Raw genomic sequence first — 57,671 nt, forward strand, 5'->3', positions numbered from 1 at the left:
TCACCGGGACCCACCGGCCTCGAGCGCGTCGAAGGCATCGCCCTCGCAGGAGAGCGCGGCGGCGCGCATCGCGTCGATCCGCGCGAGCTGCTCATCCCGCGGCAGCGCCTGGAGTTCCTTCCACACCGGGAGGGCCCTGGCGATGACGTGGCGACGCACCCCCGCCGAACCCGTGCCGGGCAGCGGCTTGAGGTCCCCGAGGACCCAGCCAGCCGCGACGGTCCGCGCGAACTCATCGTTGCCGAACTCGCTCCAGCCGACGGCGACGGGGGCGCACCCCGGCACCATGCCCTTGCCGATCAAGGCCTCGGTCAGCCCTTCGCCCTGCGCGGCGGCGATGATGTCGTCGTCGAAGCCGAAGATCACGGTCCTGTGGGACCAGCGCGGTGTGGCGCCGTCCGGCAGTACGGCGGTGTTCTCCCGGATGGTGTCCGGTGCCTGGCTGCCCAGGGCGCCGCGCAGTCGGCGCAGTGCCTCCTTGCCGGGGCCCGCCAGGTCAGCGAGTCGTGCGCGGTGCTGCTCGGTCACGCACACCGGGCCGTCGCACACCAGCTCCGCGGCGGCCTCGTCGAGGACGTACATCCGGCGCGGGTCGGAGGGCAGGACGAGCAGGGCGAGTGCCGCGCCCGCCAGGACGGGCGTCAGGGCGAGCAGCCGGGTGCGCGGGGTCGCGGCGACCAGCAGCGCGAAGCCGGTCACGGCCATGCCCAGCAGCCAGATCGTCTGTCCGACGTGCACGGACGCGGAGAGCGTCACCAGCGCGTTCGGCACGCCCTCGATCGCCGGCGACAGCAGGGAGACCCGGTTCGGCTCCGAGCTTGGGACCCCTGTCGTCCCGGTCGTGTCCGTCCGGCCCAGCCACGTCTGTACGAGGGTCAGGAACACGAAGGCGCCTATGGCCAGGGCCGGTGGAGTGAGCGCCGAGGGCAGGGCGCGCCCGGCCCCCATGCCCAGCGCGGCTCCTGCGACGAGGGCGAGCGCCCCCACCAGTGAGATCGGCAGCCATCGAAGGTGCGTGTACCCGGTGTTGACGAGCACCTGAATTGCACCCAAGCCGATGACCAGCGCGAAGGCCGAGACCAGGGTGATCGCCGTCGTACCCGCCAGTGTGGCCGCGCGATGCCGGGCGGGACGCGATGTGGTCGTCAGCAGTTCGGACATCTTCGAGCGGTGGTCGCGCAGTCCCTGCAGCGCTCCGAGTCCCACGGCCAGTGGCCACAGGTAGAACAGCAGGGTGCGGGTCCACAGCGCCAGGGACGTCCACTGGGCCGTCCACGCCGTGGTGCCCCTCCACCACGACCCGTTCAGCAGGTACAGGAACGCCAGCGCGGTCATCAGGGCCAGGACGCCGGCCCACGGGGCGACGGACCGCTTCAGCTCGGTGCGCAGGACACGGATGTTCACCAGGTGCCCCTCTCCCGGGCGGGGTCCTGCAACAGTGCCGAGTACCCGCGCTCCAGCGGGCTGTCGCCCACGTGGTCGGGGCTTCCCGCGGCGGCCAGTTCGCCGGGGGTGCCCTGGAAGACCAGCCGGCCCTCGGCGAACAGCACCACGTCCGTGCAGGCGGCGGCGACGTCCTCCACCAGATGGGTGGAGACGACCACGCAGGTGTCCGTGCCCAACTCCTGCAGCAGTTCGCGCAAGCGCAGCCGCTGGGCGGGGTCGAGGCCGACCGTCGGTTCGTCGAGGAGCAGGACGGCCGGGTCGTTGACGATGGCCTGGGCGATGCCGACCCGGCGCACCATGCCGCCCGACAGGGACTTCATCCTGTCGTCGGCGCGGTCCGCGAGGCCCACGCGTTCCACGGCGCGCTGCACCGCTGCCGGGATGTCGGCCTTGGGCACCTCCTTCAGCCACGCCATGTACTCGACGAACTCGCGCACGGTGAAGCGCTTGTAGTAGCCGAACTCCTGCGGGAGATAGCCGATCCGGCGGCGCAGCGCACGGTGCTCGCCCATGCCGCCGACGGACTGGCCGAGCAGTTCCAGGGTGCCCTCGGCGGGGCGCAGCACGGTGGCCAGCGCCCGGATGAGGGTGGTCTTGCCGGCTCCGTTGGGGCCGAGCAGGCCGTGTACTCCGGTGCCCAGCGACAGGTCGAGCCCGTCGACGGCCATCCGTTTCCTCCCGACCCTGACCTTCAGCCCGGTGGCCCGGACCTCCCAGGCGTAGGCCGTCGGCGCGATGTCTGCCGCTCTCACAACGGACGTCATGCGGCTTTCCTTTCCGTTGGTCATCCATGGGCTCCCGGCACGGAGGACGCGCCCCCGCGGGCGATCACGACACCGCTGCCCGACGATCGCCACGGGCGGCGGCTGGTCTCACACCCGCTAGACGCCGGATGCAGGCGGCGGGATTTCAGTTCGCTGTGATCCCCGTCACTTCGACGCGGTTGTCCGCTCGGAGGCATTCGGAAGGCCGAGAGCGAGGCGGCACGGCTTCGGGAGGCTGCACGGGAGGGTGGGGGTGGCCCCGCGCGTACTGAGGGTGGAGTACGCGGCTGTTCGGTGGACAGTACGGTGATCAGGCGGTCACTCTGGGTTGATGGTGCATGGCGTGGAGTGGGCGGCGCAGGGGCAGGGTGGTGAGCCCGGGTCGTCGGACAGCATGAAGGCGTTCGGCGCGGTGGTGCAGGCGCTGCGGGAGCATGTGGGGGTGAGCCGGGAGGAGTTCGGGGCGCGCGTTCATTTGTCCAAACACTCCGTGGCTTCCATTGAGTTGGGGCGACGGCTGGCAGATCAGCGGTTTGTCGAACTGGCTGAGGAGGCTACGGGTAACACGGGCGCGGTTCGGGGCGCGTTTCGGCACATGGCTCGACAGCCGGGGCTGGCGGCGTGGTTCAGGATGTGGGCACGGCTTGAGCGGGAGGCGGCCGCTCTGGACACGTACGAGTGCAGGCTGGTGCCGGGGTTGTTGCAGCCCGAGCCTTACGTGCGGGCGGTCTTCGAGAACGCGGTTGCGCCGGTCAGCGACGCCGAGTTGGACATGCAGGTGGCCGTTCGGATGGAGCGGCAGCAGCTGTTGCGGGAGCGTCCGAACACGTCGTTCAGCTTCATCATCGAGGAGAGCGTGCTTCTCCGGGAGCTGGGCGGCCGAGAGGTGACGCGCGGCCTGTTGCACTACTTGCTGGAGTGCGCGGAGCTGCGGAACACGAGCCTTCAGGTCATGCCGCTGAAGCGCGTTCAGCATGCCAGTCTGTCGGGGCCGCTCCAATTGGTGGAGACACCGGACGGGCGGCGGCTCGCCTACGCCGAGGGGCACATGAACGGTCGGCTGATCGCTGACCCGAAAGACGTGGCGCTCCTCAACCAGCGCTATGCGAAACTGCGGTCGCAGGCTCTCACCCCGGAGGACTCCGTGAGCTTGCTGGAGCGACTGCGAGGAGCCTTATGAGTACCGCCGAACTCGCTTGGTTCAAGTCCAGCCACAGCACGGATCAAGGGGACAGCTGCGTCCAAGTCGCGGGCACGCCCACCACCATCCACGTCCGCGACTCCAAGGACACCACCCGCCCCCACCTCGACCTCACCCCCTCCGCCTGGGCCCCCTTCGTCGCGTTCGCGGCGGCCCAGGCAGACTGAGCGTCAGACCTCAGACCTCAGGCCTCCGCGGCCCGGACCTCCGTCTCGCAGTGCAGTCGGCGGTCCGGGCCCGCCTCCCGTACGGGCCCCCGCACGGTCACCCCCACCCGGTGGCGTACGTCCGTGCTCGACGCCGCCACGCGCAGTTCCAGGGCGCCCGGTTCGACCACGCGGCGGCCGGAGCGGTCCGCGAAGCAGGACACGTCGGGGTGGAAACGGAACCGCACGCGGGACGCCGCCCCCGGCTCCAACTCCACGCGTTGGTAGGCGATCAGGCGGATGTCCGGGCGGGTCACCGAGGCCACCGGGTCGTGCAGGTAGAGCTGCACGACCTCCGCCCCCGGCCGCTCACCCGTGTTGCGGACGGTCACGGCCACGTCGTACGTGCCGTCCGTGTCGATCTCCGCCTCGGTGCCCTCGAAGTCGCCCCATGCGAACGTCGTGTACGAGAGGCCGTGCCCGAAGGGGTACAGCGGGGTCGGGTCGAGGTTGCTCGCGCCGCCGTACAGGCCCATCGGCGGCTGGAGGTACGTCCAGGGCTGGCCGCCGGGGCGGTTCGGGACGCTGACCGGGAGGCGGCCCGAGGGGGAGACGCGGCCCGACAGCACTCCCGCCACCGACGGGCCGCCCTCCTCCCCGGGGAAGAACGCCTGGACCGCCGCCGCCAGTCGACCGTTCCAGCGGCCCAGCGCGTAGGGGCGGCCGGTGAGGAGGACCAGGACCACCGGAGTGCCCGTGGCGACCAGCGCGTCCAGCAGCTTCGCCTGGACGCCCGGCAGCCGGAGGTCCTCCGCGTCGCAGCCCTCGCCGGAGGTGCCCCGGCCGAAGAGCCCGGCGCGGTCGCCCAGGACCGCCACGCAGACGTCCGCCTCGGACGCGCGGGCGATCGCCTCGGAGAACCCTTCCATGCTGTCGCCGTCGACGTCGCTGCCGGTGGTGTGGGTGATCTTCGCGTCGGGGAGTTCCGTGCGCAGGGACTCCAGGACGGTCGGGATCTCGATGCCGAGGGGGGTGCCGGGGTGGGCCGGCAGGACGTGGGACGGGAAGGAGTAGCAGCCCAGCATGGACAGGGGGTCGTCGGCCCGGGGACCTACGACCGCGATCCTGATGTCGGGGGCGAGCGGCAGTACGCCGTCGGGGTTGTCCAGCAGGACCACCGACTCCTCGGCCAGGCGGCGGGCCAGGGCGCGGTTGCGCGGCGGGTCCAGGTCGACGGCGGCGGTCGCCGGCTCGGGGGCCCAGTTCTCGTCGAGGAGGCCCAGTTCACACTTCTGGAGCAGGACCCGGCGGGCGGCGAGGTCCACCAGCGCCTCGGGGATCTCACCCGCGCGCACGGCCTCGACCAAGGGCTCGCCGTAGCAGCGCAGGCTCGGCAGTTCCACGTCGATCCCCGCGGCCAGCGCCGCGTGGGCGGCCTCCGCGCGGCTTCCCGCCACACGGTGGTTGGTCTCCAGGAAGCCGACACCGAAGTAGTCGGAGACGACGGTGCCGGTGAAACCCCAGTCGTCACGGAGGAGTTCGGTCAGCAGCCCCCGGTCCGCCGAGACCGGGACGCCGTCCGTCTCCGTGTACGCCGCCATGACCGAGCGGGCGCCGCCCTCGCGCAGGGCCATCTCGAAGGGGGGCAGGGTCACGTCCGCGAACTCCCGTACCCCGGCCCGTACGGGCGCGTGGTTGCGGGCGCCGACGGACGCCGCGTACCCGGCGAAGTGCTTCAGCGTGGCCACGATCCCGGCCGACTCCAGGCCCCGGACGTACGCCGAGCCGATCGTGCCCACCAGATACGGGTCCTCGCCGATGGTCTCCTCGACCCGCCCCCAGCGCGGGTCGCGGACCACGTCCAGGACGGGGGACAGGCCCTGGTGCACGCCGACCGACGCCATGTCCCGTCCGATGTGCCGGGCCATCTCCTCGACGAGGGGTGGATCGAACGTCGCGCCCCAGGCGAGCGGGACCGGGTACGCCGTCGCCTGCCAGGCGGTGAATCCCGCCAGGCACTCCTCGTGGGCGACGGCCGGGATGCCGAAACGGTTGGCGGCCATGATGCGGCGCTGGGCACGGGCCAGTGCCTGCGCGCCCAGCGCCGGGTCGACGGGCGCCGTGCCGAAGGCGCGGGTGAGCTGGCCGAGGCCCCGGGTGATCAGCTCGGCGAAGTCGAACGACTCCGTCATGCCCGCCTCGTCGGGGGCGATGTCCTCGCCGGAGGAGTCGGTCTTCACCCACACGCCGTACAGCTGGGCCGCCTTCTCCTCCAGGGTCATCCGGGAGAGCAGATCCTCGACCCGCTGGGCGGCGGGCAGGGCGCGGTCACGCCAGGGGATGGTCATGAAACTCCTGTCAGGGGTCGGTGCAGGGGTCGGTGAGTTCCAGAGGCCGCGGGGGCCGGTGCGACTGGTGGGCTCACTTGCCACCCACGCCCATCAACCCGCCCACCAGCGCCCGCCGCGCCACCAGGTACACGGCGAAGATCGGGATGCCGGAGAGGACGACGGAGGCGAGCAGGGCCGGGATGTTGACGCCGAACTGGCTGACGTAGTTGAACAGGCCGAGCGTGAGGACGCGGGGGCCGTCGGACTGGGTGAAGATCAGCGGGAAGAGGAAGCCGTTCCAGGCCTGGAGCGCCGCGTAGATCACCACCGTGCTGATACCGCCCTTGGCCAGCGGGATCGTCAGCTGGAAGAGCATGCGGAGCGGGGACGCGCCGTCCAGTGCCATCGCCTCGTACAGGTCCTCGGAGACGTCCCGCAGGGTGCCCACCAGGACCAGCACCGAGACCGGCATGGCGAAGGCCGCCGTCGGCAGGATGACGGCCAGGAGGGTGTCGTAGAGGTCGAGTTTGGCGATCAGCAAATACAACGGGACCACCACCGCCTGGGCCGGGATCGCCACGCCCAGCAGGAACAGGCGGAAGGCGGCGTTCGACCAGCGGTCACGGGTGCGGACGGCCACGTACGCGAGGGGGATGGACAGGGCCAGGACGATCCCCACGACGGACACCGCGACGATCGCCGTGTTGCTCAGGAGGTGGCCGAAGCCGCTGGTGAGGACCGTGTTGTAGTTGTCGAGGGTCGGGTCCGTCGGAGGCTTCAGAGGGTTGCCGGTCAGGGCCTTGTCCGCGCCCGTGAGGGATGCCGAGAGCATCGCGTAGATGGGGACGAGGACGACGACCAGCCAGACGAACGCCCCGAGGCCCGCGACCGGGTTGCCGCGCCTGGTCCAGTGGCGTCGCCTGCGGGGGGCGGTCGTCCGCTCCCGTGAGGGCTCGTCGGCCTTCGTGGGGCGCGCCAACGTATCGTGTGACACCGCGTCACATCCCTTCGCGGGTGCTGCGCATGGCGCCGAAGCCCGTCAGCCGGACGAGGACGAGCGACAGGCCCGTCGCGGCGATGACCAGGAAGGACGCGATGGCGCTGGCGTAGCCGAAGTCGTACGTCTTGAAGCCCGCCTCGTACATCAGGTACGGCAGGATCGCCGTGTCCGTGCCGGGTCCGCCCTTGGTGAGGATCAGGACCGTCTCGAAGTAGGTCAGCGAGCCGACGACCATCAGGACCGTGGACGTGGTGATCGTGTGGCGCAGCTGCGGGAGCGTGATCGAGAAGAACTGGCGGTAACGGCCGGCGCCGTCGATGGCGGCGGCCTGATAGAGGACGTCGGGGATCTGACGGGCCCCGCCCTGGTAGATCAGGGTGTGGAAGGGGATGAACTGCCAGCCGCCGACGAAGACGATCGCGAGGAACGCGCCGCTCTGCGAGCCGAGGGTGTCCGCCTGGATGATGCCGAAGTTCGGGTCGAGGAGGGCGTAGAAGAGGATCGCGATGGCGGTGGAGGAGAGCAGGAACGGGACGAAGAAGATCGCGGAGAGAACGGCGCGGTTGCGCTGCCTGCCCGCCGCCCAGACACCGAGGAGGAGGGCGACGACCGTTTGGAAGGCCCAGCTCGCGACCGTCAGGACGACGGTCAGCCAGAGGGACTGGGTCATACGGGGGTCGTCGAGGAGCTTCTTCCAGTTGTCGAGGCCCACCGGTTGCGGGTCGCCGAGGCCGTCCCAGCTGGTGAAGGAGAGGTAGAGGGCGAGGGCCATCGGGACGACCGCGAAGAAGGTGAAGAAGAGGACGCCGGGGAGGGCCCAGGCGGCGTGCGGGCGGCCGGTGCGGCCGGCGTGGTGCGCCCGCTCCTTCCGTGCCGCCGGCGTCTTCTCGACCGTGACGGTCACTTCAGCCCCTTGCACGCCGTCACGAACTCGCTCGGCGAGGACTGGCCCGCGAACAGCTTGCCTATCTCGGTGTGCATCTTGGTGCCGAGCCCGTCGCCGAGGGCCTGGTCCCAGGAGAGCGTGAAGGCCGGGGCCTGCTGGACCATGTCGTACTGGAACTTGGCGTACTCGGGATTGGGGGAGGACGTGAGCAGCTCGGCCGCGTTCGAGGTGGTCGGCACGTCGCCGTTGTCGACGAGGGCCTGGGCGTACGCCTTGGACGCGCAGTCCTTGAGGAAGCCGATCGCCAGGTCCTTGTTCTTCGTACGGGCGTTGACGGACCAGTAGTTGGTGGGATTGCCGACGACGTTGCGGACATCGCCCGTGCCGCCCTCGACGGTCGGGAAGGCGGCCCAGCCCAGGTTGCCCTTGGCGAAGTCCGGGAACTTGCCGAGCTGTGTGGAGTACTCCCAGGAGCCCATCAGGTGCATGGCCGCCTTGCCGCGTGCGAAGACCGCGGGGGCGCCGCCGTTGACGTACGACACCGAGGTGAACTTGGAGCCGAAGGCGCCGTCGTCGATGAGTTCCTTGACCAGCTCGGCGGCCTTGAGGACGGCCGGGTCGCCCCAGCCCTCGGCGTCGCCGTCCTGGATGCGCTTGAAGACCTCGGGCCCGCCGATCCGGTCGACCAGGTACTCCAGCCACATCAGCTCGGGCCAGATGTCGGAGCCGCCGAGGGCGAAGGGGGTGATCTTCGCCTTCTTCAGCTTGGCGTTGATGTCGAGCAACTGGTCCCAGGTGGTGGGCGGCTGGAGCTTGTGCTCGGTGAAGACGGACTTGTTGTAGAAGAGGATCACCGGCTGCATACCGCGCATCGGGATGCCGTAGTGGCGGCCCTTGAGGTCTCCGGCGGAGAGGACCGAGGGCAGGAAGCCGCCCTTGAGGACCGGGTCGCCCTCGATGATGTCGGTGAGGTCGACGAGCTTGCCCGCCTCCTCGTACGGCTTGATGGAGCCGCCGCCCCAGTTGAAGAAGACGTCCGGGGCGCTGGGAGAACCCATGGCCGTACGGAGCTTGGGGGAGTAGTCGGAGCCGGGGACCTTCTGCAGCTTGACGGTGCCGCCGGCCTTCTTCGCCGCGGCCGACTTGTTGTACCGGTCGACGCCCGCCTGCTGGACCTTCACCGCGTCGTCGCCGTACACGAACGCGGTGATCGTCTTGCCGTCCCCGCCCGAGCCGCCGCCGGAGCCGCAGGCGGTGAGGCCGGTGCCGAGTCCGGCGGTGAGCAACGAGGCGGAACCGGCGCCGAGGAACCAGCGCCTGCTGAACGTCCGCTCTCTGTTCGACTCCATTGACAGCACCTCTCGCGAAAGGTCGAGGGACGAATGTTTCGGATGGCATCCCGAATGTTCCGGGAACGTATGGCCGTCGAAAGGGTTCGTCAAGGGGGTGTGCAGGGATACGATCCCGCTCATGAAGCCCGCGAAGCCCGAGGAAACCCAGACAAGAGCGCGAGCGTCGCAGTCCACGCAGACCGCGACGCTCGCCGAGATCGCCCGCCAGGCCGGTGTCTCGGCTCCGACTGTTTCGAAGGTGCTCAACGGCCGCGCGGATGTCGCGCCCGCGACCCGCACCCGTGTCGAGGACCTGCTGCGTGAGTACGGCTACCGTCGCCGGCGCGCCGAGGCGACCAGGTCCCCCCTCATCGACCTGGTCTTCCACGAGCTGGAGAGCGCCTGGGCGATGGAGGTCATCCGGGGCGTGGAGAACGTCGCGCGGGAGGAGGGCCTGAGCGTCGTCCTCTCCGAGAGCGCGGGCCGGCTCACGCCCGGCCGCACCTGGGCCGACCAGGTCGCCGCCCGCCGCCCGCACGGTGTCGTCCTCGTCCTGTCCGGGCTCGACGAGTCCCAGCGCGCGTTGCTGACCAGCCGCTCCATCCCGTTCGTGGTGATGGACCCGGCCGGTGACCCGGGCGACGACGTGCCCTCGATCGGCGCCACCAACTGGCAGGGGGGCCTGGCCGCCACCCGTCATCTGATCGACCTCGGCCACCGGCGCATCGGCGCCCTCAGCGGGCCCTCGCGGATGATGTGCAGCCGCGCCCGGGTCGACGGCTACCGGGCCGCGCTGGAGACCGCCGGCCTGCCGGTCGACCCGGGCCTGCTCAAGGCCGGCGACTTCCACCACGAGACCGGCTACCGGCTCGGCCTCGCTCTGCTGCGCCGTCCCGACCGCCCCACGGCCGTCTTCGCCGGCAACGACCTCCAGGCCCTCGGCCTCTACGAAGCCGCCCGTGAACTGGGTCTGCGCATCCCGGAGGACCTCAGCGTGGTCGGCTTCGACGACCTGCCGGTGGCCCGCTGGGTGGGGCCGCCGCTGACGACCGTGCGCCAGCCCCTGATGGAGATGGCCGAGGCGGCGGCCCGACTGGTGCTCGACCTGGGCCGCCAGGAGGGTTCGTCGGCGGCGAGGCGGGTGGAACTGGCGACGAGCCTGGTGGTGCGCAGCAGCACGGGGGTGCCGCCGGCGGTCTGACGGTGTACGGGTCCGGTTCGTGGCCGGGTGCCCCACCGCCGCGGCTCGTCGCGCACTCGCGGCGGAGCCGCACGTCGGCACGGCCGCGCCTTGAGCGGCGTCGTGTGACGGTCGTGGCCGGAAGTTGTCGTATTGACGACTGGGCCACCCACCCCCACACTCCTCCGAAGTCAATCGGTTGCACCACCGAAACATTCGGAGGCACCCGCAATGAGACCCTCCCTGACCACCCTGACCACCCTGCTCACCGGCGCCGCGACACTCGCCGCCCTGCTCGTCGCGGCCCCCACCGCCCACGCCGCCGACCCGCCCCTGCGCGACCTCGCCGCGGCCAAGGGCAAGGCCGTCGGCACCGCCGTGACCGGATCCAAGCTCACCGGCACCTACGGTGAGATCGCCGGCCGGGAGTTCAACTGGCTCACCCCCGGCAACGCCATGAAGTGGGGCTCCGTCGAGCCCACCCGCGGCAACTTCGACTGGACCGAGGCCGACCAGATCGTCGACTTCGCCGAGGCCCACGACCAGGACGTACGCGGCCACACCCTCGTCTGGCACAGCCAGAACCCGAGCTGGCTCGACAACGGCACCTGGACACCCGCGCAGCTCAGCCAGTTGATGAACGACCACATCGCGCTCGAAGTCGGCCGCTACAAGGGCCGGCTGGCCGCCTGGGACGTGGTGAACGAGCCCTTCAACGAGGACGGCACCTACCGCCGGACCCTCTGGTACAACGGCCTCGGTACCGACTACATAGCCCAGGCCCTGACCGCCGCCCGCGCCGCCGACCCGTCCACCAAGCTCTACATCAACGACTACAACGTCGAGGGTGTCAACGCGAAGAGCACGGCCCTGTACAACCTGGTCAGGGACCTGAAGGCGCGCGGAGTCCCGATCGACGGGGTCGGCCTGCAGGCGCATCTGATTCTCGGCCAGGTCCCCTCCACCCTCCAGCAGAACATCCAGCGCTTCGCCGACCTGGGCGTGGACGTCGCCATCACGGAACTCGACATCCGTATGCAACTTCCGGCCACCGAGGCCAAGTTGGCGCAACAGCGGACCGAGTACGACGCCGTGGTGAAGGCGTGCGTGGCGGTGACCCGCTGCACCGGCGTCACCGTCTGGGGCTTCACCGACTCCGACTCCTGGATCCCGGACACCTTCCCGGGTGAGGGCGCGGCGACCCCGTACGACGGGAACTACGTGCCGAAACCGGCGTACTACGGCATCGTGACGGGCTTCGGCGGGACGGGTACGACACCCCCGCCGTCGACGGAGGGCTGTGCGGCGACGTACAGCGTGGCGAACCAGTGGAACACCGGGTTCACGGGCAACGTGACGATCAGGTGTGCCGCCGGCTCCTCGCTCTCCTCCTGGCGGGCCGACTGGACCTTCGGGGCGGGCCAGCGGATCGGTCAGGCCTGGAACGCCACCTGCACCCAGACCGGCGCGACGGTCAGTTGCGCCAACGCGTCCTGGAACGGGAGCGTGCCGAGCGGGGGTTCGGTGACCTTCGGCTTCAACGGCACATGGAGCGGGAGTAATCCGGCACCGACGGTGACGCTGCGCTGAAAGCGGCCGAGAACCCCGAACACGGCTGAGAGCGACTGACAAGTATGAGAATTTCCGAAGGAAAGGCCGCAGGAGGTTCCCGCCCGTGATAATTCGGACGTACGTTCCGGTGTGTGGCTGACGAAGACGAGGGCGAGGACGGCACCGAGAGCGCCGAAGGACGGCTTGGCCGACGGCCACGACGGCCACGACGGCTGAGGATCGTCGGGTGCGTTCTCGCCGGCGTCCTCGTACTCGGCGCGGGCTCGGCGGCTTGGGCGTTCTGGCGGCTCAACGGCAACATCGAGAGCGTCGACATCGACAGCGCGCTCGGCGACAACCGTCCCGCGAAGCCCCGGCCGACGGGCTCCCCCTCGGCCTCCGCCGCCCCGCTCGCGACCGGCGCGCTCAACATCCTCGTCCTCGGCTCCGACTCCCGCAGCGGCAAGGAGAACGCCGAACTCGGGGGCGGCGGCGAGGACTCGGGCGCCCGCTCGGACACCGCGATGGTCGTCCACATCGACGAGGGCCGCACTGGGGCGACGGTCGTCAGCATCCCCCGCGACACCCTCGTCACCCGCCCGTCCTGCCCGCTGGAGTCGGGCGGTTCGACGTCGGTCGCGTACAACGTGATGTTCAACAGCGCGTACGCCGTCGGCGGCCCGGTCTGCGCGGTGAAGACCGTCGAGTCGCTGACCGACGTCCGCATGGACCACTACATGGAGATCGACTTCTCCGGCTTCGCCAAGCTCGTCGACGCTCTCGGCGGCGTCACGGTCACGACGGACGAGGACATCGACGACGAGGACAGCCACCTGACCCTGGCGGCCGGCACCCACCACCTCGACGGCGAACAGGCCCTCGCCCTCGCGCGGACCCGCCACGGCATCGGCGACGGCAGCGACCTGGGCCGCATCGCCCTCCAGCAACACCTGGTGAAGGCCCTCCTGGACCAGATCGCCTCCACCGACCTCCTGACCGATCCCGCCCGGCTCTACCGGGCCGCCGACGCGATCACCGCCGGCCTGACGACGGACACCGGCCTGGACTCCCTCACGGAACTGATGAACTTCGCCCAGAGCTTGCGGGACCTGTCCTCCGCCCGCACCAGAACCGTGATGATGCCGGTGGCGCCGGCCCCGTACGACCGCAACCGAGTGGTGGCGGACGAGCCGGAGGCGGGCGAGCTGTGGGAGTCACTGCGTTAGCCGGAAAAACCTCAGGAAAAGTCAGCGGCCGTGTCCGAGTCGACCAGGGAGGTCGTCGGGGGCTACGCGCTGATGCAGTGCAAGGACATGGCCGAGTGGAGGAGGCCCGCGCCGAGTTCGTCCGGGCGGCGGAGCTGGCGCGCAACGAGCGGGAGCGGGCGCTGCTGCTGGCGCGGGCGGAGGAGGGGGGCCGGTGAGGCCGACTCAGGGGGCCGGTCGGACCGGGTGGCCGATCAGCATGGTGGGGGCGCCCGCGACTCGGGTCAGGAAGACCGTGGCCGAGTTGCGCCCCTGAGGCTTGACTTTCTTCCGCAGCTCCTCCGGCTCGACGGCCGACCCCCGCTTCTTCACGGTCAGGATGCCGACCTCGCGTTCTCTCAGCAGTGCCTTCAACTTCTTGACGTTGAAGGGGAGCTGGTCGGTGATCTCGTACGCGGTGGCGTAGGGGGTGGGGCGGAGTGTGTCGGCGGTGACGTAGGCGATGGTCGGGTCGATGAGGCCGCCGGCGTCGAGTCCGGCTGCGACCTCGGAGACCAGGTGGGCGCGGATGACGGCGCCGTCGGGCTCGTAGAGGTAGCGGCCGACGGGCCGGACCCGGGGGTCGGGGAGGCCACGGCCGAGGAGGGTGTGGCGGCCGGGAAGGAGGGTGGCGCGGACGGCGGCCGACTTGGTGCCGGGAGCCGGCTCGGTGCCGGGGGCCGGCGTCGTGGCGGCGGCCGATTCGGTGTCGGTCGCCGTCCCGAACCAGAGCACCGCCTCTTTCACATCGCCGCCGTCGGAGATCCACTCGGCCTCGGCCTCGGCGGGGATCGCCTCGTGGGGGATGCCGGGGGCGATCTTCAGGGCGGCGCGGGGGGACTTCAGGGCGGTCGCGACGGCCCAGGAGAGCGGCGGGGAGTACGCCTCGGGATCGAAGATCCGGCCCCGGCCCCCGCGCCTGGCCGGATCGACGAAGACCGCGTCGTACGGCGAGGTGTCGATGTGAGTGACGTCCGCCTCCCGCACCTCGATCAGGTCGGCCAGGCCGAGCGCGTCGGCGTTGGCGCGGGCCACCGCCGCCGTCAGGGGGTCGCGGTCGACCGCCAGGACCCGGATGCCGGCCCGGGCGAGGGCGATCGCGTCACCGCCGATGCCGCAGCACAGGTCGGCCACGGAGGTCACGCCCAGCGCGCGCATCCGCTCCGCCCGGTACGCCGCCACCGTCGTCCTGGTCGACTGCTCGACCCCGTTCGGCGTGAAGAACATCCGCCCCGCGTCCGCCACGTCGAACTTCGCCGCCGCCCGCTGCCGCAGCCGGGCCTGCGCCAGGGCCGCCGAGACCAGTTCCGCAGGGTGGTCCCGGCGCAACCGCGTCGCCACGGCCAACTCCCGCGCCGGTTCGGTACCGCGCACCTCGTCGAGGAGAGCGCGGCCCTCGGGGGTGAGGAGGGGGGCGAGGAAGACGGCGGGGTCGAGGTCGTTCACCGGGCCATTGTCTTCCAGTGGGTGAGTGGGGTGTGTGTCGGGAGGGCGGACGGGGTGGTGTGGGCCGGTTGGTGGATGGTGCGCGTTCCGTGGCGGTGTCGGGCGGTGGGGAGGGGCTTGTCCTGCGAGGATGCGGCGCCATGCGATTCGTACGACAAAATGACAAAAAGGTAGTGAAGCGGGCGAGCTTCAAGGCGGGGAGCGGTGGTGTCCGGGGCGTCGTCGTCGTACTCGCCGCCGCGGCCGTCGTGTCCGGGTGCGCCGGGGGCGCCGGGGGTGCAGGAGGTCCCGACAGCTCCGGGAAACCCGAGAAGTCCAGGAAGTCTCAGAAATCCGACGACTCGGTGGAACGGGGGACCCCCGGACCGGTCCACGGTCAGTCCGGCCGGCGTCCGCCCGACGCGTCCACCGCGCGTGCCCTCGGCGCGTATGCCCTGAAGACGCGCCGGGCGCACGCCGCGCGGGTCGCCGCCGCGAAGCGCTGGGGGCTGGCCGCGCTGCCGCTGCTGCCGCCCGCGCCCCCGGCGCGCAAACCGGCGCTCAGGACACGTGAGGGTTTCGAGGTCGACGGGCACCTGGAGGACGGGCTGCCACCGGTCTTCACGACCGTTCCCACCCGCCACAAGGTCGTCTTCCTGACGATCGACGACGGTGCCGAGAAGGACCCCGCGTTCCTGCGGATGATGAGCGATCTCCGGATCCCGTACACCGCCTTCCTCAGCGACTACCTGATCGAGGACGACTACGGCTACTTCGAGCGGATGCGCGACCGTGGTGTCGTCCTCGACAACCACACCCTCAACCACCGCTACCTGCCCGCCCTCTCCTACACCGCCCAGAAGCGCGAGATCTGCGGCATGCAGGACGTGATCGAGAAGCGGTACGGCGAACGGCCCACCCTCTTCCGGCCGCCGTACGGCAGCTACGACCAGGACACCCTGCGGGCCGCCAAGGTCTGCGGCATCGAGGCGGTCCCCCTCTGGAACGAGGAGGTCTTCGCCGACCGCTGGGAGTACCGGGAAGGGGACCGAGAGCTGCGCCCGGGCGACATCGTCCTCAGTCACTTCCGGGGCGAGGGCGACTGGAAGGGCACCATGCGCGACATGATCCGCCGCTTCCTGAACCGGGTCACCGCCGAGGGGTACGCGGTGGCGAGACTGGAGGACTACCTGTGAGGAGGCCAGGGGGTCGTCGCGTGCGCGGAGGGCGGCGGCTGCGTGGCGGCCGCCGCCGGGTGCCGGGGGAGGGCGAGGCCCGGAGAGGCCGAGGACCGCGCGGCGGATGCGGGATGCGTGAGAGGACCGAGCGCACAGGACATGCGCCGGGTGCCGAAAGCGCGGGGGGTGCCGGGAGCGCCGGGCATGTCGGGGGTGCGGGGCATGTCGGGGGTGCGGAGAGCGTCGGGAGCGGCAGCCGTGTCGGGGGTGCGGAGGGCGCCGTGGGCGGCAGGCGTGCCGGGGGTGCGGAGGGCGTCCGGCATGCCGGGACGCGGGCAGGGCGGGCGGGGCGTGCGGAGCCGACGGCACGCGCGTGGTGGTGCGGCGCACGCCGCTCCGCGCCCCTCCCGACGGCCCGTACGACGGCGACCCGCGCACTGGCCCTCCTCGCCTCCCTCGCCGTCCTGCTGGTCCCCGGATGCGCCGCCCGGCCCCCCGAGCCGGTCGGCCGGGCCGCTCCGCCGCCGCCCTCGTCCCGCACCTCGGCGCCGGCACCCTCTACCGGAGCCACGACACCGGCACCCTCTACCCGAGCCCCGACATCGGCCTCGACACCGCCCCCAGGCCCTCACCAGCCCCCGTACCGACGTTGGGGCCTTCCCTCGCCGCTCGCCCCCGCGCCATGGCCCCCCGATCGGCCGGTGGCCCCTCGCGCGGCCGGGCCGGCGCCGGTCGTCGGCCGCGTTCCGACGCGGGACAAGGTGGTCTTCCTGACGTACGACGACGGTGCCGAGAGGGACCCCCGGTTCGCCGCGATGGTGCGTGAGCTGCGGCTGCCGGTGACCCTGTTCCTGACGGACCGCGTCGTGGGGCCGGGGTACGGCCACTTCGCCCGCCTGCGGGCGGTCGGCGCGACCGTGCAGAACCACACGCTCGACCACAGGGCCCTGCGCGGCCTGCCGTACGCCGGACAGCGCGCCGAGATCTGCGGTCAGCAGTACAAGCTGGGGCAGCGCTTCGGTGTCCGCCCGACCCTCTTCCGCCCGCCGTACGGCGTCTACGACACCACCACGCTCCGCGCCGCCGCCGACTGCGGCATCGGCGCGGTCGTCCTGTGGAGCGCGTCCCTGCGGAGCACCGGTCTCCGCCACACCGTGGCCGACCGCCTCCGCCCCGGCGACATCGTCCTTGCCGGCACCGGCGGACCGGGCCGACTGGAGGGCGCGACCCTCACCCGGATGACGGCCGGACTGTTGCGGCGCATCCAGGAGCGGGGCCTAACGGTGGGCCGCCTGGAGGACTACCTCTGACGCCCGTGCGGCACGGTCCGGCGCCCGGTCGACGCATGCCCACGGCCCGCACGACACGCCCCCGGCGACTCGCCCGACACGCCCGCCGCGACCCGCCACACCGCACGCGATTAGCAGTCCGCTTGACCGAGTGCTAATCGCGGTCATAGTCTCAGGTCTGGCACTCCCCCCTGGAGAGTGCCAACTACGCGACGGGCAGGTCCGGCACCCGCGACGACGGATCCACCTGGTCGCCACCTCAGACAGTTAACCCCGTGAGATCTCCGAAGGGGGAGGTCGGATCGTGACGACCACCAGCTCCAAGGTTGCCATCAAGCCGCTCGAGGACCGCATCGTGGTCCAGCCGCTCGACGCCGAGCAGACCACCGCCTCTGGCCTGGTCATCCCGGACACCGCCAAGGAGAAGCCCCAGGAGGGCGTCGTCCTGGCCGTGGGCCCGGGCCGCTTCGAGAACGGCGAGCGCCTGCCGCTCGACGTCAAGACCGGCGACATCGTGCTGTACAGCAAGTACGGCGGCACCGAGGTGAAGTACAACGGCGAGGAGTACCTCGTCCTCTCGGCTCGCGACGTCCTCGCGATCATCGAGAAGTAAGGGGGGTCTGGGGGTCACCCCCAGAAATCCCGCATCGGCTTCCTCACCGAAGCACATTGCTTGTGAGCTGCGCCCTTGGCCCCCCGCGACCACTAATGAGCCGGGCGTCAGGGGCGCAGTTCGTTTCACCGACATTTTCCGAGAGGGCTGAACCGCTCCCATGGCGAAGATCCTGAAGTTCGACGAGGACGCCCGTCGCGCCCTCGAGCGCGGCGTCAACAAGCTTGCCGACACGGTCAAGGTGACGATCGGCCCCAAGGGTCGCAACGTCGTCATCGACAAGAAGTTCGGCGCCCCCACCATCACCAACGACGGTGTGACCATCGCCCGCGAGGTCGAGGTCGAGGACCCGTACGAGAACCTCGGTGCCCAGCTGGTGAAGGAGGTGGCGACCAAGACCAACGACATCGCGGGTGACGGTACGACCACCGCCACCGTGCTCGCCCAGGCGCTCGTGCGCGAGGGCCTGAAGAACGTCGCCGCCGGTGCCTCCCCGGCCGCCCTGAAGAAGGGCATCGACGCCGCCGTCGCCGCGGTCTCCGAGGAGCTCCTCGCGACCGCCCGCCCGATCGACGAGAAGTCCGACATCGCCGCCGTCGCCGGTCTGTCCGCCCAGGACGCCCAGGTCGGCGAGCTCATCGCCGAGGCGATGGACAAGGTCGGCAAGGACGGTGTCATCACCGTCGAGGAGTCCAACACCTTCGGTCTGGAGCTGGACTTCACCGAGGGCATGGCCTTCGACAAGGGCTACCTGTCGCCGTACTTCGTGACGGACCAGGAGCGTATGGAGGCCGTCCTCGACGACCCGTACATCCTCATCCACCAGGGCAAGATCGGCGCCATCGCCGACCTGCTGCCGCTGCTGGAGAAGGTCATCCAGGCCAACGCCTCCAAGCCGCTGCTGATCATCGCCGAGGACGTCGAGGGCGAGGCCCTGTCGACCCTCGTCGTCAACAAGATCCGCGGCACCTTCAACGCGGTCGCCGTGAAGGCCCCCGGCTTCGGTGACCGTCGCAAGGCGATGCTGCAGGACATGGCGACGCTGACCGGCGCCGAGGTCATCTCCGAGGAGGTCGGCCTCAAGCTCGACCAGGTCGGCCTGGACGTGCTGGGCTCCGCCCGCCGCGTCACCGTCACCAAGGACGACACCACGATCGTCGACGGCGCCGGCGACTCCGGGGCCGTCCAGGGCCGCGTCGCCCAGATCAAGGCCGAGATCGAGAACACGGACTCCGACTGGGACCGCGAGAAGCTCCAGGAGCGCCTCGCGAAGCTGGCCGGCGGCGTGTGCGTCATCAAGGTCGGCGCCGCCACCGAGGTGGAGCTGAAGGAGAAGAAGCACCGTCTGGAGGACGCCATCTCCGCGACCCGTGCCGCGGTCGAGGAGGGCATCGTCTCCGGTGGTGGCTCCGCGCTCGTCCACGCCGTCAAGGTCCTCGAGGGCAACCTCGGCAAGACCGGCGACGAGGCCACGGGTGTCGCGGTCGTCCGCAAGGCCGCCGTCGAGCCGCTGCGCTGGATCGCCGAGAACGCCGGCCTGGAGGGCTACGTCATCACCTCCAAGGTCGCCGAGCTCGACAAGGGCCAGGGCTTCAACGCCGCCACCGGCGAGTACGGCGACCTGGTCAAGTCCGGCGTCATCGACCCGGTCAAGGTCACCCGCTCCGCCCTGGAGAACGCCGCCTCCATCGCCTCCCTCCTCCTGACGACCGAGACCCTGGTCGTCGAGAAGAAGGAAGAGGAGCCGGCCGACGCGGGCCACGGCCACGGTCACGGCCACTCCCACTGACGCGGGACACGTCGGCGAGCAAGCCGTAGATGAGGCCCGGCATCCCCGTACGCGGGGGTGCCGGGCCTTCCCGCGTCACGGCCCGATGACCTATTTCTCCAGGTCGTCGAGGGCTCCGAGCTGCCCCATCAACCCGAGCCGGTCGTACTCCCACCATCCCTCGGCGATCTTCCCCTCGGGGGTGAACCGGTGAATGGTCGTCCCGGTCATCCGGACCGTCCTCCCGCTGGCCGGAATCCCGAGGAAGTCCCCCTTGTGGGTCGCGTCCCAGGTCCACCGCGTGCACACCCGGTCATCCTGGGCGAGCTGGTCCTCCACGGTGAACGCGTAGTCGAACGCGCTCCGCCACTCCTCGCAGGTCCGTCGGAACGCGTCCATCCCGATGGCGTCCGGCTCCCCGGAGGGCACATGGTCGTGATAGTCCTCCACGAGCAGATCGTTGAGCGGCGGCAGCTCCCCCTTCACGGCCAGCGTCTCGAAGAACCGCCGCGCCGTCCCCGTGTAGAGCTGCTCGTCCCGCACCACGTCCAGATCCGTGAACGTCGGCATCTCGTCGCAGAGCGCGATCATGTCCTGGAAGATCCGGTCCGTCTCCGGCAGCCCGGAGTTCCGCATGGCCTCCTCGTACGACGGGAACTCCACTATCTCGATGACGTGCGACGAGTCGGACCGGTCCGTGCCGACCACACTGTGCGTCGCCGTCCGCTTCCCCTTGGTCTGCTCGACCCACCTGTCCATCAGCCGGTTCATCTCGTCGAGCCGACTGGTCCTGCAGTCGATGAGCTGCACGAACGTCATGCCACACCACCTCCCGGCCCCCCTGGTCCGGTGAACCAGTCCATTGTCCCCCCACGTCCTCCCTCGCACCCTTTGGCACCATGGCCTCATGCGCTGGTGGGGGAAACGAGGGGCGGCCGAGGACGGAACACCGCCGACCGGCTCCGCCGAGGCCTCGGCCCAGGGAGCGGTGGCCGCCGGCGGGAACATCGGCCTGGCCGTGACCGGCGATCACAACCAGATCCTGTTCGTCCCCCAGGTCCGCTCGGCGTACCGGGAGCAGGTCCGCCGTATCGCCCCGGACCAACTCGTCGGCCGTGAAGCGGAGTTGGCGGAACTCGCTGCCTTCTGCACGGCCGACTCCGGCCCGGTGTACGCCTGGTGGCGCGCCGAGGCGTGGGCGGGCAAGACGGCCCTCCTCTCCTGGTTCGCACTCCACTCACCGCCGGGCGTCCGCGTCGTCCCCTTCTTCGTCACGGCCCGCCTGGGCGCACAGAACGACGCGACGGCGTACGTCGACGTCGTACTGGAACAACTCGCCGAACTGACCGGCGAGGGCCTCCCCGCCCACCTCACCCCCGCCACCCGCGAGGCGCACCTCCTGCACCTGTACGGCGCGGCCGCCGCCCTCTGCGCCCGGCGCGGTGAACGCCTGGTCCTCCTCGTCGACGGCCTCGACGAGGACCGGGGCGTCACCACCGGCCCGGACGCCCACAGCATCGCCAGCCTGCTGCCGACCCGACCGGAGCACGGGATGCGGGTCCTCGTGACCGGGCGCCTGAACCCACCGCTGCCCGGCGACGTCCCAGGCCACCACCCCCTGCACGACCCCGATATCGTCCGTGTCCTCAGGCCCTCCCCGCACGCCCAGGTGATCCGACAGGAAGCGGAGCGCGAGCTCAAGCGACTGATCGAGGCCGGGGGACTGGAGCACGATCTGCTCGGCCTGGTCACGGCCGCCGCAGGCGGTCTGACCGCCGAGGACCTGGCGGCGCTGACGGACGCGGTCCCGTACCGGGTACGGGATGTGCTGCGCACCCGCGCCGGGCGGACGTTCGGCACCCGTGTCGGCGTCTACCTGCTCGGTCACGAGGAACTCCAGGCCCAGGCCGAGGAGATGCTCGGCCCGGCCGAACTGGACCGCCACCGGGGCCGGTTGCACGCCTGGGCGGAGGACTGGCGGTCGCGTGGCTGGCCCGAGAACACACCGGAGTACCTGACGTCGGGCTACTTCCGGATGCTGCGGACCGGACGGGACCTCCCGCGCATGATCGGCTGCGCCCTCGACGCGGCGCGCCACGACCGGATGCTGCAGGCGACGGGAGGTGACGCCGCCGCCCTGACGGAGATCGGTGTGACCGAGGAACTCCTCATCGAAGAGGGCGCGCCCGACCTGAGGGACGCGTTTCGCCTCGCGCTGCACCGGGAGAACCTGGAGGGGCGGAACCGTCTCCTGACCCGGGCCCTGCCCCGCGCCTGGGCCGCCCTCGGCCGCCCCTACCGGGCGATGGCCCTGGCCCGCAGCATCCCCGGGCCGGTGGAGAGGACGCTCGCCCTGACCGACATCGCGACGGTGCTCCTCGACCGGGGGGACCGGGAGGCCGCGTTGCTCCTCCTGGACGCCGTGGAACGGGGCGCCGACTGGGAGCGGGCCGTCGACAGCGCCGACGGGAGGGAGATACCGGTGGAGGTGAGCCGCGTCTGGATGCACGCCGGGCTGCTCGATCGGGCCGAGGCACTCGTCGACCGGTACCGGGGCCCCTCGGTACGCCTCGCCGTGCGGTGGGCGCGGTCCGGTGCCTTCGATCGGGCCGAGTCGCTGTGCCTGCGGCAGGAACACCTGGTGGCGCGGGCCCAGGGCGCCGCCGAGGTGGCGGCCCTCTGGGTGGAGGCGGGACGGCGGGACCGCGGCGAGGAACTCGCCCGTGCCGCCGGGCCCGAGGCCGAACCCGTGGTCCGGGCCCGGATCGGGGCCGCGTCGCGACGCGTCGGCCGGGAAACCGACGCCGAAGACCTTCTCTCACGCGTGGACGCCACGACGTGCGTGCCGAAGCTGCTGCCGCTGCTGGTCGAGACGCTCACCATGGCCGGCGAGTACGACCGGGCCGTGGCCGTGACACGACTGCGGACGGAGGACCAACACCATGACGACGACTGGGGATATGAGGACGACTGGGGATATGAGGAACGGTCCTCGGCCCTCAGCGACATCGTGTGGGCGTTGGCCGCCGACGGTGAACACGCCCGTGCCCGCTCGCTCGCCGAGGAGATCGACCATCCGGGCTGTGCGGCACGGGCGTGGGGCGGCCTGGCGCGGGCTCTGGCGTCCAGCGGCGCCTACGCGCAGGCGGAGGGGCTGATCGAGGAAGCCGGGGACGACCGGCTCCGGGCGTGGGCCCGGCACGCCCTGGTCGACACGCTGGCGGAGGCGGGCGACATCGACCGGGCCGAGCGGCTGGCGCGTGACGGGGCGCACGAGCCGTTCCACCACGAGACCCTTCGTCTGATCGTCGCGGCACGCGCGCGAACGGGTCAGTGGGAGCGGGCCCGGGAACTGGCGCGCCGGCTCGGCTCCGCCGAGGACCACGACGCGTGGGTGGACGGTGCCGTGGCGGCGGTCGCGGCGGGGGCCGACCCCGAGCGCGTGGCCCGGCTGCTCGCCGACAGGGAAACCGAGATCCGGTGGCCGGTCGTTTCCGGAAGCCTCGACCGGGTGTGTACGACCGTGGACCTCGCCGACGCGGGACGGCCCGACGAGGCCGAGGCGGTGCTGCGGGACCTCGACCTCCCCGTCGTGCCCGGCGTCGGGGCCCACGACACCTCGGAGAAGGTCGCCCTGGAATTCCGGGCCAGGGACGTGGTCGGGGCACTCGCGCGGACAGGGCGCTTCGACGAGGCGGAGGCCCTCACCCGACGACTCCAGGGAGGCCCCGCGGCCCCGTCCGCCGGGGCGCTGCTCGCGGAACGGTTGTGCGCGGTGGGGCGGTTCGACCGCGTCGTCGGCCTCGCGGCGGAGTCGGACCCCGGGACACGGGACCACGTCCGCCTGGTTCTGGCGACCCATACCGTCGCCGCGGGCGATAGATCGACGGCCTATGCGCTCACCGTCGGCATGAAGGATCCGCACCTCCGCACCAGGGCGTGGGCCCGTATCGCCGTCGTGCTGGCGGAGTCCGGGGACGAGGCGAGGGCGCAGTGGGCTCTGCGGAAAGCCGAGTCCCACCGCCCGGACTGGCCGGACGACCTGGCCGCGGCCGACCTGCTGCACGCCTGGCTCGCCCTGCGCAGGTACGAGGAAGCCGACCGCCTCCTCGACCGGCTGGCCCTCCTGCCCCCGGCAGGTGTCCTGCGGTACGTGATGGACATCCTCGTGGAGCGGGAAGAGTACGGACGCGCCCAGAAAATGATCGATGGTCAGATCGTGGACCGGGACGACGCCCAAGTGGCCCTCGTCCACAGCCTGGTGACGGCCGGACAGCACTCCCGGGCCGCGGAACTGGCGCGCCGCGTCGAGGAGTCCGAAGCCGACCCGGACCCCCGCCTGTGGGCGGCCGTCGCCCCCGCCGTGGAGCCCGCCCGAGGGCGCGTGCTCCTCGCCCGCGCCCTGCGGCGGCTGCGGTTGCGGGACGTGCTCCCCGCACTGATCCGCGTCGAGCCCGGCACCGTCCCCTTGATCGTGGACACCCTGCGCGACCCGCGGTAACGACCCGTTCGCGACCCTACTGCGGCCCGTACTTCCGCCCCGTCTTCGAGCTGATCCCACCGAGGAGCCCCCTCGGCACCACCTTCACCACGCCCATCAGGGCCTTGTAGCGCGGGTCGGGGATGGAGACGGACCTGCCGCGGGAGAGGTCGGCGAGGGCGGCGGTCACCAGCTTGTCGGCGTCGAGCCACATCCAGGAGGGGATGTTGTCGGTGCCCATGCCGGCCCGGTCGTGGAACTCGGTGCGGACGAAGCCGGGGCACAGGGCCATCAGCCGTACCCCACTGCCGGCCAGGTCCCGCGCCGCGCCCTGGGTGAACTGCACGACCCAGGCCTTGGACGCCCCGTACGTTCCGCGCGGTACGAACGCCGCCACCGACGCCACGTTGACCACGCCCCCTCGGCCCCGCTCCCGCATCCCCTCCGTCGCCGCCGAGGTCAGACGCAGCACCGCCTCGCAGTGGACCTTGAGCATCCGCAGCTCGTCGGCCATGGGGACGTCGAGGAAGCGGCCCTTGTTGCCGAAGCCGGCATTGTTGACCAGCAGGTCGACCGGGTTCCTGCGGTCGGCCAGCCGCCGGACCACCGCCTCGATGCCGTCGTCCGTCGCCAGGTCCGCCGTCAGCACCTCCGCCTCGATGCCGTGCCGGTCGTGCAACTCCGTGGCCTGTTCCCGCAGTCGCTCGGTGTCGCGCGCCACCAGGACGAGGTTGTGCCCGTCCGCCGCCAGCCGCCGCGCGAAGGCGGCACCGATGCCCGCCGTCGATCCCGTGATGAGAGCCGTTGTCATGGCGCAAGCGTAGTGACCGGGACTGTGCGGGTCCGCTTGCTCCACCACACGTTCACCAGCGCCTTCAGCTCCGCTCCGCCACGTACTGCCGAGCCCACTGCGCCACCTCCGAATGCAGCGCGTCCCCCGCGTCCAGCAGGCGGGGCAGCAGCTCTTTCTCGGTCATCATGGCGCGGAAGGCGAGGGCGACGGTGATGTCGTGGTCGGGGCGGTGGACGATCTCGATCGGGTCGCCCGCGCGGATCTCGCCCGGCCGGATCACCCGCAGATACGCACCGGGCGCGCCCTGCCGCGTGAAGCGCTTGAGCCAGCCCCGCTCCCCCAGATGCCGCTGGAAGTTGAGACAGGGGACGCGGCCGGAGGTGATCTCCAGAACCGCCTCGGAGCCGATCCGCCAGCGTTCGCCGATGAGGGCGCCGGAGACGTCGAGGCCCTCGGTGGTGAGGTTCTCGCCGAAGGACCCGCTGGGCAGCGTGCGGCCCAACTCATGTTCCCAGCCGTCCAGGTCCTCGCGGGCGAACGCGTAGACCGCCTGGTCGTCGCCGCCGTGGTCCTTCGTGTTGCACACCGCGTCCCCGGTCACCCCGCTGGCGCCGACCCCCTTGGGCCCCGGCGCGAAGACCCGCAACGGTCCGTCCACCGGCCGTTTGTCGATGCCCGTGGCCTTCTTCGACTCCTCCGGGATGTCGACGGCCCGGGGACGCCCCACATTCAGTGACAGAAGCTTCATGCCGGCACGCTATGCGGCCGATGGTCAAAGTGTCGACGCGATATTCGGCACTCGATCCAAGTCGCGCTTATGCTCAAGGCGTGATCGAGGCCCGTCATCTCCGTGTCCTGCGCGCCGTCGCCGCCACCGGCTCCTTCTCGGCGGCGGGACGGGAACTCGGCTGCACCCAGCCCGCGGTCAGCCAGCAGATGAAGGCGCTGGAATCGTCCGTGGGCACGCCGTTGCTGGTCCGCGGCGGGCGGGAGATGCGGCTGACACAGGCGGGCGAGGCGCTGGTGCGACACGCGGCCGGGATCCTCGCCGGGCTCACCGCGGCCGAGGAAGAGGTCGCCGCGATCGCGGGGCTGCGCGCCGGACGGGTCCGTCTGGTCTCCTTCCCCAGCGGCAGCTCCGCCCTGGTCCCCACCGCGCTGGCCGCCCTGCGCGCCGCGCACCCCGGCACCCGTGTCTCGCTGGAGGAGGCCGAACCGCCGCGTTCGGTCGAGATGCTCCGCGAGGGCGACTGCGACATCGCGCTCGCCTTCCGCTACGAGGGCGCGGCGGGCGCGGAGGAGGGGGACGGGGAGTGGGACGACCTGGTCGTACGCCCCCTGCTCACGGACCGGCTCGTCGGGCTCGTGCCCCAGGGGCACCGACTGGCCCGTACGCCGTCCATCGGCATCGGAGAACTCGCCGGGGAATCCTGGATCGCCGGCTGCCCGCGCTGCCGGGGGCAGTTGGTGCGGGTCTGTGAGAGCGCGGGGTTCACGCCCCGCATCGACTTCGCGACCGACGACTATCCGGCCGTGGTCGGACTGGTGGGCGCGGGTCTCGGGGTCGCCGTCCTGCCGGAGCTGGCCGTCGAGTCCGTCCGAGCGAAGGGGGTGCGCGCGGTGTCGGTCGAGCCGGTGGTGCGCCGGGAGATCGTGGCGCTCACCCTGCCGGATCTCGCCCAGGTGCCCACGGTCGCGGCGACGCTGGACCGGCTGGCGGAAGCCGCCGCTCGCTAGACGGGGGGGAAGGGCCCATGCGCGCGTCGGTCGGACAAGGACGTGCAGAAACGTTCTTTCAGGTGTCGGAACCGGCGTCGGTCCCGGACGTGGACGCCGACACCAGCCGGTGGCGTGCCCTGCCCATCAGCTCCTCGCGCTCGTCCTCGGTCAGCCCGCCCCATACGCCGTAGGGCTCGCGCACCGCGAGGGCGTGGGCCGCGCACTGCGCGCGCACCGGGCATCTCATGCAGACCTCTTTGGCCGAGTTCTCGCGAGCGCTCCGTGCCGCACCGCGTTCTCCCTCGGGGTGGAAGAAGAGGGAGCTGTCGACCCCACGGCAGGCCGCGAGGAGCTGCCAGTCCCACAGATCAGCGTTCGGTCCGGGAAGGCGGGAGAAATCTGCCATTGCGTGTCCCCTTGTTGCTGTTCTTGTAGGAGATGTTGCCCATGACCGTACATCGACTATCAAAGGAGATGAAAATATGACTCATTGCGAATCTAGCCTCAGACACCAGCGAAGGGGAACAAAAAGGTCTGAATGGGGCATAGGTTGTGATGAAACGTTGAGGGTCCCTTGTGCATGTCTGCACCGTGTTGGCGCCCTCACGTAGAGTGCCGAAGGTGGCCGGCCATCCCGTAACTCTTTCGAGTGACCGTCGTTGAGACGGGCGGAGGCGGTTGAAGAACAAGCGCTCGGGCAGGCGTTCGTGTCCGCTCGTGAGCGTCGACCGCACAGGTGACGATTTCGTACCAGCCTGGAGGCTCAAGGTGACGCGCATCAGCTGCGGAGGGCGGCCATGACATCCGTCCTCGTCTGCGACGACTCCCCGCTTGCCCGAGAGGCGCTGCGCCGCGCGGTGGCGACCGTGCCCGGCGTCGAGCGCGTGACCACGGCGGCCAACGGCGAGGAAGTCCTCCGCCGCTGGGGGGCCGACCGCTCGGACCTGATTCTGATGGACGTACGCATGCCCGGCCTGGGCGGCGTGGAGACCGTACGGCGGCTGCTGTCCGCCGACCCCGGGGCGCGCATCATCATGCTCACCGTCGCCGAGGACCTGGACGGCGTGGCCCTCGCGGTCGCCGCCGGCGCCCGGGGCTATCTGCACAAGGACGCCTCCCGCGCGGAGCTGCGCGCCACCGTCACCCAGGCCCTGGCCGACCCGACCTGGCGGCTCGCCCCGCGCCGGCTGCGCTCCGCCGAGATGGGCGCGGCCCCCACGCTCACCGCCCGCGAGATCCAGGTCCTGGAAGGCATGAGCCACGGCCGCTCCAACGCCGAGATCGGCCGCGAGCTGTTCCTCTCCGAGGACACCGTGAAGACCCACGCCCGTCGGCTGTTCAAGAAGCTCGGAGCCTCGGACCGCGCGCACGCGGTGGCGCTCGGCTTCCGCTGGGGTCTGGTCCGCTGAGTGGACCGTAACGGGGGTACGAGAATCCCCGCCTGCCGCACGGCGGGCGGGGGCGCTGGGACGGCCCGCCGGATGCCCGCTGCTCGTTTCGCCGCGGATGCCGCATCCTTGAGGTGTGGAGTTCCTCGGGGAGCAGTCGAACGAGCGGGAGGGGAGGGCGCAGGAGATGAGTTCCGGCGCACCTGCTCATAACGCTTCGGTGCACAACCACGGACGTGGCGCCACGGACCGGACGGCCGCAAGGCACCATGGACCGATGCGCGACGACGAGACGACAGTGATCGGTGCGCTCGTGCATCGCGCGGTCGACGGGGACGAGCAGGCCACGCACGATCTGCTCGCCCATGTCCACCCCTTGGCGCTGCGCTACTGCCGCACCCGTCTGTCCCGGCTGCCGGGCGACGCGCGGCACTTCGTGGAGGACCTTGCGCAGGAGGTCTGTGTCGCCGTCCTGCTCGCACTGCCGCGCTACAAGGACACCGGACGACCGTTCGAGGCGTTCGTCTTCGCCATCGCGGGCCACAAGGTCGCGGACCTTCAGCGCGCCGCGATGCGCCACCCCGGCTCGACGGCCGTCCCCTCGGACGAGATGCCGGAGCGCCCCGACGACTCCCTCGGACCCGAGGAGCGCGCCCTGCTCAGCAGCGATGCCGAGTGGGCCAAGAAGCTCCTGGCCAACCTCCCCGAGAACCAGCGGGAACTGCTGCTGCTGAGGATCGCGGTGGGCCTCACGGCCGAGGAGACCGGCCAGATGCTGGGGATGTCACCAGGCGCGGTCCGGGTGGCGCAGCACCGGGCGCTGAGCCGGCTCCGGGCGCTGGCGGAGCAGTAGTACCGGCGTTACGACGACCGTTCGGAGGGCGCCCCGGATGAACACACGGGGTGCCTTCTTCGTACCCTTTTCCGTACGAACGTACGAGGCCCGGTATCACTTCGTACCGTGGAATGTGTGCCCCACGCTTCCCGTTAGCATGGACATCCGCACCGATCAAGGCCATTTGGGGAAGGTGTCATGACTGCCAACGTCGACGGAGTGCCCGCCAAATTCGCGACACTCGGGCTGACCTACGACGACGTGCTGCTGCTGCCGGGCGCATCCGAGGTGCTCCCGAACGCGGTCGACACCTCGTCCCGCATCTCCCGCAACGTCCGGGTGAACATCCCCCTGCTCTCGGCCGCGATGGACAAGGTCACCGAGTCCCGCATGGCGATCGCCATGGCCCGTCAGGGCGGCGTCGGCGTACTCCACCGCAACCTCTCCGTCGAGGACCAGGTCAACCAGGTCGACCTCGTCAAGCGCTCCGAGTCCGGGATGGTCACCGACCCGATCACCGTCCACCCGGACGCCACGCTCGCCGAGGCCGACGCCCTCTGCGCCAAGTTCCGCATCAGCGGCGTCCCGGTGACCGACGGCAACAAGAAGCTGCTCGGCATCGTCACCAACCGCGACATGGCCTTCGAGACCGACCGCTCCCGTCAGGTGCGCGAAGTCATGACCCCGATGCCGTTGGTCACCGGGCACGTCGGGATCTCCGGCGTCGAGGCCATGGAGCTGCTGCGCCGCCACAAGATCGAGAAGCTTCCCCTGGTCGACGAGGCGGGCATCCTCAAGGGCCTCATCACCGTCAAGGACTTCGTCAAGGCCGAGCAGTACCCCCACGCCGCCAAGGACGGGGAGGGCCGTCTGATCGTCGGCGCCGCCGTGGGCGCCAGCCCCGAGGCCCTGGAGCGGGCCCAGGCGCTGGCCGAGGCCGGTGTGGACTTCCTGGTCGTCGACACCTCGCACGGCCACAACAGCAACGCCCTCAGCTGGATGTCGAAGATCAAGTCGAGCGTCGGTGTCGATGTGATCGGCGGCAACGTCGCCACGCGCGACGGCGCCCAGGCGCTGATCGACGCCGGTGTCGACGGCATCAAGGTGGGCGTCGGCCCCGGCTCGATCTGCACCACCCGTGTGGTCGCCGGCATCGGTGTCCCGCAGGTCACGGCCATCTACGAGGCGTCCCTCGCGGCCCGCCCGGCGGGCGTCCCGCTGATCGGCGACGGCGGTCTGCAGTACTCCGGCGACATCGGCAAGGCCCTCGCCGCGGGCGCCGACACCGTGATGCTGGGCAGCCTCCTCGCCGGCTGCGAGGAGTCCCCCGGCGAGCTGCAGTTCATCAACGGCAAGCAGTTCAAGTCGTACCGCGGCATGGGTTCGCTGGGCGCCATGCAGTCCCGCGGCCAGGCCCGGTCGTACTCGAAGGACCGCTACTTCCAGGGCGAGGTCGCCTCCGACGACAAGCTCGTGCCCGAGGGCATCGAGGGGCAGGTGCCCTACCGCGGCCCGCTGGCCAACGTGCTGCACCAGCTCGTCGGCGGTCTGCGCCAGACCATGGGGTACGTGGGCGCCGCCACCATCGAGGAGATGGAGACCAAGGGCCGCTTCGTCCGCATCACCTCGGCGGGCCTCAAGGAGAGCCACCCGCACGACATCCAGATGACGGTCGAGGCGCCGAACTACAGCCGCAAGTAGACGGCAGGCCTTGTGACAGTGCGGTCAGGGCGGCCCCGGAGCATCCGGGGCCGCCCTCGTCGCGCCCGTCGGCGATACTGGTAGACGCTGAACGCATCAGGGAAAGGCCACAGACGTGACTGAGATCGAGATCGGGCGCGGCAAGCGCGGCCGCCGGGCGTACGCCTTCGACGACATCGCCGTCGTCCCCAGCCGCCGTACGCGGGACCCGAAGGAGGTCTCGATCGCCTGGCAGATCGACGCCTACCGATTCGAGCTGCCCTTCCTGGCCGCCCCCATGGACTCGGTCGTCTCCCCGGCCACCGCGATCCGCATCGGCGAGATGGGCGGCCTCGGCGTCCTGAACCTCGAAGGCCTCTGGACCCGGTACGAGGACCCGCAGCCGCTGCTCGACGAGATCACCGGCATGCCCGACGAGGCCGCCACCCGCCGCCTCCAGGAGATCTACGCCGCCCCCATCAAGGAGGAGCTGATCGGGCAGCGCATCAAGGAGGTGCGCGACTCCGGTGTCGTCACCGCCGCCGCGCTCTCGCCGCAGCGCACCGCCCAGTTCTCCAAGGCCGTCGTGGACGCCGGGGTCGACATCTTCGTCATCCGCGGGACGACCGTGTCCGCCGAGCACGTCTCCGGGGCGCACGAGCCGCTGAACCTGAAGCAGTTCATCTACGAGCTGGACGTCCCGGTCATCGTGGGCGGCTGCGCCACGTACACGGCCGCGCTGCACCTGATGCGTACGGGCGCGGCCGGTGTCCTCGTCGGCTTCGGCGGCGGCGCCGCCCACACCACGCGGAACGTGCTGGGCATCCAGGTCCCCATGGCCACGGCGGTCGCCGACGTCGCCGCCGCGCGCCGCGACTACATGGACGAGTCCGGCGGCCGGTACGTGCACGTCATCGCCGACGGTGGTGTCGGCTGGTCCGGCGACCTGCCCAAGGCCATCGCCTGCGGCGCGGACGCGGTCATGATGGGCTCCCCGCTGGCCCGCGCCACGGACGCGCCCGGCAAGGGCAACCACTGGGGCATGGAGGCGGTGAACGAGGAGCTGCCGCGCGGCAAGAAGGTCGACCTCGGCACGGTCGGCACGCTGGAGGAGGTCCTCACCGGGCCGTCCCACACCCCCGACGGTTCCATGAACCTCTTCGGCGCGCTGCGGCGGGCGATGGCCACCACCGGGTACAGCGAGCTGAAGGAGTTCCAGCGCGTCGAGGTGACGGTGGCGGACTCGCAGCACAAGCGGTGAGATGACGCGGCGCTCGGCTTGAGCGGCGGGAGGGGCTCGGTCGCCTGAGGGTGACCGGGCCCCTTTCGCGTGCCCAAGTGGGCTGGTGGGGGCGTGGGTTGTGGGTGGGGACGCCCCTCATGGGACGTCACCGCAAGCCCCTGGGACCGGATCCGTCTGCGGATGGTGAAGTGCCGGAGGAGGTGGATCTTGCGGATCTACGGAAGGTGAGCGGTCGCCCCCGAGGCAATTAGGGGCGGACACTCCGTGAACCATCCAGGAGCTCGTGGCAGTGCCACCTGCGGCGGGCCCCGCCTGATTCCGTACGGTACCGGCGGAGGCCGTCGGCTGCCACCGACCGCGGAGGTCAGGGCCGTATCGTGCGCCCCCCTCACAACCTGTGCGCCGCCCCCGTGGGCGTGGCCCCCCGGGTGTCCAGGAGGAGCTGGGCCTTCACCGACAGGCCCTGGAGGTCGTACGTGCGGTGCTGCTGGAGGAGGATCGTCAGGTCGGCGTCGGCGGTGGCCTCGTAGAGCGAGTCGGCGCGGGGGATGGGGCGGTCGAGGACGCTCCAGGTGGGGATGTGCGGGTCGTGGTAGCTGACGTGGGCGCCGAGTTCGATGAGTCGGCGGGCGATCTCGTCGGCGGGGGTGCCCTGTCGGTCGGGGACGTCGGGCTTGTAGGTGATGCCCAGGAGGAGGACGCGGGCGCCTCGGGCCGACTTGCCGTGCTCGTTGAGGAGGGTGGCGGCGCGCTGTACGACGTACTGGGGCATGCGGTTGTTGACCCGCTGGGCGAGTTCGACCATGCGCAGCGAGCGGGGGGCGTGGCCCGAGAGGTCCTGGGGGAGGGCGTGGCCGCCGACGCCGGGGCCTGGGCGGAAGGCCTGGAAGCCGAACGGTTTGGTCTCGGCGCAGCGGATGACGTCCCAGAGGTCCACGCCCAGGTCGTTGCAGAGGACGGCCATCTCGTTGACGAGGGCGATGTTGACGTGGCGGTAGTTGGTCTCCAGGAGGTGGACCGTCTCCGCCTCGCGCAGGCCACGCGCGCGTACCACCTTGTCGGTGAGGCGGCCGTAGAAGGCGGCGGCCGACTCGGTGCAGGCCGGGGTGAGGCCGCCGATGACCTTGGGGGTGTTGGTGGGGCCGAAGTCGCGGTTGCCCGGGTCGACGCGGGCGGGGGAGTAGGCGAGGTGGAAGTCGCGGCCCGCGCGCAGGCCGGAGCCCTCTTCGAGGAGCGGGCGGAGGAACTCCTCGGTCGTGCCCGGGTGCACCGGGGACTCCAGGATGACCGTGGTGTGCGGGCGCAGGCGGCCGGCGAGGGTGCGGGCGGCCTCCTCGACCTGGGTGAGGTCGAGCGAACCGTCGGCTCCGAGAAAGGTCGGGGCGCAGATGACGGCCGTACGGACGCGGCCGAGTTCGGCGGGGTTGGTGCTGGGCTTGAAGCCGCGGGCGAGCATGCGGCGCAGTTCGCCGGGGGTGAGGGAGCCGCCCTCGGGGCCGGTGCGGTAACCGAGCGTGGCGATGCCGGCGGCGACGGCGGCCTGGGCCAGCGGCAACCCCAACTGGCCGAGTCCGATGACGGCGAGATCTGCGGGCATGGCGTGGGCCGTCCTTCCCAATAACCGAAGCGGGACAGACGCGCAAGCCCTGTGGACTCAATGAGCGAGCGCAATGTCACACTAGGCGTAAATATGACCGATATGTGGGATTGGGGAGTTGTTTTTGTGTGCGCGTCCTGCGGAGTTATCCACAGGCTGGGGGCGGTTGGTGGCCGATGTCGGGCAACACGGTCAGAATTTTGGGCAGGGGGATGTGGGCCGGGTCTTGCTTGACGGGCATGGACAGGTGAGGCCGGCGCGACGAACGGCTGGAGGCAGCGGTGAGGACAGCGGCACTGGGACCGGCGCAGCGCGCCGAGTCACTGGCGGGTATGGCCGAGCGCGAGCTGGACGTGCTGGTCGTGGGCGGCGGTGTGGTCGGAGCGGGCACGGCCCTGGACGCCGTGACACGCGGCCTGTCCACGGGCCTGGTGGAGGCACGTGACTGGGCCTCGGGCACCTCCAGCCGGTCCAGCAAACTGATCCACGGCGGTCTGCGCTATCTGGAGATGCTCGACTTCGCCTTGGTCCGCGAGGCCCTGAAGGAGCGTGGGCTGCTGCTGGAGCGGCTGGCGCCCCATCTGGTGAAACCGGTGCCCTTCCTCTACCCGTTGCAGCACAAGGCCTGGGAGCGGTGGTACGCCGGCTCGGGCGTCGCGCTGTACGACGGGATGTCGATGGCGCGCGGGCACGGCCGGGGGCTGCCGGTGCACCGCCATCTGACGCGTCGGCACGCTCTGCGCATAGCGCCCTGCCTGAAGAAGGACGCCCTCGTCGGGGCGCTCCAGTACTACGACGCCCAGATGGACGACGCCCGCTATGTGGCCACCCTGGTGCGCACGGCCGCCTCGTACGGGGCGCAGGTCGCCAACCGCGCGCGTGTGACCGGGTTCCTGCGCGAGGGCGAGCGGGTGGTCGGGGCCAGGGTGCAGGACGTCGAGGGCGGCGGGGAGTATGAGATCCGCGCCCGGCAGGTCGTCAACGCGACCGGGGTGTGGACCGACGACACCCAGGCGATGGTGGGGGAGCGCGGCCAGTTCCACGTAAGGGCGTCCAAGGGCATCCATCTGGTCGTGCCGAAGGACCGGATCCACTCCACGACCGGGCTGATCCTGCGCACCGAGAAGTCCGTGCTCTTCGTCATCCCCTGGGGGCGGCACTGGATCGTGGGCACCACGGACACCGGCTGGGACCTCGACAAGGCCCATCCGGCGGCGTCCAGCGCGGACATCGACTATCTGCTGGAGCATGTGAACTCCGTGCTGGCGGTGCCGCTCACCCGGGACGACGTGCAGGGGGTGTACGCCGGGCTCCGGCCGCTGCTCGCCGGGGAGTCGGACGCCACCAGCAAGCTCTCGCGGGAGCACATCGTCGCGCATCCGGTGCCCGGGCTGGTGGTCGTGGCCGGCGGCAAGTACACGACCTACCGGGTCATGGCGAAGGACGCCGTGGACGCCGCCGTGCACGGGCTCGACCAGCGGGTGGCCGAGTGCGTCACCGAGGATGTGCCGCTGCTGGGGGCGGAGGGGTATCGGGCGCTGTGGAACGCGCGGGCGCGGATCGCCGCGAGCACCGGTCTGCACGTGGTGCGGGTGGAGCATCTGCTGAACCGGTACGGGGCGGCGGCGGAGGAGGTGCTCGAACTGATCGCCGCCGATCCTTCGATGGGGGAGCCGTTGCAGGCCGCCGACGACTATCTGCGGGCCGAGGTGGTGTACGCGGCGTCGCACGAGGGGGCGCGGCATCTCGACGATGTGCTTACCCGGCGGACGCGGATCTCCATCGAGACGTTCGACCGGGGGACGCGGAGCGCGCGGCAGGCGGCGGAATTGATGGCTCCGGTGCTCGGGTGGGACGAGGGCCAGATCGACCGGGAGGTCGAGCACTACCACAAGAGGGTGGAGGCGGAGCGGGAGTCACAGCGGCAGCCGGATGATCTGACGGCGGACGCCGCGCGGTTGGGGGCGCCGGACATAGTGCCGTTGTAGTGCCTTCGCCTTCGCCGGCCCTACCCGTTCCCCTCCCCGCAAGCGCTGCCCCTTCGGCTCCGGACCGCTCTGGGTCCGTGCGTCCCTCCGCAGACCCCATGCGACCTGAACGGGCCTTGTCCGCCAACGCCCGACGAGGCCGGGAACGACGGCCCGCATCTCTTGAGCGTGCCTCAGATGCGGGCCGCGGCCGGGCTGTTTCGGTGAAGTGTGGGTGGGCGGGGTGAGGGGCTTGAAGGCGGGGTGGCCGGTTGAGGGGGGCCCTGGGCGTGGGGCGCTTGGCGGGTGGGTGACAATGGAGGCTCTGTCAGGGCGGGTTGTATGAGGGGACGCATGTCGGAGGCAGAGCGGGTTGGGGAATCCCGTCAGGACAAGGACGCACGTCTCCTCGCCGGGCGGTACCGGCTCGGAGGGGTGCTCGGTCGCGGCGGCATGGGCACGGTGTGGCGTGCCATGGACGAGACGCTGGGCCGTACGGTCGCGGTCAAGGAGCTGAGGTTCCCGTCCAGCATCGACGAGGACGAGAAGCGACGGCTCATCACGCGCACCCTGCGCGAGGCCAAGGCGATCGCGCGGATCCGTAACAACGCCGCGGTGACGGTGTTCGACGTCGTGCACGAGGACGACCGGCCGTGGATCGTGATGGAACTCGTCGAGGGCAAGTCGCTCGCCGAGGTCATCCGTGAGGACGGGGTGCTCGAACCCAGGCGGGCCGCCGAGGTGGGGCTCGCCATCCTCGACGTGCTGCGGGCCGCGCACCGCGAGGGCATTCTGCACCGGGACGTGAAGCCGTCGAACGTGCTGATCGACAAGCACGACGGCCGGGTCGTCCTCACCGACTTCGGTATCGCACAGGTCGAGGGCGACCCCTCCATCACCTCGACCGGCATGCTCGTGGGAGCGCCCTCGTACATCTCGCCGGAGCGGGCGCGCGGCCACAAGCCCGGCCCCGCCGCCGACCTGTGGTCGCTCGGCGGTCTGCTCTACGCGGCGGTCGAGGGGGTGCCGCCCTACGACAAGGGGTCGGCCATAGCGACGCTGACCGCGGTGATGACCGAGCCGGTGCCCGAGCCCAAGAGGGCCGGGGCGCTGAAGGACGTCATCTTCGGGCTGCTCACCAAGGACCCCGAGCGACGGCTCGACGACGCCAGGGCCCGGGCCATGCTCAACACCGTCATCCACGCGCCCCATCCGAAAGATGTCGACCCGGTGGACGCGACACGGGTCGTGCCGTTGCCGCCGGTGCCGGAGGAGCGCCCGAAGAAGGGCGGTTCCGGCGGAGCCGGGGCCGGATCCGTGGCGAAGGAGGGCGGCGAGCGGCCGCGTGCGCCTCGGTGGTCCATGCGCAAGGGCGCGTCCGGGGCAGCGACTGCGACCGGGGCTGGAACTGGGAGCACGGCTTCGGGTGCCGGTGCCGGTGCTGCTGCCGGGCGGGGTACGTCCGGCGGAGTGTCGGCGGGTGCGTCCCATGGGGCTCGTGGTGGTGTCTCCGGTGGGGCGGGGGCCGTCGCCAAGTCTTCGGCCGGGTCCTCAGCGGCTGTTTCGACGCGGTCCGCCTCCGTCGGGGTTTCGTCGGGCGCCGGTGCCGAGAAGGCCGGTGGCGTACCGGGACAGGCGTCGGGCAAGTCGGCTGCCGGCGCGCGAGGTACCGGAGCCGTCGGCGTGGGCAACTCCGGTACGGCGGGGCGTACTTCCGGGTGGCCCGAGGTGCCGCCGCCGGATCTGCCGCCGCGGCCGGTGCCCAGGGCGCCGATCACGGATGTGGTGTCGCGGCGGACACTGGCGGTCATCGCGGTGGCCGTGGTGCTCGTCGTGCTCGGGACCGTGCTGGCGTTCACCCTCGGTGACGACGACGGCAGTTCGAACAGCGGCAAGGGCGCCGACACCAAGGCGTCCGCGTCCAGCGGGACGGCGTCGGGGAGCGACGCCGCGAGCAAGGGCGAGGACACCGACAAGAGCGCCGGCGACAACACGGACAAGGGCTCCGATCCCAGCCCGGACGGTGACACGACGCAGGAGTCCGACGGGTCGAGCGGGTCGGGCGGCAGTTCGCCGAGCCCTTCGGGCGGGTCGAACGGCTCGGTGAACGGCGACGGCTCCGCAGGCGCCTCGGACATCGCGACCCGGACGTACAAGAGCGGTCAGGGGTTCTCCATCGGGCTGCCCGACGGGTGGAAGTACCGGTCGACGGACGCCGCGGGGGCCCGGTTCTCGGGCCCCGACGGGCAGCGGCTGCTCGTCGGCTGGACCACCACCCCGAAGAACGACCCGGTCGCTGACTGGAAGAATCAAGAGCGGTACATGCGGCGCTCGCAGTACCAGCAGATTCGAATAGAGGCGGTGGACTACCGGGGCTGGAAGGCGGCCGACTGGGAGTTCACCTATGCGGAGAGCGGAACGAAGTACCGGTCGATCGACCGTGGGTTCGTCGTGGACTCCCGGCAGGGGTACGCGCTGATGTACACCGCGAAGGCGGCGCAGTGGAGCGGTGAGCTGCGCAAGGACACCTGGCGGACGTTCACCAGGACGTTCGAGCCGAAGTCCTGACGACGACGGGGCCGGCATCCGGGGAGCGCGTACGGAGGGCTGTCGTGCGCCGGTGCGTTCGAGGCCGCGGCTCCGCATGGTTTCGTGCCTCAGCTCGGGATGCCGAGCGAGGGCGTGAGGGGGCGTGAGGGGGTGCGGCTCGGGGTGAGCTCCGTCGATGTGAGTTCGACTTCGGGAGTTCTGCCCGCCGGGTGAGTTCGGCGCCGGGTGTTCCGGGGAAGATCGAGGGCGTTCGAGCGCATTCGAGGCAGGCGAGATATCGCATCGACTCAATGCGGGTTGCCTCAGGCACGTATCGTGAATGGCTGCGGATCGTACGCATCCAGCACGGAACGGGTCGCTGGACGAGCGGAATCGACCAACCGGGTGGTCGGGGGAGGGCATCGTGGACGAATACGCGGGGCGAGTACTCGCCGACCGCTATCGCCTGCCGCTGCCGCCCTCCGACGAGTACGAACTCGCCGAGACACGGGCCTTCGACACCTACAGCGGGCAGGAAGTCCTGGTACGGCAGGTGCCGTTGCCCGAGGTCGTCGAGGCGGAGGTGCTCGACGCGGACGGGCTGCCCGAGGGGTACGTCGCGCGGGACGGCGGGGGGCGCCGGGGTGCGGCGGGGACCACGCGCCGGTCCACCGACCCGGCCGTACGGCGGGCCGTCGAGGCCGCGCAGGCCGCCGCGCGGATTCCCGACCATCCTCGGCTCGACCAGGTCTTCGACGTGTTCGCCGAGGCCGGCTCGTTGTGGATAGTGAGCGAACTGGTGTCCGCGCGGCCCCTCGCCGCACTGCTCGCCGAGCAGCCGCTGACCCCGTACCGGGCGGCCGAGGTCGCCTCGGACGTGCTCACGGCACTGCGCGCGCTGCACGCCCACGGCTGGGTGCACCGGAACATCACCGCCCGTACGGTGCTCGTCTGCGACGACGGCCGAGTGATGCTCACTGGGCTGGCGGCCGGGGCGGCGGAAGAGGCGTTGTGCGGGTACGACCCGGTGCCCGCGCCGGAGTACGAGGACCGTCGGCCGGGCGTACCGGGGGACGGCTCGGGCGTTCGCGCGGTGGGGCCCGGTGGGCGGGAGAGTGCGGGAGGCCGGACGGCGCCCGTTGGCGTTCCCGGCGCACCGGCGACCGGGGGTGCGCTGCCGGGTGGTGCCGGGGGCGGCACGGTCGGTGGGGCCCGTGGTGGTGCCGGGGGCGGCACGTTCGGTGGGTCCCACGGCGGTGGTGCCGAGGATCCCGAAGCGGCTCGGCGGGCCGCGATAGAGGCGCGGGGCAGTGCTGCCGCGGTGCCGGGCGCTGATCCCTCCGGGGGGCAGCGGGCGCTGGAGGCCGGCGGGGACGCTCGGGCGGCGCGGGCGGGGGCGATCGCCGCCTACCGGGCGGGGGCTCGGGCGGCAGCCCGTGTCCAGGACGACCAACCGGGTGGCCCGGGTGCGGGGTTGCCCGCGCAGCGGCCCGCTCCGCGGGACGGCACGGGGGCGTCGGGCTCCGACCGGGACGGCACCCCGGCCTCCGGCGGCGGGACGAGGCCCGTGCCACTCGGTCAGATCGCCGACCCCTACGGGGTCCTCGCCGACGGCGGCCCCACGAGCGCGTGGCACGGCGCGGCGCCGCGCGGCGGGAGGCCCGCACGCCCCGGCGACCGTCACGGGGACGGAACGCCCGGCGACTCGCCGTACGACGCCGGTGATCCGGCCGGTGGCGCCTCCGGCGTCGGCACGCACGACAGCCGCGCGTACGAGTTCGGTGTCCACGGCGGCCGCGCGGACGAGTCCGGCCCTCACGACAGCCCCGGGTACGGGGTGCCCGGCGGTGCTCCGCGTCCCGACGCTGTCGTGGATGCCGTGCCCTGGGACGGGCCGGGCGGTGGGGGCGTTCCTCGACGGGGACCCGCCACGGCGCTCGCGGCCGAGCGGGCCCGGCAGGCGCGGATGGCGGTGGTCGGGCCGGTCACCGAGCGGTGGGCGCCCGAGCAGGCCGGACCGGTGCATGAGAACTGGCAGTTGGCGGCGCCGATCGGACCCGCGACGGACCTGTGGGCGCTGGGAGCGTTGCTGTTCCGGGCCGTGCAGGGGCACGCGCCCTACCCGGAGGAGAACACCGCCGAGCTGGTGCAACTGGTGTGCGCGGAGCCGCCCGCGTTCGCCGAGGAGTGCGGGCCGCTGCGGCCGGTCGTGGAGTCGCTGCTGCGTCAGGACCCGACCGAGCGGCTGGACTTCGAGGAGCTGCGCGGCTGGCTGCGCTCGCTGGTGCGGTCGGCACCGGAGGCCGAGGCCGGTGCGCATGTCGTGCCGGCGCCGCCCGTGGACGCGAGCAGGCTGCCGATCGTACGGCGGCGCGGCGAGCTCGTCCGCAGACGCCGGGCCGGGTTGCCCGCGACCCGCGCGCACGCCCGCCACAAGCGTTCCCGGCACGAGAAGCCCACGCAGCCCCGCAAGCTGGGCCGCAATCTGGTGCTGCTCGTCCTGCTCGCGCTGGCCGCGGCGGTCGCGTACGCCATGGTGTTCATGCCCAAGGCCACGCCGAGCAGTGAGGGCAGCGACACGGGGAGCCGCACGGAGAGTGCCGGACAGCAGAGTGCGGAGCCGGACGCGAGCAGCGAGCCCCGGCCCGACCAGAACTCGAGCTCGCCCGACGGCGGCGAGGAGGGGCAGAGCGGGGCGAGCCCGTCGGAGTCGTCCGGTTCGACGCAGACCCAGACCGGGGATCCCGAGGTCGCCCAGGGGTTCACCCTGCGCAAGGACCCCGAGGGGTTCCAGGTCGCCGTCGCCAGTGGCTGGGACCGCAGCGCCAAGAACGGGCGCGGGCAGATCGTGTACTCCCAGGGCGACTTCGAGCTGATCCTCGTCCCCGGGCGGGACAGCGCGCAGACCTACGGCGGTGATCCGCTGAAATACCAGCGGGAGGACGAGCGTGAGCTGCAGCCCTTCCGTGACTCGACGTGGGCCACGTCCAGCGGGATGCGGCTGATCGAGGTGGGCGGGGTGACCTCGGCCGAGGGGCAGTTCACGTGGCAGGACTCCGAGGGGCGCGGCGTCTTCGTACGGAATCTCGCGATACTCCTCGACGGGCGGTACCACGTGGTGCAGTTGCGGGGGCCGGAGGCGGAGCGGGACGAGGTCACCCGGCTGTACGAGCAGGCGGCGGACACGTACAAGGCGACCGGCTAGCAGGGTGGTACGGGCGGGCTGGGGGAGCACTTCGTCGGCAAGTTCGCGGAAGGTTGCGTTCCGGGCGGGGAAGCGAGAACCGTCACAGTGCGGTCTCTGTGGGGGCGAGCCGGTTCCCGGGGTCGCGGGCCGCTCCCTAATGTGACCCTGTCAAGAACATTGCGGGGCAACGTGAATCAGATGCAGGGTCAGCTCCTGGCAGAGCGCTATCGGCTTGTCGACACGATCGGCAGCGGTGGCATGGGCCGTGTCTGGCGTGCGCATGATGAGGTGCTGCACCGGGCCGTCGCGGTCAAGGAGTTGACGGCCGCGCTCTACGTCTCGGAGAACGAGCAGGCCGTACTGCTGGCGCGGACCCGGTCCGAGGCGCGCGCGGCGGCACGGATCAACCACTCGGCGGTCGTCACCGTGCACGACGTGCTGGAGCACGACAACCGGCCGTGGATCGTCATGGAGTTGGTCGAGGGCGTCTCGCTGGCCGACGCGGTCCGGGAGCGGGGGCGCGTCGAGGCGCGTGAGGCGGCGCGGATCGGGTTGTGGGTGCTGCGGGCGCTGCGGGCCGCGCACCGGGCGGGCGTGCTGCACCGCGACGTCAAGCCGGGGAACGTGCTGCTCGGTGAGGACGGCCGGGTCATGCTCACCGACTTCGGCATCGCGCAGGTCGAGGGCGACACGACCATCACTCGGACCGGCGAGATCGTCGGCTCCGTCGACTACATAGCCCCCGAGCGGGTGCGCGGGCACGAGCCCGGCCCCGCCTCCGACCTGTGGTCGCTGGGCGCCACGCTGTACACGGCGGTGGAGGGTAAGTCGCCGTTCCGGCGCACCACACCGCTCACCACCATGCAGGCCGTGGTGAGCGAGGAGGCCGCCGAACCGGTGGACGCGGGGGCGCTCGGGCCCGTCATCACCGCGCTGCTGTGCAAGGACCCCGCCGTACGGCCCGACGCGGACGAGGCCGAGCAGCTGCTCGCGGAGGCGGCGGAGGGGCGTCGGCCGAGGGAGGCACAGGCGTATGTGCCGACGCGGCAACAGGTGGGGGGTGCTGCCGGTGCCGGTGCCGGTACCGGTCTCGGTGTGGGTGAGGGTGCCGGGATCGACGCCGGTGCGGAGGACGCGGACGCGCGGGGGGCTCAGGGCGGGCCGGGTGCCTTCGACGGGCAGGGGGTGTCGGAGGGCCAGGGTGACCGGGGTGGGTTCGGTGCGCACGACGTACGGGGTGGACAAGGCGTACCGGGTGGGCACGACGTACGGGGTGGACATGGCGCACTGGGTGTGAACGGTGCGGTGGGTGGCGGCGCGCAGGGGGCGGGGCGTCCCACCGCGTCCGAGTTCTTCGGCGGGGCGCATGTGTCCACCGCGCCCGCTGCCTCCGGTACCCCGGTGACTCGGATGGCCACTGCCCACCAGCTCGCCCCGGGCGGTTCCGCCGCCACTGCCGCGCCCCGCGCCAAGCGACGCGTACGAGGGCGTACGGTCGCGTTCGTCGTCCTGCTGGCCGTGCTGGTCGGCGGTGGGGGTGCCGTGGGGATGCACTACGCGGACGAGTGGCGTGCGGGGAACGGCTCCGCCGCGGCCGGGACGGGAGGCGAGGACGAGGAGGGCCGGGCGGGGGCCGACAGTGTGCCCGAAGGGTGGGAGCGGGTCGAGGACCCGGCCGGTTTCAGCCTCGCTCTGCCCAAGGGGTGGAAGCGGCAGGTAAAAGGGACGCAGATCGACTACACGCCCGACAACGGTGAGCACTTCCTGAGGATCGCCGTGGACGAGTCGCCGGACTTCGACAGCCCGTACCACCACCAGCTCGACCTGGAGGAACAGGTGAAGGTGCGGCCCCGGTACCGGCAGGTGAGGTTGGAGGAGAACATCTACCGCGACCGGCCCGGCGCGCTGTGGGAATTCACCTGGACCGCGCCCGCGAAGGACACCGAGTTCCCGGGGCCGCGCCGGGCGATCGAGCAGATGTATCTCTCCCGGGACGGTGTCGAGTACACGATCTACATGTCCTCGCCAGCAGCGGACTGGAAGACGGCGGAGGAGCAGTTCTACGCGGTGCTGCGAAGCTGGCGGCCGCCGCAGAAGTGACAGCGGGGCGCTCACGGGGGATCCGCCCGGTGCTCGGGCGGTGCTTGCGAGACGGGTGGGCGTCGCTTGTCGGCCAGGCCTGTCGCACGGCACCGGAGGGTTTCGGTCCGGTGGGGCATGATGGGGCTCATGGGGACCGAGGGCGAGAACCTCCGTGTCGTAGCCGGGCGTTACCGGCTGGAGGCCAGGATCGGCCGGGGCGGTATGGGGATCGTGTGGCGGGCCACCGACCAGCTCCTCGGTCGGCGGGTGGCGGTCAAGGAGCTGGCCCTCGACGACTCGCTCCCGGAGGAGCGTTCCCGGCAGCGACGCGAGCGCACGCTGCGTGAGGCGCGGGCGGTCGCCCGGCTCGGCCACCCGAACATCATCGTCGTGCACGACGTCGTCGAGCAGGACGAACGCCCGTACATCGTCATGGAGCTGATCGACGGCGGCTCGCTCGCGGAGCGGATCGCGGCCGAAGGGCCGGTCGACGCGCGGGAGGCCGCGCGCATCGGCATCGATCTGCTCGGCGCGCTGCGGCGGGCGCACGACGCCGGTGTGCTGCACCGCGATCTCAAGCCCGCCAACGTCCTGATGGAGGCCGGCACCGACCGAGTCGTGCTCACCGACTTCGGTATCGCGCAGGTCGCCGGCGCGACCACGCTCACCGAGAGCGGGTCCTTCGTCGGCTCCCCCGAGTACACCGCGCCGGAGCGGATGTCCGGGGTCCGCACCGGGCCGGAGTCCGACCTGTGGTCGTTGGGCGCGCTGCTGTGTGCCGCCCTGAGCGGTGAATCGCCGTTCCGGCGCGACTCGTTGGGCGGCATCCTGCACGCGGTGGTCGTCGACGAGATCCGGCCGCCCGAGCAGGCCGCGCCCCTGCTTCCCGTCGTACGCGGGCTGCTGGAGCGGGACCCGGACCGGCGGCTGGACGCGGCGGAGGCCGAACGGTTGCTGCGTGCCTTCCGGGACACCGGCCGGACGCCCAGGACGACCAGGGCCCCGTGGAGACCGACCGGTTACACACCGACCCGGCGGGACGTGCCGCGCCCGGGCCGCGACGCGCCGAGCGCGGCCGACCCCCGCGCCGCCGACCAGGACGTACCGGCGGCCGGGCAGGAGGTACCGCCCCTGCTCGGCCCGGAGGCGCGTCTGCACGAGAAGTCCGCGCGGCAGCCGCCCCCGCACTCCACCCGGAGTGTGCTGGTCGCGGCGGCCCTGGTGGCGGCGATGGCCGGGGCGGGCGTCTCGGGGGCGGCGCTGCTGATGCGGGAAGGGGGCAGTGGAGGCGGCGCGCCGGGCAGTTCGGCCCCGCAGACACCGGGCACGACGGGCGGGCCGGGTACGTCGAGCGCGCCGGGCACGTCGGGCGGGGTGAGTGAGTCGGGCGGGACCGGCACGTCCGGTGCGTCCGGTGCATCCGGTGCGTCCAGTACGTCGGGCACGTCCGGTGTCTCGTCCGGGACGTCGGTGGACGCCACGCCCACCGTCACGCGCTCGCGGGCGGCCACCGCGCCGACGGTGCCGTCGGGGTACCGGCTCGCCGAGGACGAGCGGGGGTTCCGTCTCGCCGTGCCGGACGATTTCACGCGGGAGCCGCAGGGGGAGCGGGTCTTCTACATGTCGCCGGGGCAGGTGATCCGGATCGGCGTCAAACTCGACGGCCCGGTGGAAGGCGGGCCGACCGGGGTGATGTGGCGCGCCCACGAGAGGGGTCCTTCCACGAACCCCGGTTACCGCGACGGACGCGTCACCGAGATCACGCACGACGGGCGGCCCGCCGCGCTCTGGGAGTTCACCTGGGACGGCTACAGCGCGGCGGAGGGTCCCCGGCACACGTACGACCTGTGCTGGGAGCAGGACGGGCGGCTGTACGACGTGTGGGTGTCGGCGCCTGTCGGGAAGGTGACCGAGGCGAAGGAGTACTTCGACGTGGCGGTGGACACCTTCGTACGTGACCAAAGCGGAGATAAGTGACGTCCCGCGTCACGGGTCTGTGACCGGAAAGCGACGGGGGTGGATGCACACACGCTTGTCGCGATACAGATGAACATATGAGCAGCAACGGGGGAGCCCCTTACGGATCCGGCCATGGATCCGGCCATGGATCCGGCCATGGATCCGGTCGTGGATCCGGCCATGGAGAGGGGCATGGATCCGGCTACGGGGCCGACGAGCCGACGAGTTTCGGACTGCAACCGCCGCAGCCGAGTGCGCCGTACGCGGGGAACCCGTACGCGCAGCCGGCGCGACCGGCGGAGCCCGCGAGGCCGACTCGGCCAGCGACGCCGACGATGCCGACGCAGATGGTCGCGCAGCCCGCGCCGTCGGCGCGGCCCCCGCAGGACCCTGGTGCCGGGCGTCTCGTCGCCGGCCGGTACCGGCTGCTCGCCAAGCTCGGCCACGGCGGCATGGGCACGGTGTGGCGGGCCAAGGACGAGACGGTGGATCGCGAGGTCGCCGTCAAGGAGCCCCGCGTACCGGACCATCTTCCCGAGCGTGAACGGGACAACGCCTTCGAGCGCATGCGTCGGGAGGCGCGTGCGGCGGCCCGGCTCGACCATCCGTCGGTCGTCAACGTGCACGATGTGGCGGTCGTGGACGGCCGCCCGTGGATCGTGATGGAGCTGGTGCGGGGCCGTTCGCTGGGCGACGCGCTCCAGGAGGGCACCCTCGGCGTGCGTGACGCGGCGAAGATCGGCCTCGACGTGCTCGGTGCGCTGGAGGCCGCGCACGCCGCCGGCGTCCTGCACCGTGACGTCAAGCCGGACAACGTCCTCCTCGGCCGCCACGACCGGGTCGTCCTCACCGACTTCGGCATCGCGCAGATCGAGGGCGAGACGAACCTGACGGACACCGGCGGCTTCGTCGGCTCGCCCGAGTACATAGCCCCCGAGCGTGTGCTGGGCCAGCGGCCCGGCCCCGCGTCGGACCTCTGGTCACTCGGTGTCGTCCTCTACGCCGCCACCGAGGGCGTGTCGCCCTTCCGGCGCAGCAACACGCCGGCGACCCTGCAGTCCGTGCTCAACGCCACGCCCGCGGTGCCCGCCTCGGCCACGGGCCCGCTCGCCGAGGCCATCAACGGCCTGCTGCAGAAAGACCCCGCGCGCCGCCCGACCGCCGCCCGGGTCCGTGAACTGCTGGAGGCGGCCGCGAACCCGCCGGCTCCCGCGCCCACCCAGATCGTCCAGCAGATCGCAGGGCCTGTGGCGGCCGGGTCCGGCAAGGGCGTCCGTGTCGGCGCCAAGACCCTCGCCGGGCTCGGCGCGGTCGTCGTCGCGGCGGCGGTGACGGCGTATCTCGTGATCGCAGATCCGTTCGCGGGGCCGCTGCCGGACGGGTGGAAGCAGCGGGACCTCGGCGCCAAGGTCGCCGCGAGTGCGGGCGTGCCCGGGCACTTCGTGCAGGACAGGATCGAGCCGGACGCCACCGACGGGACCATCGCCCAGTACAGCGACCCGAGCGGGCTGATCCGGGTCAACGTCGACCGGGACATCAAGAAGGACGACAAGGAGAACGAGATCCCGGAGGTCGCGCTGGACAGGGCGTACGCCGACTGGGAATTGATCAAGGACGGCGAGTACACCCTGGACATCGCCGACGACCCCGCGCCCGAGGGACGGCCGCAGGAAGCCATGTTCCAGGACCATGAGGCCGCCGAGAACACCGTCGTCTACACGACCACGGACACACGGAACCCGCGCCTGCGGGAGGCGCGGGTCGTGTACTACAGGGCGAGCAACGGCGACATGTACCGGCTCTGGATCGACTATCCGGGCAAGGGGCACTTCACCGGGCAGGGCCGCGAGATCGCCCGTACGGTCATCGCGAACCTGAAGATCGACCAGATGTAGAGCCCCCGCCCGGCAAGGGAGGGACTGCCTCAGCCCTCAGGTGAGGCTGACCGCAAGGTCGTTGGTGACGGTGAAGAAGAAGCGGGCCTGCGGGGACGCGCCCGCCGGTGTGGTCAGGGGGACCGCCGGGTACTTGTCGGTGTCCTTGCGGTCCACGATGTCACCGAACAACCGTCCGAGACGGATGGGCGCGGCGTCGGGAGCGGGGCGCAGGAAAAGGTCCCAGATCACCTTGTCCTCCGGGCCGACGGGGTCCGGCAGGGACGTCAGCCGCCCGTGGAAGTCGCGCCCGCCGCCGGTGCTCGTCACCGGTGCCTCGAAGTCCGCCGGCCCCTCGCCCCGGGCGACACCCAGCAGCGCCGCGCCGACACCGAGTTCGGCCCCGTGCAGCACGCCCTCCACGGTGAGCGAGCCGTCGCCGACGGGCAGCGCGGTGACCTCGGCGTGTGCGGGGCGGTGGAAGGTACGCAGGGCGAGGTAGCCGTCCTTGGTCGTGTACGGGATCCACCAGGCGACCGGCGTCTCGTACGGAAGCGCGGCGGTCAACAGGCCCCGCTGCTCGACCAGTCCGGCCCGTACCCGCCTCCGGGCCCCGTCCTCGGCCCGCTCCACATGGAGGTCCCAGCGGCCCTCCGCCAGGGGCAGGTCGGCACGGTTCAGCGTGGCCGTCCATGGGCTCTTCGCGTCGTCCGGTTTCTCCCGCTCCAGCGGGACGCGGACCTCTTCGCCACCGTGGCGTCGGCGCAGCACCAGCACGAGGGCATGCCCGGAGGCGCCTGATGCTTCGGACGCACCGCCTACCTGGGACGTACCGGACACGCCGGACGCGGCGACCGAGATCCTTACGCCGCCGTCCGCGTCGACGCGGCAGCCGGCCCTCGGGCGCAGGGGGCGCAGGCGGCGCGGCTCGGTGTCCTCGGCGGAGGCCGTCGAGGACACGGTCTTCGTGATCCGTGCGGAGGGCGGCGAAGGCATGGCCCCGTCGGCCGGTTTCGGGTCGACGGGCCGCGACGCCCGTGGCAACAGTGCCCCCAACGCTCCCCGTATTCGCCGCCCCAGTTTCACGGTCGCCGGGATGCGCGCCTCCTGCAGTTCGGCGATCAACCGCTCGTACTCGACGGCGATGGCGCGGGGCGCGTACCGCCGGACGGTGGTGTGGCCGGCGGTGCCCAGGCGCTGTCGCAGTTCTGGGTCGTCGATGAGGCGGAGCAGGCCCGTGGCGAGGGCCTTCGGGTCGGCCGGGGGGACGAGGAGGCCGTCGGTGCCGTCGGTGATGATCTCGCCGGGGCCGTGCGGGCAGTCGGCGGCGATCACGGGGACGCCGGCGTGCATGGCCTCCAGGATGGTCATGCCGAACGACTCCCACTCGGAGCTGACCGCCGCGACGGAGGCCTTCGCCCACTCGGTCTCCAGGGTGGCGTGCGGGCCCATGAGGAAGACGTGGTCGGTCAGACCGAGCCTGTCGATCGTGGTGCGCAGCCTCGCGCGCTCCGGGCCCTTGCCGTAGATCCGCAGCCGCCACTCGGGGCGTTCGGCGACGACCTCGGCGAAGGCCTCGATGAGCAGGTCGTAGCGCTTGACCGGGAACAGACGTCCGGCCGCGACCACCAACGGGGCGCGCAGATCGGAGCGCTCGGCCTTCGGCCTCGGGGCGGCGTTGGCGATGTTCGTGATGCGGGTGCGCAGTCCGGGAAGTTGGCTGCGGTGGTCGGCGGCGTCACGCTCGGAGACGGTGACGAACGCGTCCAGGCGGGCGATCGCCGCGTTCTGCGCCTCGCGCACGCCGGGCACGTGGTTGTCGTACGACAGATGCTCCTGCCCGATCAGGAACGGACCACGGCGGGAGGGGGAACCGGGCGCGCCGTGCGGGCCCTTCGAGCCGACGGAGCCGTGCCCGGCGAGGTGGACCACCAGCGCCGGGCGGGTCGCGATGACGACATCGGCGTCGGTGGTGTCGAGGAAGGCGCGCAGGCGTTCGTCGGTGAGCGCGGTGTAGCGGTGGGCCAGGACCTCGGTGGGCGGGACGACGGCGGAGGGCCGGGACATCAGCTCGTGACCGCCGTCGTACGACTCGGCCGCAGGGCGTTCGTCGACGAGCGGGACCAGGTGGACCTTGCTGCTCACGCCGAGCAGGGGGCGCTCCTCGGTGCGGAACACCGAGACGATTTCGACATCATGATGAGCCGTCAGGGCTCCGGCGAGGTTCAGGGTCGAACGGACCGTGCCGCCGATGGCGTAGGCGTTGTGGAGCAGAAAGGTGATCTTCATGGCGCTCGGTGCGTCCTCTCGGCGATCCGTGCCGGGACCTGGTCGGAGTCGAGCGGACACAGGGGCGCGTCGTCGGCGCCGAAGGCACGGGTTCCGGCGGCCATGTCGAGCCGGGTGACCCAGCAGCCGGGATTGGGGAGAATTCAGTGTCCGTCGTGGGCGGGTGACAGTCCGTCGTGAGCGGATGGCAGTCCGGAGTAAGCGGATGGCAGTCCGGTGTAAGCGGGTGACAGCTCGTCAGGGCGGTGACGTGGTCGCGGAGCATCCGCTGCCTGTCGGTGGCCTCGCGCTCCCGCGTGTCAGCGAAGAGAAGTTTCGTGGCGGTCGCGGCGCGCGGAGCGGGACAACCCCAGAGCCGACGCACGGCTACCTGCCCTTCGAGTGACGTGACGGCAGGCGACGTTGTCCCCGGACACGGGATCCGACCGAAACGTCCACAGTGGGGGAGTACTCACACGGCCTGCTTGCGTGAGCAACGGGACTATAAGCGGCTTCCTCGAACAACCGTCAAGCCAGAGAGGGTAGTTGGCGTGAAATGTCCGGCCTGAACGGCTCGGTGGGGCTCGCGGACGACTCTTGCGGACTTCGCCATTCCTGTGGACGGCCTGTGGGGGCCGGGGGTTTGACGTGAAACTCTCCTTGTGTGGTCGAAGGAAGAGCTGCTGCCGACTGGAAAACTGAGGCGACTGGAAAACTGAGGCGACTGGAAGAGCTGCGGCCGACTGGAAGAACCGAGGCGGCCGCGAAGCCCGGCACCCGTCAGAGCGACGGCCCTATGGAGGCGAACCCCGTGGGGCCGTCGCCCTGTCCGGCCGCGTGCATCTACCATGCCGTGTCAAGTGCATGATCGGCGCGGAGGGCAAGCGAGCGTGGGCATCGAACACCTGGACGTGCGGGCTCACGCGAGACAGCGCTGGGCGGCGAGGGCCGCACTGGGCTGTGCGGCGCTCGCCGTACTTCTGCCGCTCGGCTACGCCCGCGAGGCGAGCCTGCTGCTCGTCGCCGGGGTCGTGCTGGCCGTCGGCCTCACCGTGGCCGCGCTGTGGTGGGTGCTCACCCACCGGGGCGCCCCCCGGATCGCCGCCGGTGCGCTGGCCGTGGCCGCCCCCGTGGGCGTCGTCTGGTGGTTCGCCGCCGTCAACCTGCTGTGGGTGGTGATTGTCTCGGCCGCCCTGTGGGGCGTCGCCGTCTGGTCCGGGAAGTTCGCCCTCAGCAGCACCAAGTCCCACCAGGTGCACGTACCGGAACACCGCACGCCGCCGCCCACCCGCCCCTTCCTCATCATGAACCCCAAGTCCGGAGGCGGAAAGGTCGAGCGCTTCCGGCTGAAGGAACGGGCCGAACGCCTCGGCGCCACGGTCCACCTTCTCGACCCCTCCCGCCACGAGGACGTCGCCGTCCTCGCCCGGGACGCCGTCCGAGGCGGTGCCGACCTCCTCGGCGTGGCCGGCGGCGACGGCACCCAGGCCCAGGTCGCCGCCATCGCCGCCGCCTACGACGTCCCCCTCCTCGTCATCTCCGCCGGCACCCGCAACCACTTCGCCATGGACCTCGGTCTCGACCGCGACAACCCCGCCGCCTGCCTCGACGCCCTCACCGACAAGGGCGTCGAACTCCATGTCGACCTCGGCTACGCCAGCGGCCACCCCTTCGTCAACAACGCCTCCTTCGGCGCCTACGCCGCCGTCGTGCAGAGCCCCGCGTACCGCGGCGACAAGGTCCGTACGACGCTGGAGTTGCTGCCCGAACTGCTCACGCACCAGCGCGGCCCCCGGCTCACCGCCCGCATCGGGGACGCCGTCATCGACGCGCCCCAGGCCGTCCTCGTGAGCAACAACGTCTACCGCAGCGACGACCTTGTCGGCCTCGGCCGCCGCGAACGCCTGGACGCCGGCGTGCTCGGCGTCGTCGGCGTGCGCGTCGACAGTGCCGCCGAGGCCGCCGGGCTGGTCCTCGGGCCCAACGCTCCCGGGCTCAGCCTTCTCATCGCCGACGAGATCGTCGTCGAGGCCGACCGCCCGGAGATCGAGGTCGGCGTCGACGGCGAGGCCCTCGTCCTGCCCACCCCCGTGCACTGCCGGATCGCCCAGAAGGCGCTGCGCGTCCGCGTCCCCCGGGACCGCCCCGGCGTGCCCGAGCCCAAACCGCCCCTGGACTGGCGCCGGTTGCGCAAGCTCGCCGCCGCCGTGGGTCGCACGGCCCTGCCGAAACACCGCGAACGGTACGGCTGGGCGCAGGACTTGTGGCGCAGCCGACGCTGACCCCGGCTCCGCCAGGCGGTACGGCGACAGGCTCCGCCCTCGCGAGGTACTGATGTGGCATGAGCGACGATGGTGAACATCCGCACGACGCACTCCCCGTACGGTGCCCGTGTGTCCGGACTCGACGGCCGTCTGATCGGCGGCCGCTACCGCCTCACCCAGCGCATCGGCTCCGGCGGCATGGGCACCGTATGGAAGGCCGCCGACGAACCCGTCGACCGTGAGGTGGCCGTCAGACAGCCCACACAGCCCACACAGCCCACACAGCCCACACAGCCCAGACAGCCCAGACAGCCCAGACTGCCCGGTGACTCCGGGGCATGGGCGGCGACCCCGACGGCCCGGAGGGCGAGGCGCGGCGGCGGCCCGCCAGCCGGCTCTACCACGAGGCCCGTGCCGCCGCCCGCGTCGGCCTCGCCGTCGTGGGCGCGCTGCACGCCACGCACGGCGTCGGCATCGTGCACCGTGACGTCAAGCCGGTCAACGTCCTCCTCGGACCGCACGGCCAGGTCGCCCTCCTGGAACCGCACGGCCAGGTCGCCCTCCTGGAACCGCACGGCCAGGTCGCCTTCCTGGAACCGCACGGCCAGGTCGCCCTCCTGGAACCGCACGGCCAGGTCGCCCTCCTCGGCTTCGGCATCGCCCAGGGCGGCCGACGGCCGCGAAGGAGTGAGCTACGCCGCATCCCCGGCCGCACCGCTTCGCCCGCCGCGCTGATCAGCGACTTCGTTGCCAGTGATCGCTGGCGTGGTGTGTGTACCCGGTGAAACCTTGTTACCGCCAGGTACCCAAAGTCGTCCGGTCCGGAATACCCTGCGCGTCATGACGGACTCGCAGGCCCCCGAAAAGACCGGCACGGCACGGACGACCGGCACCAACCCCCTGGCGGCAGCCCCGCAGGGTGCCCGTACCGCCGCCGATGTGGTCACCCCCGAACTGGTCGCCCAGCTCACCAAGGGCGTGGTCGGCTCCGGCCGGACCGCCAACCACACGCCGTTCACCGGCGAGAAGCTCGCCGACCTGCCGGAGTCCACCCCCGAGGACGTGGAACAGGCCTACGAGCGGGCCCGCGCCGCCCAGGCCGTCTGGGCCCAGGTGCCCGTGCGCGAACGCGCCGCCGTCCTCCTGCGCTTCCACGACCTGATGCTCGAACGCCAGGCCGAGGTGCTCGACCTCATCCAGCTGGAGACCGGCAAGGCCCGCCTCCACGCCCACGAGGAGATCCAGGCCGTCGCGGTCGCCGCCCGCCACTACGGTCGCAAGGCCCCCTTCTATCTGAAGCCGAAGCGCCACGCCGGGGCCGTCCCGACCCTCACCAAGGTCACCGAACTCCGCCACCCGCGCGGCGTCGTCGGCCAGATCGCCCCCTGGAACTACCCGCTCGAACTCTCCGTCGGCGACGCGATCCCCGCCTTCGTCGCGGGCAACGCGGTTGTGATGAAGCCCGACACGGAGACCTGCCTCACCGCCCTGTGGGCCCGTGACCTGCTCGTCGAGGCCGGTCTGCCCGCCGAGGTCTTCCAGGTCGTCCTCGGCGAGGGCCCCGTCATCGGCCCCGAGGTCGTCAAGCACGCCGACTACGTCTCCTTCACCGGCTCCACCCGCACCGGCCGTCAGGTCGCCCAGGGCGCCGCCGCCCGCCTCGTCGGCGTCTCCCTCGAACTCGGCGGCAAGAACGCGATGCTCGTCCTGGAGGACGCCGACATAGAGAAGGCGGCGGCGGGCGCCGTCCGCGCCTGCTTCAGTTCCGCCGGTCAACTCTGCATCTCCATCGAGCGGCTGTACGTCCACGAGTCCATCGCCGACGCCTTCCTGGAGCGCTTCGCCACCCGAACCAAGGCCATGCGCCTCGGCAAGTCCCTCGCCTACGGCGCCGAGATGGGCTCCCTCGTCGGCGACCGACAACTGGAGACGGTGACGCGACACGTCGACGAGGCCGTGGCCAAGGGTGCGAAGCTGGTGGCCGGTGGCGTCGCCCGCCCCGACATCGGCCCCTACTTCTACGAGCCGACCATCCTCGACGGCGTCTCGGAACCCATGGCCGTCTGCACCGAGGAGACCTTCGGCCCGGTCGTCTCCGTCTACCGCTTCAAGGACGAGGACGCCGCCATCGAGGAGGCCAACTCCACCGCGTACGGCCTCAACGCTTCCGTCTGGACCAGGGACGGCCGCCGGGGCCGCGCCGTCGCCGCCCGACTCCGCGCCGGCACGGTCAACGTCAACGAGGGCTACGCCTCCGCCTACGGCAGCGTCCAGTCCCCCATGGGCGGCATGAAGGACTCCGGCCTCGGCCGCCGCCACGGCTCCGAGGGCATCCTCAAGTACACCGAGGCCCAGACGGTCGCCCACCAGCGCCTGCTGCCGATGGCCCCCTCCCTCGGGATGGACGACGAGAAGTACGCCCAGTTCATGAGCCGCAGCCTGAGGGCGATGAAGGCACTCCGGCTGCGCTAGTCCACCTTCTCTCACCTACGGTCACGACCCGCACGGACACTCGACGAGGAGCACACGTGCCCCAGGACGCTTACGACTACGACGTCATCGTGGTCGGATCGGGCTTCGGCGGGAGCGTCACCGCCCTGCGCCTGACCGAGAAGGGCTACACGGTCGGCGTTCTGGAAGCGGGCCGCCGCTTCACCCGGCAGTCGCTCCCCAGGAACTCCTGGGACCTCAAGAACTACCTGTGGGCGCCCGCACTCGGGCTCTACGGCATCCAGCGCATCCACCTGCTGGGCAACGTCATGGTCCTGGCCGGGGCCGGCGTGGGCGGCGGCTCCCTCAACTACGCCAACACCCTCTACGTACCCCCGAAACCGTTCTTCGAGGACCCGCAGTGGAAGGACATCACCGACTGGCAGGAGGAACTCCGGCCGTACTACGACCAGGCCCGCCGCATGCTCGGTGTACGGCTCAACCCGACGATGACCCCGTCGGACGTCCATCTGAAGGCCGCCGCCGAGCGCATGGGCGTCGGTGACAGCTTCCACCTCGCCCCGGTCGGCGTCTTCTTCGGTGACGGCGAGGACGCCGACGGGTCGGCCAAGGCCGCCCCCGGCGAACCGGTCGAGGACCCGTACTTCGGCGGCGTGGGCCCCGCCCGCAACGCCTGCACCGAATGCGGCGAATGCATGACCGGCTGCCGTCACGGCGCCAAGAACACCCTCAACGAGAACTACCTCCACCTCGCCGAGAAGGCGGGCGCGGTCGTTCACCCGATGACGACGGTCGTCGCCGTCACCGAGGACGCGCAGGGCGGGTACGCCGTGACGACCCTCCCCACCGACGAGCGCCGCAAGGGCGAGTCCCGAGTGCTGAAGGCCCGCAGGGTCGTCCTCGCGGCCGGCACCTACGGCACCCAGACCCTGCTGCACCGGATGAAAGCGAACGGCCAACTCCCGCACATCTCGGACCGCCTGGGCATGCTGACCCGTACCAACTCCGAGGCCCTGGTCGGCGCCCAGACCGACAACCGCCGCTACAAGAAGGCCCATGGGGCGCCCGAGGTCGACTTCACCCGTGGCGTGGCCATCACCTCCTCCATCCACCCCGACGAGAACACCCATATCGAGCCCGTCCGCTACGGCAAGGGCTCCAACGCGATGGGGGGCCTGTCGATCCTCCAGGTCCCGTACGCGGGCCGCACCGCTTCGGACGTCCGACGGGTCCTCGGCTGGCTCCGGCACGCCGCCAAGCACCCCCTGCTGGTGGCCCGTTCGGTCTCCAACCGCCGCTGGTCGGAACGCACGATCATCGGTCTGGTGATGCAGTCCCTGGACAACTCCCTCACCACGTACCTGAAGCCGAAGGGCCTGGGCAAAGGCCTGCTGACGGCGAGCCAGGGGCACGGCGCCCCCAACCCCAAGCAGATCGAGGCCGCCTCGACCGCCGCGTCCTCGATCGCCGCCGAGATCAACGGCTTCGCCGGCAGCAACGTGGGTGAACTGATGGGCACCCCGCTCACCGCGCACTTCCTCGGCGGCTGCCCCATCGGCGCCACGGCGGCCGACGGGGTCATCGACCCGTACCACCGCCTCTACGGCCACCCCGGAATCTCCGTCGTCGACGGCTCCGCCGTCTCCGCGAACCTGGGCGTCAACCCGTCGCTGACGATCACCGCCCAGGCCGAGCGTGCGATGGCGTACTGGCCCAACAACGGTGAGCCCGACCAGCGCCCCGCCCCCGGCGCGGCCTACGAACGCCTCCGCCCGGTGGAGCCCGCGCACCCGGCGGTTCCGGCGGACGCCTTCGGCGCGCTGCGGCTGCCGCTGGTCCCGGTGCCGGTGGTGCCGCCGAAGGAGCTGAAGAAGCCTACGAAGTAGGAAGCAGGCCGAAGCAGGGCCCGGCCGGGCTCGGGTACGAGCGGCCACGCAAAGCGGAGAAGGACCCGCACCCCCCTCCGAGCGCGGGTCCTTCTCTCGTGTGCCAGGTGTGACCTGCGAGGTGCGCGAAGGGTTGCCCCCGCGATCACAGTTTTTTTGAGTGACGTGAGTCACATCCGAATGGGGTGGGGGTGACGCAACGAAACGTCGAGGTGTGATGTCAAGTACATGTTCGAACGGGGCCTGTGGGGCCTCTGTGAGCTGAGACGAGAGTCGAAGGTGGGGGACATGCGTTCGAAGATGTCGCGTGCGGCGGTGGCTGCCTCGGTGGTGGCCGCGCTGGGGTTCACCGCGGCGTGTGGTGGGGGCGGCGACGAGGAGAAGGGCGCGGAGACGAAGCCGTCGGCGACCGCATCCTCCTCGGCCGACGGAAAGGCGAAGGACACGGCGGGCACGGGCGCGCTGACCGAGGCCCAGTTGAAGGAGGCGGCCCTCGCGAAGGGTGACGTCAAGGGCTACGCGATCGCGGACCTCCCCGCGGAGGGCATGTCCGGCGACGCCGTTCCCGCGCAGCCGAGCGCCTGCCAGCCCCTCGCGAACATGTTCCACTCCACCTCGGACCCGCAGGCGAAGGCCCGCGTCGGCCGCACCGTCACCCCGGAGGACGAGCTCTCCGGCAGTGCCATCTCCCTCGCCCTCGCCGCGCACGAGCAGAGCGACGCCGAGAAGGTGATGGCCGACCTGCGCAAGGCGACGGAGAACTGCACCGAGTACGAGCACGTCGGCAGCAAGTACTCCAAGATCGAGGCCCTCACCGCCCCCGGGCAGGGCGACGAGGCCGTCGCGTACAAGATGCAGGGCGACATCGAGGGAGCCGAGATCCCGATGTCCTTCACGGTGGTGCGCAGCGGCTCGACGCTCATCGGCTTCCACGCGATGAACATGCTCGACGCGGACAAGGCCACGGTCCCGGCCGAACTGGTGGACGCACAGGTCGAGAAGCTGGCGAAGACCACGAGCTGAGACCACGGACTCGCCATGCCGGACTCGGTACGCGGAAGGGCCCCGCGAGACGGAAGTCGCGGGGCCCTTCCGCGTCAGCACCGACGTCAGGGCAGCGCCGGTGCCTCAATCCTGTTTTTGCCTCGTGCGTGGTGGACAACGGCCTCCGCAACCGTCTCGACCACCCTTGAGCAGTTCCGCCGGCCGGCTCCAGGCGTCCCCGGAGCCGACCGCTTCCTTGAGTGACCGGACCGCTGTCCCCTGCCGTCCGGTCACCACCCTGGAGCGAGGTCCCACGACGCACGGCATGATCCGCACGCCTCATCGCTCCAGCGGAGCCACGCGTGGTTCTTTCGGGTCCGGGCCTGGCTGGCACGGACACCGACACCAACGAAGCGTGCCGTGCGACGGTCACGCGCCGTACGGGTGAGAGGGCAGGCGTACGTACGTGTGCCGCGTGTGCGCCGCCTCCGCACGCCGGTCAGATGCGCCCCCGGCAGAGCTCCAGGAGGGTCATGGCGAGCGCGGTACCCGGCTTGCCGAGGGCGTCCCGGTAGTGGGCGAGGACCTCCATCTCCCGCGACAGGTTCACGCGCCGCCCGCCCGACTCGATCCGGGCCTCCTGGATCACGGCCGACACGGCCATCCGTTCCTGCACCAGCCCGATGATCCGATCGTCCAACGCGTCGATCCGCTCCCGCGCCCCACTGATCACCCCGGCCGCCTCAGCGGTCCGAGCACCGGTCCTCTCCGCGGCGGCGGCGGTCGTCCTGTCGCTGGAGGCGGTCGTCATGGTCGTCATCTCCGTGGCTCCTCGTCGTATCCGATCGGCCACCCCGCCCCGACAACCCCCGAAACGCCAGGCGCCCCGGACCTTGTCGGCCCGGGGCGCCTGGGAAGTCGCTTGTCAGTAGCTCAAGCAGCACGACCATGGCAGCCGGTGGGCCGGTTGCCATAGATAAAGACAAAGGTCGAGTGCGCGAACATGAACGCCAGTATGCCACGCCCCGCAACAGCACCTACCCGCCCCGTGCGCAGGCCGAGACTGGGTGCCCCCTCCTCCGAGCGAGTCGGGTGGTGACTGCCAAGGGGCTTCGGCGGTCCGGGGGCGGAGC

At 71.5% G+C, this 57,671-nt stretch carries 41 protein-coding genes and 1 pseudogene (1 of these 42 only partly in view); 26 read left to right on the forward strand and 16 right to left on the reverse strand.

Annotated elements, in window-relative coordinates:
• On the reverse strand, positions 1-4 hold the 5' portion of the coding sequence (locus tag ACFY9I_RS13970) for a hypothetical protein (protein WP_391001007.1). It extends 572 nt beyond the left edge of the window; the window shows 4 of its 576 coding nt (coding positions 1-4); its start codon is at positions 2-4; its stop codon lies beyond the left edge, outside the window.
• On the reverse strand, positions 1-1,404 hold the full coding sequence (locus tag ACFY9I_RS13975; RefSeq protein WP_391001010.1) for a hypothetical protein: 1,404 nt from the start codon (positions 1,402-1,404) through the stop codon (positions 1-3). Before ACFY9I_RS13975 ends, ACFY9I_RS13970 begins: the two co-directional genes overlap by 4 nt.
• Positions 1,401-2,234 carry an ATP-binding cassette domain-containing protein gene (locus ACFY9I_RS13980; RefSeq protein WP_391001013.1) on the reverse strand — a complete coding sequence of 278 codons (834 nt, stop codon included), beginning with the start codon at positions 2,232-2,234 and terminating at the stop codon, positions 1,401-1,403. Before ACFY9I_RS13980 ends, ACFY9I_RS13975 begins: the two co-directional genes overlap by 4 nt.
• A gap of 307 nt (positions 2,235-2,541) precedes the next feature.
• Here ACFY9I_RS13980 and ACFY9I_RS13985 point away from each other — a divergent pair, with 307 nt between their 5' ends.
• Together ACFY9I_RS13985 and ACFY9I_RS13990 are read left to right on the forward strand one after the other, a co-directional pair.
• Positions 2,542-3,390 (forward strand): Scr1 family TA system antitoxin-like transcriptional regulator, encoded by an 849-nt coding sequence (locus ACFY9I_RS13985; protein WP_391001016.1) that lies wholly within the window; start codon positions 2,542-2,544, stop codon positions 3,388-3,390.
• Positions 3,387-3,578 (forward strand): DUF397 domain-containing protein, encoded by a 192-nt coding sequence (locus tag ACFY9I_RS13990; protein ID WP_391001019.1) that lies wholly within the window; start codon positions 3,387-3,389, stop codon positions 3,576-3,578. Before ACFY9I_RS13985 ends, ACFY9I_RS13990 begins: the two co-directional genes overlap by 4 nt.
• Positions 3,579-3,595: 17 nt before the next feature.
• On the opposite strand, the gene ACFY9I_RS13995 is transcribed toward ACFY9I_RS13990, so the two are convergent.
• The 4 genes from ACFY9I_RS13995 to ACFY9I_RS14010 form a co-directional block, all read right to left on the reverse strand.
• On the reverse strand, positions 3,596-5,905 hold the full coding sequence (locus tag ACFY9I_RS13995) for a glycoside hydrolase family 3 N-terminal domain-containing protein (protein ID WP_391001022.1): 2,310 nt from the start codon (positions 5,903-5,905) through the stop codon (positions 3,596-3,598).
• Positions 5,906-5,978: 73 nt separating this feature from the next.
• The gene (locus ACFY9I_RS14000) at positions 5,979-6,881 is read right to left on the reverse strand and encodes an ABC transporter permease subunit (protein WP_391001025.1); all 903 of its coding nucleotides are present in this window, start codon (positions 6,879-6,881) and stop codon (positions 5,979-5,981) included.
• 4 nt (positions 6,882-6,885) lie between these two features.
• Positions 6,886-7,791, reverse strand: coding sequence for an ABC transporter permease subunit (locus ACFY9I_RS14005; protein ID WP_391001028.1), 906 nt, complete (start codon positions 7,789-7,791; stop codon positions 6,886-6,888).
• Positions 7,788-9,122, reverse strand: coding sequence for an extracellular solute-binding protein (locus ACFY9I_RS14010; protein WP_391001031.1), 1,335 nt, complete (start codon positions 9,120-9,122; stop codon positions 7,788-7,790). The genes ACFY9I_RS14005 and ACFY9I_RS14010 overlap by 4 nt, the downstream gene beginning before the upstream one ends.
• A 121-nt stretch (positions 9,123-9,243) precedes the next feature.
• Here ACFY9I_RS14010 and ACFY9I_RS14015 point away from each other — a divergent pair, with 121 nt between their 5' ends.
• The 3 genes from ACFY9I_RS14015 to ACFY9I_RS14025 all read left to right on the forward strand — a co-directional run bounded on the left by ACFY9I_RS14015 (position 9,244) and on the right by ACFY9I_RS14025 (position 13,061).
• Complete coding sequence (locus ACFY9I_RS14015; protein WP_391001034.1) at positions 9,244-10,305, forward strand: substrate-binding domain-containing protein; 1,062 nt, start codon at positions 9,244-9,246, stop codon at positions 10,303-10,305.
• 210 nt (positions 10,306-10,515) lie between these two features.
• Positions 10,516-11,874: an endo-1,4-beta-xylanase gene (locus tag ACFY9I_RS14020; RefSeq protein WP_391001037.1), complete on the forward strand. Its 1,359-nt coding sequence runs from the start codon at positions 10,516-10,518 to the stop codon at positions 11,872-11,874.
• 113 nt (positions 11,875-11,987) lie between these two features.
• Positions 11,988-13,061 (forward strand): LCP family protein, encoded by a 1,074-nt coding sequence (locus ACFY9I_RS14025; protein WP_391001040.1) that lies wholly within the window; start codon positions 11,988-11,990, stop codon positions 13,059-13,061.
• Positions 13,062-13,265: 204 nt separating this feature from the next.
• Here ACFY9I_RS14025 and ACFY9I_RS14030 read toward each other — a convergent pair whose 3' ends face one another.
• Entirely contained in the window at positions 13,266-14,525 is a 1,260-nt protein-coding gene (locus tag ACFY9I_RS14030; RefSeq protein ID WP_391001043.1) for a methyltransferase domain-containing protein, read from the reverse strand.
• A gap of 140 nt (positions 14,526-14,665) precedes the next feature.
• Between ACFY9I_RS14030 and ACFY9I_RS14035 the strand changes: the two genes are divergently transcribed.
• Entirely contained in the window at positions 14,666-15,700 is a 1,035-nt protein-coding gene (locus ACFY9I_RS14035) for a polysaccharide deacetylase family protein (protein ID WP_391001046.1), read from the forward strand.
• Here ACFY9I_RS14035 and ACFY9I_RS14040 read toward each other — a convergent pair.
• Entirely contained in the window at positions 15,691-16,005 is a 315-nt protein-coding gene (locus tag ACFY9I_RS14040; protein ID WP_391001493.1) for a hypothetical protein, read from the reverse strand. The two genes, ACFY9I_RS14035 and ACFY9I_RS14040, sit on opposite strands and share 10 nt — an antisense overlap.
• A 114-nt stretch (positions 16,006-16,119) precedes the next feature.
• Between ACFY9I_RS14040 and ACFY9I_RS14045 the strand changes: the two genes are divergently transcribed.
• The 3 genes from ACFY9I_RS14045 to groL all read left to right on the forward strand — a co-directional run bounded on the left by ACFY9I_RS14045 (position 16,120) and on the right by groL (position 19,373).
• Positions 16,120-16,992 carry a polysaccharide deacetylase family protein gene (locus tag ACFY9I_RS14045; protein WP_391001459.1) on the forward strand — a complete coding sequence of 291 codons (873 nt, stop codon included), beginning with the start codon at positions 16,120-16,122 and terminating at the stop codon, positions 16,990-16,992.
• Between the two features lie 283 nt (positions 16,993-17,275).
• A complete protein-coding gene (gene groES, locus ACFY9I_RS14050; protein ID WP_003998759.1) occupies positions 17,276-17,584 on the forward strand; it encodes a co-chaperone GroES in 309 nt (102 codons plus the stop codon).
• Between the two features lie 160 nt (positions 17,585-17,744).
• On the forward strand, positions 17,745-19,373 hold the full coding sequence (gene groL / locus ACFY9I_RS14055; protein ID WP_391001049.1) for a chaperonin GroEL: 1,629 nt from the start codon (positions 17,745-17,747) through the stop codon (positions 19,371-19,373).
• Between the two features lie 90 nt (positions 19,374-19,463).
• On the opposite strand, the gene ACFY9I_RS14060 is transcribed toward groL, so the two are convergent.
• On the reverse strand, positions 19,464-20,171 hold the full coding sequence (locus tag ACFY9I_RS14060; RefSeq protein ID WP_391001052.1) for an ester cyclase: 708 nt from the start codon (positions 20,169-20,171) through the stop codon (positions 19,464-19,466).
• Positions 20,172-20,259: 88 nt separating this feature from the next.
• Here ACFY9I_RS14060 and ACFY9I_RS14065 point away from each other — a divergent pair, with 88 nt between their 5' ends.
• Positions 20,260-23,853 carry a hypothetical protein gene (locus ACFY9I_RS14065; protein WP_391001055.1) on the forward strand — a complete coding sequence of 1,198 codons (3,594 nt, stop codon included), beginning with the start codon at positions 20,260-20,262 and terminating at the stop codon, positions 23,851-23,853.
• A 16-nt stretch (positions 23,854-23,869) separates the two neighbouring features.
• Here ACFY9I_RS14065 and ACFY9I_RS14070 read toward each other — a convergent pair whose 3' ends face one another.
• Both ACFY9I_RS14070 and ACFY9I_RS14075 read right to left on the reverse strand, forming a co-directional pair.
• Positions 23,870-24,643 (reverse strand): SDR family NAD(P)-dependent oxidoreductase, encoded by a 774-nt coding sequence (locus ACFY9I_RS14070; RefSeq protein ID WP_391001058.1) that lies wholly within the window; start codon positions 24,641-24,643, stop codon positions 23,870-23,872.
• A 64-nt stretch (positions 24,644-24,707) separates the two neighbouring features.
• Positions 24,708-25,373 carry an MOSC domain-containing protein gene (locus tag ACFY9I_RS14075; RefSeq protein WP_391001061.1) on the reverse strand — a complete coding sequence of 222 codons (666 nt, stop codon included), beginning with the start codon at positions 25,371-25,373 and terminating at the stop codon, positions 24,708-24,710.
• 80 nt (positions 25,374-25,453) lie between these two features.
• Here ACFY9I_RS14075 and ACFY9I_RS14080 point away from each other — a divergent pair, with 80 nt between their 5' ends.
• Positions 25,454-26,362, forward strand: a complete 909-nt coding sequence (locus tag ACFY9I_RS14080) for a LysR substrate-binding domain-containing protein (protein ID WP_391001064.1) — start codon at positions 25,454-25,456, stop codon at positions 26,360-26,362.
• Positions 26,363-26,420: 58 nt separating this feature from the next.
• Here the strand turns inward: ACFY9I_RS14080 and ACFY9I_RS14085 are convergent, their stop codons facing one another.
• On the reverse strand, positions 26,421-26,750 hold the full coding sequence (locus tag ACFY9I_RS14085; RefSeq protein WP_391001066.1) for a WhiB family transcriptional regulator: 330 nt from the start codon (positions 26,748-26,750) through the stop codon (positions 26,421-26,423).
• Between the two features lie 391 nt (positions 26,751-27,141).
• Between ACFY9I_RS14085 and ACFY9I_RS14090 the strand changes: the two genes are divergently transcribed.
• From ACFY9I_RS14090 to ACFY9I_RS14105, 4 genes are all read left to right on the forward strand, one after another.
• Complete coding sequence (locus ACFY9I_RS14090; protein WP_003948568.1) at positions 27,142-27,753, forward strand: response regulator transcription factor; 612 nt, start codon at positions 27,142-27,144, stop codon at positions 27,751-27,753.
• Between the two features lie 256 nt (positions 27,754-28,009).
• Positions 28,010-28,585: a sigma-70 family RNA polymerase sigma factor gene (locus ACFY9I_RS14095; RefSeq protein ID WP_005481141.1), complete on the forward strand. Its 576-nt coding sequence runs from the start codon at positions 28,010-28,012 to the stop codon at positions 28,583-28,585.
• 180 nt (positions 28,586-28,765) lie between these two features.
• Positions 28,766-30,268, forward strand: coding sequence for an IMP dehydrogenase (gene guaB, locus ACFY9I_RS14100; RefSeq protein WP_391001069.1), 1,503 nt, complete (start codon positions 28,766-28,768; stop codon positions 30,266-30,268).
• Between the two features lie 115 nt (positions 30,269-30,383).
• Positions 30,384-31,508 (forward strand): GuaB3 family IMP dehydrogenase-related protein, encoded by a 1,125-nt coding sequence (locus ACFY9I_RS14105; RefSeq protein ID WP_391001072.1) that lies wholly within the window; start codon positions 30,384-30,386, stop codon positions 31,506-31,508.
• A 370-nt stretch (positions 31,509-31,878) separates the two neighbouring features.
• On the opposite strand, the gene ACFY9I_RS14110 is transcribed toward ACFY9I_RS14105, so the two are convergent.
• Entirely contained in the window at positions 31,879-33,087 is a 1,209-nt protein-coding gene (locus ACFY9I_RS14110; RefSeq protein WP_391001075.1) for a nucleotide sugar dehydrogenase, read from the reverse strand.
• A gap of 281 nt (positions 33,088-33,368) precedes the next feature.
• On the opposite strand from ACFY9I_RS14110, the gene ACFY9I_RS14115 reads away from it, so the two are divergent.
• The 6 genes from ACFY9I_RS14115 (at position 33,369) to ACFY9I_RS14140 (ending at position 46,706) form a co-directional block, all read left to right on the forward strand.
• The gene (locus ACFY9I_RS14115; protein WP_391001077.1) at positions 33,369-35,075 is read left to right on the forward strand and encodes an FAD-dependent oxidoreductase; all 1,707 of its coding nucleotides are present in this window, start codon (positions 33,369-33,371) and stop codon (positions 35,073-35,075) included.
• 333 nt (positions 35,076-35,408) lie between these two features.
• A complete protein-coding gene (locus tag ACFY9I_RS14120; RefSeq protein WP_391001080.1) occupies positions 35,409-37,622 on the forward strand; it encodes a protein kinase in 2,214 nt (737 codons plus the stop codon).
• Positions 37,623-38,007: 385 nt separating this feature from the next.
• Positions 38,008-40,788, forward strand: a complete 2,781-nt coding sequence (locus ACFY9I_RS14125) for a protein kinase (RefSeq protein WP_391001083.1) — start codon at positions 38,008-38,010, stop codon at positions 40,786-40,788.
• 180 nt (positions 40,789-40,968) lie between these two features.
• Positions 40,969-42,870 (forward strand): protein kinase, encoded by a 1,902-nt coding sequence (locus tag ACFY9I_RS14130; protein WP_391001086.1) that lies wholly within the window; start codon positions 40,969-40,971, stop codon positions 42,868-42,870.
• Positions 42,871-42,999: 129 nt separating this feature from the next.
• A complete protein-coding gene (locus ACFY9I_RS14135) occupies positions 43,000-44,829 on the forward strand; it encodes a protein kinase (RefSeq protein WP_391001089.1) in 1,830 nt (609 codons plus the stop codon).
• 77 nt (positions 44,830-44,906) lie between these two features.
• On the forward strand, positions 44,907-46,706 hold the full coding sequence (locus ACFY9I_RS14140) for a protein kinase (protein ID WP_391001091.1): 1,800 nt from the start codon (positions 44,907-44,909) through the stop codon (positions 46,704-46,706).
• Positions 46,707-46,742: 36 nt separating this feature from the next.
• Here ACFY9I_RS14140 and ACFY9I_RS14145 read toward each other — a convergent pair whose 3' ends face one another.
• Positions 46,743-48,974 carry a glycosyltransferase gene (locus ACFY9I_RS14145; RefSeq protein WP_391001094.1) on the reverse strand — a complete coding sequence of 744 codons (2,232 nt, stop codon included), beginning with the start codon at positions 48,972-48,974 and terminating at the stop codon, positions 46,743-46,745.
• A gap of 869 nt (positions 48,975-49,843) precedes the next feature.
• Here ACFY9I_RS14145 and ACFY9I_RS14150 point away from each other — a divergent pair.
• The 5 genes and pseudogenes from ACFY9I_RS14150 (at position 49,844) to ACFY9I_RS14170 (ending at position 56,577) form a co-directional block, all read left to right on the forward strand.
• Entirely contained in the window at positions 49,844-51,235 is a 1,392-nt protein-coding gene (locus ACFY9I_RS14150) for a diacylglycerol kinase family protein (RefSeq protein WP_391001097.1), read from the forward strand.
• Between the two features lie 69 nt (positions 51,236-51,304).
• Positions 51,305-51,739: pseudogene (locus ACFY9I_RS14155) on the forward strand (serine/threonine protein kinase); the annotation flags it as partial.
• Between the two features lie 318 nt (positions 51,740-52,057).
• Positions 52,058-53,689, forward strand: coding sequence for a succinic semialdehyde dehydrogenase (locus ACFY9I_RS14160; RefSeq protein WP_391001100.1), 1,632 nt, complete (start codon positions 52,058-52,060; stop codon positions 53,687-53,689).
• 56 nt (positions 53,690-53,745) lie between these two features.
• Positions 53,746-55,554, forward strand: a complete 1,809-nt coding sequence (locus tag ACFY9I_RS14165; RefSeq protein WP_391001103.1) for a GMC family oxidoreductase N-terminal domain-containing protein — start codon at positions 53,746-53,748, stop codon at positions 55,552-55,554.
• 288 nt (positions 55,555-55,842) lie between these two features.
• Positions 55,843-56,577, forward strand: a complete 735-nt coding sequence (locus ACFY9I_RS14170) for a hypothetical protein (protein ID WP_391001105.1) — start codon at positions 55,843-55,845, stop codon at positions 56,575-56,577.
• Positions 56,578-57,037: 460 nt separating this feature from the next.
• On the opposite strand, the gene ACFY9I_RS14175 is transcribed toward ACFY9I_RS14170, so the two are convergent.
• Complete coding sequence (locus ACFY9I_RS14175) at positions 57,038-57,358, reverse strand: chorismate mutase (RefSeq protein WP_391001108.1); 321 nt, start codon at positions 57,356-57,358, stop codon at positions 57,038-57,040.
• Positions 57,359-57,671: the final 313 nt, after the last annotated feature.

Origin of the sequence: Streptomyces sp. NPDC012510 (assembly GCF_042955065.1) — a bacterium.
GTDB lineage: Bacteria > Actinomycetota > Actinomycetes > Streptomycetales > Streptomycetaceae > Streptomyces.

Bases quoted from the DNA above. Each gene is read 5' to 3' on its own strand.
- ACFY9I_RS13980 (WP_391001013.1), bottom strand. From the start codon at position 2,234: ATGACCAACGGAAAGGAAAGCCGCATGACGTCCGTTGTGAGAGCGGCA.
- ACFY9I_RS13985 (WP_391001016.1), top strand. From the start codon at position 2,542: ATGGTGCATGGCGTGGAGTGGGCGGCGCAGGGGCAGGGTGGTGAGCCC.
- ACFY9I_RS13990 (WP_391001019.1), top strand. From the start codon at position 3,387: ATGAGTACCGCCGAACTCGCTTGGTTCAAGTCCAGCCACAGCACGGAT.
- ACFY9I_RS13995 (WP_391001022.1), bottom strand. From the start codon at position 5,905: ATGACCATCCCCTGGCGTGACCGCGCCCTGCCCGCCGCCCAGCGGGTC.
- ACFY9I_RS14010 (WP_391001031.1), bottom strand. From the start codon at position 9,122: ATGGAGTCGAACAGAGAGCGGACGTTCAGCAGGCGCTGGTTCCTCGGC.
- ACFY9I_RS14015 (WP_391001034.1), top strand. From the start codon at position 9,244: ATGAAGCCCGCGAAGCCCGAGGAAACCCAGACAAGAGCGCGAGCGTCG.
- ACFY9I_RS14020 (WP_391001037.1), top strand. From the start codon at position 10,516: ATGAGACCCTCCCTGACCACCCTGACCACCCTGCTCACCGGCGCCGCG.
- ACFY9I_RS14035 (WP_391001046.1), top strand. From the start codon at position 14,666: ATGCGATTCGTACGACAAAATGACAAAAAGGTAGTGAAGCGGGCGAGC.
- ACFY9I_RS14040 (WP_391001493.1), bottom strand. From the start codon at position 16,005: ATGCCGGACGCCCTCCGCACCCCCGGCACGCCTGCCGCCCACGGCGCC.
- groL (WP_391001049.1), top strand. From the start codon at position 17,745: ATGGCGAAGATCCTGAAGTTCGACGAGGACGCCCGTCGCGCCCTCGAG.
- ACFY9I_RS14060 (WP_391001052.1), bottom strand. From the start codon at position 20,171: ATGACGTTCGTGCAGCTCATCGACTGCAGGACCAGTCGGCTCGACGAG.
- ACFY9I_RS14065 (WP_391001055.1), top strand. From the start codon at position 20,260: ATGCGCTGGTGGGGGAAACGAGGGGCGGCCGAGGACGGAACACCGCCG.
- ACFY9I_RS14070 (WP_391001058.1), bottom strand. From the start codon at position 24,643: ATGACAACGGCTCTCATCACGGGATCGACGGCGGGCATCGGTGCCGCC.
- ACFY9I_RS14075 (WP_391001061.1), bottom strand. From the start codon at position 25,373: ATGAAGCTTCTGTCACTGAATGTGGGGCGTCCCCGGGCCGTCGACATC.
- ACFY9I_RS14085 (WP_391001066.1), bottom strand. From the start codon at position 26,750: ATGGCAGATTTCTCCCGCCTTCCCGGACCGAACGCTGATCTGTGGGAC.
- ACFY9I_RS14090 (WP_003948568.1), top strand. From the start codon at position 27,142: ATGACATCCGTCCTCGTCTGCGACGACTCCCCGCTTGCCCGAGAGGCG.
- ACFY9I_RS14095 (WP_005481141.1), top strand. From the start codon at position 28,010: ATGCGCGACGACGAGACGACAGTGATCGGTGCGCTCGTGCATCGCGCG.
- guaB (WP_391001069.1), top strand. From the start codon at position 28,766: ATGACTGCCAACGTCGACGGAGTGCCCGCCAAATTCGCGACACTCGGG.
- ACFY9I_RS14110 (WP_391001075.1), bottom strand. From the start codon at position 33,087: ATGCCCGCAGATCTCGCCGTCATCGGACTCGGCCAGTTGGGGTTGCCG.
- ACFY9I_RS14120 (WP_391001080.1), top strand. From the start codon at position 35,409: ATGTCGGAGGCAGAGCGGGTTGGGGAATCCCGTCAGGACAAGGACGCA.
- ACFY9I_RS14130 (WP_391001086.1), top strand. From the start codon at position 40,969: ATGCAGGGTCAGCTCCTGGCAGAGCGCTATCGGCTTGTCGACACGATC.
- ACFY9I_RS14135 (WP_391001089.1), top strand. From the start codon at position 43,000: ATGGGGACCGAGGGCGAGAACCTCCGTGTCGTAGCCGGGCGTTACCGG.
- ACFY9I_RS14140 (WP_391001091.1), top strand. From the start codon at position 44,907: ATGAGCAGCAACGGGGGAGCCCCTTACGGATCCGGCCATGGATCCGGC.
- ACFY9I_RS14145 (WP_391001094.1), bottom strand. From the start codon at position 48,974: ATGAAGATCACCTTTCTGCTCCACAACGCCTACGCCATCGGCGGCACG.
- ACFY9I_RS14160 (WP_391001100.1), top strand. From the start codon at position 52,058: ATGACGGACTCGCAGGCCCCCGAAAAGACCGGCACGGCACGGACGACC.
- ACFY9I_RS14170 (WP_391001105.1), top strand. From the start codon at position 55,843: ATGCGTTCGAAGATGTCGCGTGCGGCGGTGGCTGCCTCGGTGGTGGCC.
- ACFY9I_RS14175 (WP_391001108.1), bottom strand. From the start codon at position 57,358: ATGACGACCATGACGACCGCCTCCAGCGACAGGACGACCGCCGCCGCC.